Origin of the sequence: Methyloterricola oryzae (assembly GCF_000934725.1) — a bacterium.
GTDB lineage: Bacteria > Pseudomonadota > Gammaproteobacteria > Methylococcales > Methylococcaceae > Methyloterricola > Methyloterricola oryzae.
Genome location: NZ_JYNS01000002.1, coordinates 1 through 57,671, shown reverse-complemented (window position 1 = coordinate 57,671; position 57,671 = coordinate 1). Strand labels below are relative to the sequence as shown.

The 57,671-nt window shown below is 60.3% G+C and carries 46 protein-coding genes (1 of these 46 running past the window's edge); 35 read left to right on the top strand and 11 right to left on the bottom strand.

The features are described 5' to 3' along the window. Positions 1-753, bottom strand: partial view of an iron-sulfur cluster carrier protein ApbC gene (apbC, locus tag EK23_RS04100; protein WP_045224058.1) — the 5' portion only. The gene continues 339 nt to the left of window position 1, outside the view; only the first 753 of its 1,092 coding nucleotides appear in the window; it begins with the start codon at positions 751-753; its stop codon lies beyond the left edge, outside the window. A 171-nt stretch (positions 754-924) separates the two neighbouring features. Here apbC and EK23_RS04095 point away from each other — a divergent pair, with 171 nt between their 5' ends. The 3 genes from EK23_RS04095 to EK23_RS04085 are packed head-to-tail and all read left to right on the top strand — an operon-like array spanning position 925 to position 5,581. Beyond that, positions 925-2,934 carry a TOL_0244 family TonB-dependent receptor gene (locus EK23_RS04095; RefSeq protein WP_045224057.1) on the top strand — a complete coding sequence of 670 codons (2,010 nt, stop codon included), beginning with the start codon at positions 925-927 and terminating at the stop codon, positions 2,932-2,934. Continuing rightward, the gene (locus EK23_RS04090; protein ID WP_052807912.1) at positions 2,931-3,479 is read left to right on the top strand and encodes a YfiR family protein; all 549 of its coding nucleotides are present in this window, start codon (positions 2,931-2,933) and stop codon (positions 3,477-3,479) included. Before EK23_RS04095 ends, EK23_RS04090 begins: the two co-directional genes overlap by 4 nt. Before the next feature lie 8 nt (positions 3,480-3,487). After that, the gene (locus EK23_RS04085; RefSeq protein WP_045224056.1) at positions 3,488-5,581 is read left to right on the top strand and encodes a putative bifunctional diguanylate cyclase/phosphodiesterase; all 2,094 of its coding nucleotides are present in this window, start codon (positions 3,488-3,490) and stop codon (positions 5,579-5,581) included. Between the two features lie 8 nt (positions 5,582-5,589). Here the strand turns inward: EK23_RS04085 and rho are convergent, their stop codons facing one another. The 3 genes from rho to yrfG form a co-directional block, all read right to left on the bottom strand. Next, complete coding sequence (gene rho, locus EK23_RS04080) at positions 5,590-6,846, bottom strand: transcription termination factor Rho (protein ID WP_045224055.1); 1,257 nt, start codon at positions 6,844-6,846, stop codon at positions 5,590-5,592. 205 nt (positions 6,847-7,051) lie between these two features. Beyond that, complete coding sequence (gene trxA, locus EK23_RS04075; protein WP_045224054.1) at positions 7,052-7,381, bottom strand: thioredoxin TrxA; 330 nt, start codon at positions 7,379-7,381, stop codon at positions 7,052-7,054. Positions 7,382-7,475: 94 nt separating this feature from the next. Then, complete coding sequence (gene yrfG / locus EK23_RS04070) at positions 7,476-8,165, bottom strand: GMP/IMP nucleotidase (RefSeq protein WP_045224053.1); 690 nt, start codon at positions 8,163-8,165, stop codon at positions 7,476-7,478. 77 nt (positions 8,166-8,242) lie between these two features. Here yrfG and cysQ point away from each other — a divergent pair, with 77 nt between their 5' ends. The 5 genes from cysQ to EK23_RS04045 all read left to right on the top strand — a co-directional run bounded on the left by cysQ (position 8,243) and on the right by EK23_RS04045 (position 12,727). Continuing rightward, complete coding sequence (cysQ, locus tag EK23_RS04065) at positions 8,243-9,061, top strand: 3'(2'),5'-bisphosphate nucleotidase CysQ (RefSeq protein ID WP_045224052.1); 819 nt, start codon at positions 8,243-8,245, stop codon at positions 9,059-9,061. A gap of 20 nt (positions 9,062-9,081) precedes the next feature. Next, positions 9,082-9,522, top strand: a complete 441-nt coding sequence (locus tag EK23_RS04060; RefSeq protein ID WP_045224051.1) for a DUF6524 family protein — start codon at positions 9,082-9,084, stop codon at positions 9,520-9,522. 270 nt (positions 9,523-9,792) lie between these two features. After that, positions 9,793-11,640 (top strand): ABC transporter ATP-binding protein, encoded by a 1,848-nt coding sequence (locus tag EK23_RS04055; RefSeq protein ID WP_045224050.1) that lies wholly within the window; start codon positions 9,793-9,795, stop codon positions 11,638-11,640. A gap of 3 nt (positions 11,641-11,643) precedes the next feature. Next, complete coding sequence (locus EK23_RS04050) at positions 11,644-12,093, top strand: DUF2721 domain-containing protein (RefSeq protein WP_045224049.1); 450 nt, start codon at positions 11,644-11,646, stop codon at positions 12,091-12,093. A gap of 88 nt (positions 12,094-12,181) precedes the next feature. Further along, the gene (locus tag EK23_RS04045) at positions 12,182-12,727 is read left to right on the top strand and encodes a hemerythrin domain-containing protein (protein ID WP_045224048.1); all 546 of its coding nucleotides are present in this window, start codon (positions 12,182-12,184) and stop codon (positions 12,725-12,727) included. On the opposite strand, the gene EK23_RS04040 is transcribed toward EK23_RS04045, so the two are convergent. The 4 genes from EK23_RS04040 to EK23_RS04025 all read right to left on the bottom strand — a co-directional run bounded on the left by EK23_RS04040 (position 12,695) and on the right by EK23_RS04025 (position 16,760). Beyond that, complete coding sequence (locus EK23_RS04040) at positions 12,695-13,147, bottom strand: RDD family protein (RefSeq protein WP_045224047.1); 453 nt, start codon at positions 13,145-13,147, stop codon at positions 12,695-12,697. The genes EK23_RS04045 and EK23_RS04040 overlap by 33 nt on opposite strands. Positions 13,148-13,217: 70 nt before the next feature. Next, on the bottom strand, positions 13,218-13,451 hold the full coding sequence (locus EK23_RS04035) for a hypothetical protein (protein WP_045224046.1): 234 nt from the start codon (positions 13,449-13,451) through the stop codon (positions 13,218-13,220). Positions 13,452-13,876: 425 nt separating this feature from the next. Further along, positions 13,877-15,367, bottom strand: a complete 1,491-nt coding sequence (locus tag EK23_RS04030) for an FGGY-family carbohydrate kinase (protein WP_045224045.1) — start codon at positions 15,365-15,367, stop codon at positions 13,877-13,879. 739 nt (positions 15,368-16,106) lie between these two features. Continuing rightward, entirely contained in the window at positions 16,107-16,760 is a 654-nt protein-coding gene (locus tag EK23_RS04025; RefSeq protein WP_045224044.1) for a hypothetical protein, read from the bottom strand. 303 nt (positions 16,761-17,063) lie between these two features. On the opposite strand from EK23_RS04025, the gene EK23_RS04020 reads away from it, so the two are divergent. Both EK23_RS04020 and EK23_RS04015 read left to right on the top strand, forming a co-directional pair. After that, a complete protein-coding gene (locus tag EK23_RS04020; protein ID WP_045224394.1) occupies positions 17,064-19,247 on the top strand; it encodes a sulfatase-like hydrolase/transferase in 2,184 nt (727 codons plus the stop codon). After that, entirely contained in the window at positions 19,244-20,299 is a 1,056-nt protein-coding gene (locus EK23_RS04015; RefSeq protein ID WP_045224043.1) for a formylglycine-generating enzyme family protein, read from the top strand. Before EK23_RS04020 ends, EK23_RS04015 begins: the two co-directional genes overlap by 4 nt. A gap of 264 nt (positions 20,300-20,563) precedes the next feature. Here EK23_RS04015 and EK23_RS04010 read toward each other — a convergent pair whose 3' ends face one another. After that, the gene (locus EK23_RS04010; RefSeq protein ID WP_200892087.1) at positions 20,564-22,354 is read right to left on the bottom strand and encodes an ABC transporter transmembrane domain-containing protein; all 1,791 of its coding nucleotides are present in this window, start codon (positions 22,352-22,354) and stop codon (positions 20,564-20,566) included. Between the two features lie 275 nt (positions 22,355-22,629). On the opposite strand from EK23_RS04010, the gene EK23_RS04005 reads away from it, so the two are divergent. The 22 genes from EK23_RS04005 to EK23_RS03905 all read left to right on the top strand — a co-directional run bounded on the left by EK23_RS04005 (position 22,630) and on the right by EK23_RS03905 (position 49,741). Further along, on the top strand, positions 22,630-23,370 hold the full coding sequence (locus tag EK23_RS04005) for an ABC transporter ATP-binding protein (RefSeq protein ID WP_082053921.1): 741 nt from the start codon (positions 22,630-22,632) through the stop codon (positions 23,368-23,370). Positions 23,371-23,380: 10 nt separating this feature from the next. Then, positions 23,381-25,900 (top strand): ABC transporter permease, encoded by a 2,520-nt coding sequence (locus EK23_RS04000; RefSeq protein ID WP_045224041.1) that lies wholly within the window; start codon positions 23,381-23,383, stop codon positions 25,898-25,900. 5 nt (positions 25,901-25,905) lie between these two features. Beyond that, positions 25,906-27,054, top strand: a complete 1,149-nt coding sequence (locus tag EK23_RS03995) for a carotenoid 1,2-hydratase (protein ID WP_045224392.1) — start codon at positions 25,906-25,908, stop codon at positions 27,052-27,054. A 765-nt stretch (positions 27,055-27,819) separates the two neighbouring features. Continuing rightward, the gene (locus EK23_RS03990; RefSeq protein WP_045224040.1) at positions 27,820-28,083 is read left to right on the top strand and encodes a hypothetical protein; all 264 of its coding nucleotides are present in this window, start codon (positions 27,820-27,822) and stop codon (positions 28,081-28,083) included. 260 nt (positions 28,084-28,343) lie between these two features. Beyond that, on the top strand, positions 28,344-29,891 hold the full coding sequence (locus EK23_RS03985) for a phage tail sheath family protein (protein WP_045224039.1): 1,548 nt from the start codon (positions 28,344-28,346) through the stop codon (positions 29,889-29,891). A 10-nt stretch (positions 29,892-29,901) separates the two neighbouring features. Further along, positions 29,902-30,417, top strand: coding sequence for a phage tail protein (locus EK23_RS03980; protein WP_045224038.1), 516 nt, complete (start codon positions 29,902-29,904; stop codon positions 30,415-30,417). A gap of 15 nt (positions 30,418-30,432) precedes the next feature. Continuing rightward, entirely contained in the window at positions 30,433-31,167 is a 735-nt protein-coding gene (locus EK23_RS03975; RefSeq protein WP_045224037.1) for a T4 family baseplate hub assembly chaperone, read from the top strand. An 829-nt stretch (positions 31,168-31,996) separates the two neighbouring features. Next, entirely contained in the window at positions 31,997-32,656 is a 660-nt protein-coding gene (locus EK23_RS03970; RefSeq protein WP_052807910.1) for a Pvc16 family protein, read from the top strand. Next, positions 32,653-34,641, top strand: coding sequence for an ATP-binding protein (locus tag EK23_RS03965; protein WP_045224036.1), 1,989 nt, complete (start codon positions 32,653-32,655; stop codon positions 34,639-34,641). Before EK23_RS03970 ends, EK23_RS03965 begins: the two co-directional genes overlap by 4 nt. Then, complete coding sequence (locus EK23_RS03960; protein WP_045224035.1) at positions 34,638-34,982, top strand: hypothetical protein; 345 nt, start codon at positions 34,638-34,640, stop codon at positions 34,980-34,982. The genes EK23_RS03965 and EK23_RS03960 overlap by 4 nt, the downstream gene beginning before the upstream one ends. After that, positions 34,979-36,325, top strand: a complete 1,347-nt coding sequence (locus EK23_RS22340; protein WP_082053919.1) for an eCIS core domain-containing protein — start codon at positions 34,979-34,981, stop codon at positions 36,323-36,325. Before EK23_RS03960 ends, EK23_RS22340 begins: the two co-directional genes overlap by 4 nt. After that, the gene (locus EK23_RS03955) at positions 36,322-36,993 is read left to right on the top strand and encodes a hypothetical protein (RefSeq protein WP_045224034.1); all 672 of its coding nucleotides are present in this window, start codon (positions 36,322-36,324) and stop codon (positions 36,991-36,993) included. Before EK23_RS22340 ends, EK23_RS03955 begins: the two co-directional genes overlap by 4 nt. Positions 36,994-37,004: 11 nt before the next feature. After that, on the top strand, positions 37,005-37,361 hold the full coding sequence (locus EK23_RS03950; protein WP_200892086.1) for a LysM domain-containing protein: 357 nt from the start codon (positions 37,005-37,007) through the stop codon (positions 37,359-37,361). Next, the gene (locus tag EK23_RS03945; protein ID WP_045224033.1) at positions 37,358-38,497 is read left to right on the top strand and encodes a hypothetical protein; all 1,140 of its coding nucleotides are present in this window, start codon (positions 37,358-37,360) and stop codon (positions 38,495-38,497) included. The genes EK23_RS03950 and EK23_RS03945 overlap by 4 nt, the downstream gene beginning before the upstream one ends. Further along, a complete protein-coding gene (locus EK23_RS03940; RefSeq protein WP_045224032.1) occupies positions 38,494-39,048 on the top strand; it encodes a phage baseplate assembly protein V in 555 nt (184 codons plus the stop codon). The genes EK23_RS03945 and EK23_RS03940 overlap by 4 nt, the downstream gene beginning before the upstream one ends. Further along, on the top strand, positions 39,048-39,362 hold the full coding sequence (locus EK23_RS03935) for a hypothetical protein (RefSeq protein ID WP_045224031.1): 315 nt from the start codon (positions 39,048-39,050) through the stop codon (positions 39,360-39,362). The genes EK23_RS03940 and EK23_RS03935 overlap by 1 nt, the downstream gene beginning before the upstream one ends. A gap of 2 nt (positions 39,363-39,364) precedes the next feature. Continuing rightward, positions 39,365-39,715, top strand: coding sequence for a GPW/gp25 family protein (locus EK23_RS03930; protein ID WP_045224030.1), 351 nt, complete (start codon positions 39,365-39,367; stop codon positions 39,713-39,715). A gap of 2 nt (positions 39,716-39,717) precedes the next feature. Then, a complete protein-coding gene (locus tag EK23_RS03925; RefSeq protein ID WP_045224029.1) occupies positions 39,718-42,171 on the top strand; it encodes a putative baseplate assembly protein in 2,454 nt (817 codons plus the stop codon). Then, the gene (locus EK23_RS03920; RefSeq protein ID WP_045224028.1) at positions 42,168-44,684 is read left to right on the top strand and encodes a putative baseplate assembly protein; all 2,517 of its coding nucleotides are present in this window, start codon (positions 42,168-42,170) and stop codon (positions 44,682-44,684) included. The genes EK23_RS03925 and EK23_RS03920 overlap by 4 nt, the downstream gene beginning before the upstream one ends. Before the next feature lie 22 nt (positions 44,685-44,706). After that, complete coding sequence (locus tag EK23_RS03915) at positions 44,707-46,752, top strand: phage tail protein (RefSeq protein ID WP_045224027.1); 2,046 nt, start codon at positions 44,707-44,709, stop codon at positions 46,750-46,752. A gap of 29 nt (positions 46,753-46,781) precedes the next feature. Continuing rightward, entirely contained in the window at positions 46,782-49,358 is a 2,577-nt protein-coding gene (locus EK23_RS03910; protein WP_045224026.1) for a DUF6519 domain-containing protein, read from the top strand. Positions 49,359-49,495: 137 nt separating this feature from the next. Further along, a complete protein-coding gene (locus EK23_RS03905) occupies positions 49,496-49,741 on the top strand; it encodes a hypothetical protein (RefSeq protein ID WP_045224025.1) in 246 nt (81 codons plus the stop codon). A gap of 16 nt (positions 49,742-49,757) precedes the next feature. Here the strand turns inward: EK23_RS03905 and EK23_RS03900 are convergent, their stop codons facing one another. After that, complete coding sequence (locus EK23_RS03900; RefSeq protein WP_045224024.1) at positions 49,758-50,729, bottom strand: AfsR/SARP family transcriptional regulator; 972 nt, start codon at positions 50,727-50,729, stop codon at positions 49,758-49,760. 112 nt (positions 50,730-50,841) lie between these two features. Beyond that, positions 50,842-54,042 (bottom strand): FG-GAP-like repeat-containing protein, encoded by a 3,201-nt coding sequence (locus EK23_RS21480; protein ID WP_052807908.1) that lies wholly within the window; start codon positions 54,040-54,042, stop codon positions 50,842-50,844. Positions 54,043-54,589: 547 nt separating this feature from the next. On the opposite strand from EK23_RS21480, the gene EK23_RS03890 reads away from it, so the two are divergent. The 3 genes from EK23_RS03890 to EK23_RS03880 all read left to right on the top strand — a co-directional run. Further along, positions 54,590-55,486: an AraC family transcriptional regulator gene (locus EK23_RS03890; protein ID WP_045224023.1), complete on the top strand. Its 897-nt coding sequence runs from the start codon at positions 54,590-54,592 to the stop codon at positions 55,484-55,486. 35 nt (positions 55,487-55,521) lie between these two features. Further along, entirely contained in the window at positions 55,522-57,051 is a 1,530-nt protein-coding gene (locus EK23_RS03885; RefSeq protein ID WP_052807907.1) for a class I SAM-dependent methyltransferase, read from the top strand. Between the two features lie 480 nt (positions 57,052-57,531). Beyond that, positions 57,532-57,671 (top strand): helix-turn-helix domain-containing protein (locus tag EK23_RS03880; RefSeq protein WP_045224022.1); only part of this gene is annotated, 140 nt, incomplete at its 3' end.

Here is a 57,671-nt window from a genome sequence, read left to right as displayed (position 1 = left end):
GCCCTTCTGGGCATCCATCAAGGCTATGTCCTGGGGCGTGGTGACGATTACCGCGCCGCTGACGGGAATCTGCTGCGCCAGGGTCAGCTGAATATCCCCGGTGCCGGGCGGAAGGTCGATGATGAGGTAGTCCAGATCCTCCCAGCGCGTATCGTTGAGCAACTGCTGCAGCGCCCCGGTGACCATGGGCCCGCGCCAGATCATGGGGGTGTCGTCGTCGATCAGATAGCCGATGGACATGGATTGCACGCCGTAGGCGGTCTTGGGCCTGATGCCCTTGCCTTCCAGTATCTCGGGCTTGCCCGACAAGCCGAGCATGGTGGGTTGGCTGGGGCCGTAGATGTCGGCGTCGAGAATGCCGACCCGCCCGCCCTCCGCCGCCAAGGCCAAGGCCAGGTTCACCGAGGTGGTGGACTTACCCACGCCGCCCTTGCCCGAAGCGACCGCGACGATGTTCTTGACACCCGGCAGCGGCTTGAGGTTCTTCTGCACCGCGTGGGATATCACCTCCCAGCCGACGTCCACGCCGACAGTCTCGACGCCGGGCACAGCGCGGACCGCGTCCATGACCATACCGACCAGGGCGTCCTTCCAGCCGGCTGCGGGATAGCCGAGCCTGATTTCAATGCCTATACGCGACCCATCCACTTCGATCTTGCGCACCGCCTTGGAGGTGACGAGATCACTATTGGCATAGGGGTCGATGACGGTACTGAGCGCGCGGCGCACGTCGCTCTCGGCCGGGATGGTCATGGCTCGCTCCAAATCAGAAACAATGGCCGTATCTTACACCAGTTGCGCTACCCCACGAACCCTGCGCCTTCAAGGTATGCGCCAGATCGGATACTATAAGCAAATCATAAAAAGCCAAGGTCAGGCTGACACATGAATCCCACTGCGCCCGGTTTACATGGACGAAAGCCGATGACGCTCTGGGCATCGCTCCTGTTTGTGGGTTGCCTGCCGCTCTACGCCGCCGCCCATCAGCCTGCTCAAGAACAGGAACTGACCGACCTGCCCCTGGACAAATTGCTCGAAGTGAAGGTCACTTCCGTAGCCAAACGCCCTGCACGCCTCTCCGACTCGCCCGCCGCCATTTTCGTGATCAGCCAGGACGATATCCGCCGCTCGGGAGCGGCAACCATCCCCGAAGCCCTGCGCATGGTCCCAGGCCTTCAAGTCGCCCGCGTGGACCGCAACAAGTGGGCGATCAGCGCGCGCGGTTTCAACGATACCCTGGCGAACAAACTGCTGGTGCTCATGGACGGGCGCAGTGTCTACACCCCGGTGTTCTCCGGCGTCTGGTGGGATACGGTGGACACCCTGATGGAGGATATCGAGCGGATCGAGGTGATCCGCGGCCCCGGCGCGTCCTTGTGGGGCGCCAACGCGGTGAACGGTGTCATCAACATCATCACCAAGTCGGCCAAGAATACCGCCGGAGGCCTACTATCCGCCTCCGCGGGTACGCTGGAGAACGGAGCGGTGGGACTGCGCTACGGCGGGCGCCTGGGCGAGAGCAGCGACTATCGCGTGTACGGCAAATATTTCGACCGGGACGCCTATAAGGATGCCAATGGCAAGGACGCGGGCGACGACTGGCGTTCCGGACGCGGCGGCTTCCGCATCGACAGCCGCTTGTCGGCGGATGACAGCTTGACGGTCCAGGGTGATGTGTTCCACAACAGTGACGGCGGCGCTCCGATCAATGACTACTACCCGGCACCGCCTTATGTCCGCCAGCAATCCGGCGACATTCACAGCGACGGCTTCAATCTCCTGTCGCGCTGGAACCGCCGCCTCGCCGAGGACTCCGGCCTCGCCTTGCAGTTCTATTACGACCAGAACAACCGGCACAATCCGGTTCAAGGCTCACGATTCCTGATTGATATCGTGGACGTGGATCTGCAACACGATTTCTCTGTGGGTGACTGGAACCACATCACCTGGGGCGGAGGCTACCGCTACATGCACGGGGACAGCGCCCCGAGCAGTACCACGGCGATGGTGCCCGATGAGCGCAACGATCATCTCTTCAGCCTATTTCTTCAGGATGAGATCAAGCTTATTCCCGAACAGCTGAGGCTCACCCTCGGAAGCAAGTTAGAGCACCGGAACCTGGTGGGCTACCAAATCCAGCCCACCGGCCGCCTGTTATGGACACCCGACAACAAAAACAGCGCCTGGCTAGCCGTTTCTCGGGCGGTGCGCATGCCTTCCTGGGTCGAGCAGGATCTTCGATATAACGCCCTGACACTGCCCCCGAGCCCGCCCGACGCGCCCCTGCCGACCCTGCTGAGACTGACGGGCAACCGCCAGTTCCATTCCGAATCAGTGATCGCCTACGAACTGGGCTACCGCGCCCAATGGCGGCGCGACCTGGCAACCGATTTGGCAATCTACTACAACGACTACAAGAGCCTGGAGTCCATAGAGCCCCTGCCCTGCTCCGCCCTTCCGGCTGCCGGCTACGTGAACTGCCCCCTGACCTTCGGCAACCTCCTGTACGGCCACACCTATGGCGCCGAACTCAGCGTGAGCTGGAGCCCCATGGATACATGGCGTCTGCAGGGCGGATACACCTATCAATACATGTCCCTCAAGGTCAAGCCGGGCAGCGGCTATACCGAGGCCGCCGCCGACGAAGGCAACAATCCAAATAACCAGTTCTTCCTGAGCTCGTCCCTGTCTCTGCCGGGCAATACCCGCTTCGATATGGCCCTGCGCTACGTGGGGGAAACGCCGACCCAGAACCTGGGGGCTTACTTCACGCTGGATGCGCAACTCACCTGGAAGCCATTGAGCCAGCTCGAACTGTCCCTGATGGGGCGCAACCTCAGCAGCGAATACCATCGCGAATGGACACGTTCGTTCGCGGTCACGCCCACCTACCTGGAACGGGACTTCCTTGCCACGGTCCGGTGGTCATTTTGACTTGGGCGGCAGGCCCCACCCCGCTGAAACTGGCGCGAGCCATACGCCTGTGCGGCTTCATGGGCATGCTGCTGGCAGGGGCGGCGCAGGCTCAAACTGACGTGTCGGAATACGCCTTGAAGGCCGCGTTCATCTATAACTTCGCCAAATTCATCGACTGGCCAAAGCCCTCAGATGGGTTGCTGCACCTGTGCGTAGCCGCCGAGGAGACCTTCGAAGGCGAATTCGATAAGCTGAGTCAGAAAGTCACGGGGGGGCTACGCTTGCAGGTGGATCATCCGAAAGCTCCTGAAATGGGCGCGCAGTGCCAGATCGTTTTCATCGCGGATTCGGAGGCCGATAGCCTTCCGCGCTGGGTCCAACTCTCCCGCGAAAAGGGGGCGCTTACTGTCAGCGACGCCCCGGGCTTCCTGGACCGTGGCGTCATGATCGAGATGCAAATGGAGGATGAACGGGTTTCCTTTGACGTCAACATGACGGCAGCCCGCGCCGCCCGGCTCGACATCAGCTCCAGGCTCTTGCGTCTGGCCAAGCGCGTCTACTAGGGTTCACGATGATCCGGTCACGCTTCAAGAATCTGTCCATCGAGACCAAACTCCAGTTCATCAACATGGCTACCACCGGGTTTGCCCTCGGTCTGGTGCTGGTGTTCCTGACCCTGCATGAATTGTGGTACCAGCGCGAAACCTTGCTGGAAAATCTCATGGCCGACGGTCGCATGATCGCCAGCAATGCGTCGGCTGCCGTCCTGTTCCAGGACCGCGATGAAGCCACCGAGATCCTTTCGGCCCTGCAGGCCTCGCCCGCCGTAACCCGCGCCGTGATATACCTGCCGGACCACAAACCCTTCGCGTCCTATGCGCGGGATGCCAATCTTGCGGCTCCGGCGGAAGGCGCCGTGGTAACGACGCACCCACCCTCCTTGTTTCCATCTGCCCTCGAGTTCTGGCAGGACATTCAGGTGCGCGACGAGAAAATCGGCGACCTGCTGATCGAGGCCGACCCTCACGACCTCTACCGCACACTCCCGCGTTATCTCAGCATTATCGCGTTTTCGGCCAGCATCGCTCTGCTGCTGGCCTTTCTGGTGCTGCAGCGACTAAAGACGGCTATCACCGCCCCCTTGCTCAATCTGACAGACCTGATGCGCAAGGTTTCGCGGCACAAGGATTACTCGCTGCGCTCGGAAGTGCATAGCAGCGACGAAGTGGGTTCCCTGGCCCACTGCTTCAATGACATGCTGGAGCAGATCCAGCACCGCGATCGCAGCCTGCGCGAGGAACTGTCGGAGCGCCGCCGCGCCGAGGAGCATCTGGACCGCCTGGCCTACTACGACACGGTGACCGGACTGCCCAACCGGCATTATTTCAACGAGCGCCTGGCGCACATCATCGGCGGCGCGAATTCCTTCGCCGAACGCACGGCGCTGATGTTCATCGATCTGGACAACTTCAAAATCATCAATGACACCCTAGGCCACGCGGTCGGCGACCTGCTCCTGCAGGATGTGGGCGGACGACTGAAGGCGCTGCTGCGCAGCGGCGACTACATCTTCCGTATCGGCGGCGACGAGTTCGCGGTGATTCTGGAAAAGGTGGAACACCCGGAAGATTGCATGGCCGTCGCCGAAAAGATCATCCAGGCATTTTCCACCTGCTTCACCCTGGATCAGCACCAGATCTTCGTCGGTGCCAGCATCGGCATCAGCTTCTGTCCCGATGACGCCACCGAGGCCGGTACCCTGCTGAAGAACGCGGATACGGCCATGTACTCGGCCAAGGAACGCGGCAAGAACACCTTCCAGTTCTTCCAACCGGAAATGAAAGGGCGCGCGCTCAATCGGCTGACCCTGGAGAACAATTTGCGGCGCGCGCTAGAGCGCAGCGAGTTTGTCCTCTATTACCAGCCGCAGTTCGATCTGGAGTCCGGCCGCATCACCGGGATGGAGGCCCTGCTGCGCTGGAGCCATCCGGAACTGGGTACAGTGAGCCCTTCCGAATTCATTCCCATCGCGGAAGACAGCGGTCTCATCGTGCCGTTGGGGGAGTGGGTGCTGCGCACCGCCTGCGCCCAGGCCGCAATCTGGCAGGCAGAATGCGCGGTGCCTTTTGTGCTGGGCGTGAATATCTCGGGGCGTCAGTTCAAGGACGACACCGTGGCGGAGAAAGTGCTGCAGATTGTGCTGGAAACCGGCATGGACCCGCGCCTTTTGGAACTGGAACTCACCGAAAGCACGCTTATGGACGGTTCCGGCGCCAATATGCGCAAGCTGATGCGCCTGCGCGCCATGGGCATCCGCTTCTCGATCGACGATTTCGGAACCGGCTATTCGTCCATGAGCTACCTCAAGCGCTTTCCCATCGCCACCCTGAAGATCGACCGCAGCTTCATCGACGGCATCCCGGACAACCCGGAAGACGTGGCCATCACCACGGCCATCATCGCCGTGGGCAAGAGCCTGAACCTGGAATTGCTGGCGGAGGGCGTGGAAACCCGGGAGCAGGCGGAATACCTGCGCAACAATGGCTGCCGCCACATTCAGGGCAACTACTTCAGCAAGCCCCTGCCAGCCAACGAAGCCTCCCTGCTGCTGCTTGTCAGCAACGGCAAGCCCGCCGTCGCCGAAACCTCCGCCACGATTTCCTGAGCGCGGCCTCAGCGCTTCATGGAGTCGAAAAACTCGCCGTTGGTCTTGGTGTCCTTGAGCTTGCCCAGCAGGAACTCGCTGGCCGCCATCTCGTCCATGGGTTGCAGGATCTTGCGCAGGATCCAGCATTTCTGCAGTTCTTCCTGCGGTACCAGATACTCTTCCCGGCGCGTGCCGGAACGGTTGATGTTGATGGCTGGATAGATGCGCTTCTCGGCAATCTTGCGCTCCAGATGCAGTTCCATGTTGCCGGTGCCCTTGAATTCCTCGTAGATCACTTCGTCCATGCGCGAGCCGGTATCGATCAGGGACGTGGCGATAATGGTCAGGCTGCCGCCTTCCTCGATGTTGCGGGCCGCGCCGAAGAAGCGTTTGGGCCGCTCCAGGGCGTTGGCGTCGACACCGCCGGTGAGCACCTTGCCGGACGAGGGCACCACCGTGTTGTAGGCGCGGGCCAGGCGGGTGATGGAATCCAGCAGGATCACCACGTCGCGCTTGTGCTCCACCAGGCGCTTGGCCTTCTCGATGACCATTTCCGCCACCTGCACATGGCGGGCGGGCGGTTCGTCGAAGGTGGAGGACACCACTTCGCCCTTCACGCTGCGCTGCATTTCCGTTACTTCTTCCGGGCGCTCGTCGATGAGCAGCACGATCAGATAGCACTCCGGGTTCTGCTCCGCGATGGAATGCGCCAGGTTCTGCAGGATCATGGTCTTTCCCGCCTTGGGCGGCGACACGATAAGACCACGCTGACCCTTGCCGATAGGGGCGATGAGGTCGATGACGCGTGCGGTCAGGTCTTCGGTAGTGCCGTTGCCGAGCTCCAGGACGAAGCGGGACTTGGGAAAGAGTGGCGTGAGATTGGAGAAGAGGACTTTGTGCTTGGCGTTTTCAGGCGGTTCGTAGTTGATCTGCTCCACCTTGAGCATGGCGAAATAGCGTTCGCTCTCCTTAGGGGGCCTGATCTTGCCGGAAATCGTGTCGCCTGTGCGCAGACTGAAGCGGCGTATCTGGCTGGGAGACACATAGATGTCATCGGGGCCCGCCAGATAGGAACTGTCCGTCGACCTAAGGAAGCCGAATCCGTCCTGCAATATTTCCAGCACCCCGTCGCCGTAGATGTCCTCGCCGCCCTTCGACTGCTTCTTGAGTATGGAAAAGATCAGGTCCTGTTTGCGGGTTCGGGCCACGCCTTCGATATCCAAGGACTCGGCGATTTCGATCAGTTCGGAAACAGGCTTGCGCTTCAGGTCGGTAAGGTTCATAGGTTAAGAATGAGGATGCGGGTTTTCAGGAAACAGTTGCTGGAATTGAGTTACTCGAGCGAGCAGGCGTCGAGTCCAAGAACTATCAGAGGGGGAGCGCCGGAACCGGCACGGACTTAAGAGGAAGTTTCTTTAGTTCTGGCGAAAAAATAGCACAGGTAATTGGGCCCGTCCAGAAACCGCGACGAGACGGGCCGCATCCGCCTCAAGCGAGATTGCTGTCGAGGAAAGCCGCCAGCTGCGATTTGGAGAGTGCGCCCACCTTGGTGGCCTCCACTTCGCCATTCTTGAACAGCATCAGCGTCGGTATGCCCCGCACCCCATAACGCTGCGGCGTAGACGGGTTGTCATCGATATTGATCTTGGCGATGGTCAGTTTGCCGTCATAGTCGTTGGCAATCTCCTCCAGCACCGGAGCAATCATCTTGCAGGGACCGCACCACTCTGCCCAGTAATCCACCAATACGGGACCATCGGCTTTGAGTACCTTATCTTCAAAGTCGTCATCATTCAGATGCAGAATCTTCTCGCTCACTGGAAATCTCCGGGTTGTTGATGGGTTGCGGCGGGCAAAGGGACGTGTGCGGCCCACAATGGGAGGACGCTGACGGCAATGGGGCAATTTGAGCTTAATCCCCGCAAAAATTCAAGACCCGCGCCGCCGTGAGCCCGGGCATGAGTTCGCTGAAGTCCTCGATGCTACAGAACTCCCGGATGTCTCGGCTGGGCCGCTGGCTATCGTGCTTGCGCACCGCCACCAGGTGGGCGACGCCATGAACCCTGGCTGCTCGCAGCACCGGCAGACTGTCGTCCACCAGCAAGGTCCGGGCGGGATCGAACGGTTCCTGGCCCGCGAGGCGCGGCCAGAATTCCGGCTGTTCCTTGGGAAAACCCAAGGCGTGGGAACTCACGATGGCGTCAAAGAAGCGGTTAAGACAGGTTCTTTCCATCTTCAGCCCCAGGCTTTTGGGGTGCGCGTTGGTCGCCAAAATCAGCCGCCTGCCGCTGTTGCGCGCCGCCTCGAGAAACTCAGGCACATGGGGCAGCACCGCAATCAAGCCGGCGATCTCCTGCTTGAGCCCTGCCACGTCCAATTGAAGCTGCTCGCTCCAGTAATCGAGACAATACCACTCGAGCCGCCCTTCCATGGCTCGAAACTTCGGCCCCAGTTCCTGCCGCGCGGCGCTGAGTTCCATGCCCATGCGCTCGGCATACTTGGCGGGTATGTATTCCTGCCAGAAATGGTTGTCGAAGTTGAGATCCAGCAGCGTGCCGTCCATGTCGAGAAACACGGTATCAATGTCATCCCATACAATCATGGGTTAATATTCCTCCTCCATTCCGGTATCGGTGGCGCGCATTAACACCCGTGAGCAGCAGCAAAGGAACCCTGTCCATGCCCATTATGAAGGAGCCTTCCCGTTTTTTGGAGCCAGTCATCGCCCTCTCGTTGGAAGCCGGGCGTCGCATTCTCGAAATCTATAATTCCGATTTCCGTGTTGGCTTCAAGCAGGACGATTCGCCGCTGACCGCCGCGGACCTGGCGTCGCACCACTGCCTGAGCGAGGGTTTACAGAAACTGAGCACGGTGTATCCGGTGCTCTCCGAAGAATCCGCCGACCTACCCTTCGCGGCCCGCAGCGCCTGGGAAACCTATTGGCTGATCGACCCCTTGGACGGCACCAAAGAATTCGTCAAACGTAACGGGGAATTCACGGTCAACGTGGCGCTGATCCATCAGCACCTACCGGTTTTGGGCGTGGTCTATGCGCCGGCCATGGACGTGTGCTATTTCGCTTCCGAGGGGTGTGGCGCCTTCAAGCGGGTCGGCGGCGGCGATCCGCAGCAAATCTATGTGCGCGACCGGGCCCCCGCCCGCCTGGCGGTAGTGGGCAGCCGCTCACACCAGACCGAGGGCCTCGCCACGCTGCTCGGCCGCCTCGGCGAGTACGACCTGAAATCCATCGGCAGTTCGCTCAAACTGTGCTGGGTGGCCGAAGGGGAAGCCGACCTGTATCCCCGCATCGGCCTGACCTCCGAATGGGATACCGCTGCCGCACAGTGCGTCGTTGAAGCCGCTGGCGGGGCCGTGACCGACCTGGCGGGCCGGCGCCTCCAGTACAACACCAAAGAATCGATTCTGAACCCCTTTTTCCTGGTCTATGGCGATAAGTCCAGAACCTGGCACACCTATGCCACAGGCCTCCAAGAATAAGCACGACGAGGTACCTTGACATGAACAACGATGGCTTCAACTGGCTAGGGCTGTTCCTACGCTTTCTCGCCGCCCTCTTCGTGGTGTACGCAACCTACAACCCGGAAGGGTATTCTTATTACCACTGGGTCGCCAGCTCGCTGAAAACACCGGTTGCCCAAGGCATCTGGAATTCCGATGCGCTCAAGTTCATGGCCGGCGTGTTGCTTCTTACCGCCTGGATCGTTTTCTTCAACGCGACCCGCAATTCCCTGGGCCTGCTCGGCGTCACGCTGACCCTGGCCATCTGCGGCGGGTTCATCTGGTTCCTCTCGGAGATGGACGTGTTCACCCCCGAGTCGGTGCCGGCTTTCACCCACCTGGTGTTGCTGGTCATCGCCGTGGTGCTGGCCTTGGGGATGTCCTGGGCACACATGAAGCGCCGGCTGACGGGACAAGTCGCCACCGACGAGGTCGACTGAGCGGTTGTGAAAGAATCTGCTGCGCGTCCCGATTGCTGCATCGCGCGGTGCTCGGAATCCACATGTACCCCACATACACTGCGGTTCCGGTGCTCCGCGCTCCTTGCCCTTGGGCCGCTCGCTACGATTTTTCACAAGCTCTGAGACGGGGATTGATCAGGGCGGCGTCCGGCAGGCTTGGCCTCATTGGAATCCAGCCCAGCCTGCCCGAAGCCGGAGTTCCAAAATCCAACGCCGCGCCAACCCGCCCGTTTCGTGATATTGCCGACTATGCCGCCTGAAGCCTCGACCGCCAGCGACGCCCCTCCCCCGCTTCCGGACACCCCTTTCCGCTTCGTCCGGCATTTCGTCGGACGCTTCCGGGGCTGGTTTCTGCTGATGGTCCTGCTGGAAGCAGGCCAAGCCGCCAGCAACATCCTGCTCCCCTACGCCATCGGCCAGGTGATCGAAACTGTCACCCAAGCCAAGGACATCGCCAGCCTCACCCTGGAGGGGGAATTGCGCTACCCGGCACTGCTGTTCGCCGCCTTGGGCCTCGGCGAAGTTCTGTTCAGCCGCGCCAGCGGCGCGTGCCTGATCATGGTAGGGCCGCGCCTGCGCAAGGCGGTGAGCGGCGAGTTGTTCGCCTACCTGCAATTTCACTCCCAACGCTATTTCAACGGTCATTTCGCGGGCGCCCTCGCGCACCGCATTACCGAGACCGCCACCAGCGTCAACCATACCCTGTGGACCATCCTGTTCGATTTCTGGCCGATCTCCATCGTGTTCGCGGTCTCCATCGCCCTGCTGTACCGGGCGCACGCCGAGTTGGCCTACTTCGTGGCCGCCTGGGCGGCCTGCTTCGTGACAGCCTCCTACTGGCTGGCGACCCGCTGCCAGCCCTACGCCCAGAATTACGCCAATACCCGCAGCGAGGTGAACGGCAAGATCGTCGATGCCGTCACCAACCTGTCCAGCATCCGCCTCTTCGCGCGCCTGGCCCATGAACGGCGCTATCTGGATGGCTACCTGGACCTGGAAATGCGCACCGGACGCCAGACCTTTTGGTACATGGAACGGGTGCGCTGGTTCCAGTTCATATCCGCGCTCATCCTGAAACTGGGCACCTTGGGATATGCCCTTACGCTTTGGCAGACGGGCGCCATCGGCGTGGCCGACTTCGCCATGAGCACCAGCCTGTCCCTGCTCATCATCAGCGAGGCGCGCAACCTGAGCCGCCGCTTTCTCGAATTCTTCGAGTACATCGGCAATGTCGCCAACGGCGTGCGCGTCATCATCCAACCCCACGAACTGCTCGACAATCCCGCAAGCCGGGCAGTGCCCATCACCCGTGGCCAAATCGAATTCCGCGGCGTCGGCTTCAGCTATGGCGGCGCGCAACGGGTGTTCGACCAGTTGAATGTCACCATCGCCCCCGGCCAACGGGTCGGCCTGGTGGGATTCTCCGGCTCCGGCAAATCAACCTTCGTCAGCCTGATCCTCAGGCTCTACGACCCGCAGGAAGGCGCGATCCTGATCGACGGGACCGACATCCGCGAAATGACACTGAACTCCCTGCATGAGCAGATCAGCCTGATCCCACAGGACCCTTCCCTGTTTCACCGCAGCCTTCGGGAGAACATCCAATACGGCCGCCTCGACGCCGATGAAGGGCAAGTGCGCGACGCGGCCCGCCAGGCCCATGCCCATGAGTTCATCGAGGCGATCAGCGAAGGCTACGATTCCCTGGTGGGCGAGCGTGGGGTCAAGCTCTCCGGCGGCCAGCGCCAACGCATCGCCATTGCCCGGGTGATCCTGAAAGACGCGCCGGTGCTGATATTGGATGAAGCCACCTCAAGCCTGGACTCGGTGACGGAGAAATCCATCCAGGACAGCCTGGACCGTGCCATGGCCGGCAAGACCGTCATCGTGGTCGCCCATCGGCTTTCCACCATTGCCCATCTGGACCGCATCCTGGTGTTCGACAGCGGCCGAATTGTCGAGGATGGCACCCACAGCGAACTGCTGGCGCAAAACGGACACTACCGCAAGTTGTGGAACCGGCAGGCTGGCGGTTTTTTGCCTGAATTCGACCAAGCCGAGATACCGCCCCGCGAGGGTGCGAGCCTGGGGAGCTGATCCATGCATCAGGTCAGCCTCTCCGAACTCATCCCCACCCTGCAGGTCGCCGTCGGCCCGGTGGTGCTGATTTCCGGCGTGGGCCTGCTGCTACTCAGCATGACCAACCGCCTGGGCCGCACCATTGACCGCGCGCGTCATCTGGTGCGCGAGATGCGTGGCCTGCAGCCGGAGGATCGGGAAGCGGTGGTGCGTCAGCTCAGGATTCTCACCAAACGCGCCACCATCATCCGCCGGGCCATCTTCCTGGCCTCCCTCAGTGTGCTGTTCGCCGCGATGCTGGTGATCCTGCTCTTCCTGTTTTCGCTGCTGCACTTCGAGGTAGCCTGGCTGGTGGGGATATTGTTCATCCTCTGCATGCTCTGCCTGATCGCGTCTTTGATCTTCTTCATCCGGGACATCAACCAGGCGCTGATCGCCGTGCGCCTGGATCTGGGAAACATACAGGATTAGACGCCGCATCGAAAAGTACTGCGAAAATACCCATCACACCCCGGCATTGGGCTTATAATCGGCCCATCACGTGGAGCCGGGTGTCACCATGCATCAACTCATTGCCGAACTGCACCAGGATCACATCAACCTGGCCCGGCTGCTGAATGTGCTTGAAGGCCAGTTGCTGCGGTTTCAGGCCGACGAGATGCCCGACTACATGCTGCTGCTGGACTTGGTGGAATATGTGGAAAGCTACCCCGACCTGATCCACCACCCGCGTGAAGACATCATTTTTCGCATCTATCTGGAGCGTGGAAGGCAGGGTGAATCCTCCATCCTACGCCTGATGGACGAGCACAAGACGCTGATTTCACAATCCCACGCCCTACGCAACCTGCTGGAACAGACGGCCCAAGGCATGGTCTCGCCCCGTGCAGCGGTGGAAGAAGCCATCACCGATTACCTGCAGGTGCAGCGCGCCCATTTGGACGCTGAGGAAGGGGAGGTTTTCGCCCTGTTGGACCAAGCCTTGCTGCCGGATGACTGGGAGCGGGCTCAGGCGGAAATGCCGGTCAGTGACGATCCACTGTTCGGCCGCCAGGTGCAGCAGCGCTACCGCTCAATCGTCGACCTGATCATGGGCATGTCCTGAGGCGCGCGCCTCGCCGGCCCAGACCAGGCGCGTACCCGCCAGGCGGTCGTGCCAGCACTGCCTGTCCCTGTCCACCAGCGCCCAGAGGAAACCTAAGCCGAGCGCTGCCAAGGACAGCAGGCCTGCGGAAAAGCGCACGGCGGCCTGCTTCCATCCGATCGGTCCGCCATCCCGCGACTGCAGACGAAGGCGCCAGGCTCGCATGCCCAGAGTTTGCCCGCCATGGGTCCATTGCCAGCCCAACAGGGCAAAACTCAAAAGAATCAGATAGGTGCTATAGGCCGGATCCCCCGCGCCCAAGGCGTGGCCGCCGCGAAACGGGAGCAACAGGGCGGTGCCTGTAAACAGGACGGCCAGCAGCAGCAAGGCGTCATAAAACAAGGCAGACAGGCGCCGGATGAGGCTGGGTGGCGCTGGCATGGCTGAAGCGGGTTGAAGGGTCTTGAATGGCCCGGGCGGGCGTCAGCCCGCCGGACCTGCGGGCTGAGTCTCAGGGATTGGTCAGAGGCGCCGCGGCGCCGGCGTCGGCAGCCGCCTTGTCGTCGCCCACATGCAGCTTGACGCCGAAGAACATGGCCAGATAAACCAGTCCGCTCAGTAGAATGATGGAAAGGATCACCGGCGGTCTGACCAGGGGCATGAACATGAGCACCGCGAAGTCAGCGACGAATGCACTGGTGTGTACCGGATAGGCAATGAATGTCTCGGTGTTGAACTTGAACATACAACAGATTCCTCCTCGTTGAAGGCGCTGCCGGGGAACCAACACTGCCGACGAGGGTGCCGCGACCCGATTCCCTGATGCGCCGTGTTATTGTGCTGCCCGGACCAAAGGTCCGGCATGCCAGGGATTTTCCTGGCGCGTGGCAATGGTATCACAGTCACCAGCGCGGCCAAGGCCGCGCCAGAAGGCTTCGGCGCATCTCTGATTCAGATCAAGTTTTTTCGCCCCGGACGGGCGCTCGCGGATTGAGGTATTGGGCTGCCCCCCGGCAAACCCGGTCGGCGGCCGAGGACTTCGTTGCAGCGCCGACTGCCGACTCATCGACAACATGCTGAGTTGCCCGCCACGACAACCTGCGGAAGAGGCACGCGCAGGCCCTGATCTTCCCGGTTCCCCTGCAGCCCTGCCCCCCCGGACCCTCTGTTTCAGGATATAACCAACTTGAGTGCCGGATAAGCCCGCTGGTAGGCGGCGAAAAGGGGGGCATAGGTCGCATGAGCAGCCGGGTTGGGCTCGATGCGGCGGGCCACCTTTACCATGGCACCGGCAGCCTCCTCGATGCCGGAGTATCGCCCGGCACCGACAGCAGCGAGGATGGCGCAACCGAGCGCCGGCGCATCCGCCACTTCCGTCAGGATCAGCGGTAGCCCGGACACGTCCGCGTGGATCTGCATCCAGAGCGCCGAGCGGGCCGCACCGCCGCACAGGACGAGTTCTGCCGGGACATAGCCGTTGCCGCGCATGGCCTGCAATACGGCCTCGGTGCCAAAAGCAATACCTTCCAGCAGGGCCCGGAATATATGGCCACGCCCATGCTTGAGACTAAGGCCCAGAATTGCCCCTCGAGAAAGCGGGTCGGTGTGGGGGGTGCGGTTGCCCTGGAAATGTTCTTGGACCAGCAAGCCCTCGGCACCGGGAGGCAGTGCCGCCGCTTCCGCATCCAGGGCGGCATAGCTCGTGGCTTCCCCGAGAAGGTTCTTGAACCACTGGACCACCGAACCCGTGGAGGTCTGCCCACCCTCCACCACGTGGAGCCCCGGCATGACGGCATCCGCGTACGTGCCCCAGATGCCCCGGCCGCTGAACGCACGCGCGGAAAGTCCCAGGTGCAGATGGGATGAGCCGGTGATGAACGCGAGGGAACCGGGCTTCACCACGCCCAGCCCGAGCATGGCGATGAACGCATCAGCGCCGCCCTGGGCAACCGGCGTTCCGGCTCTCAATCCCAGATGCTGCGCTGCTTCCGGTGTCAAAGTCCCGATGAGATCGCCCAATGGAACCACCTCGCCGGGCCATTTGTCCGCGAGTTCGCCGATGCCCAAAGCCGCGGCCAGACGACAGGCATAACCGCCGTTCCGGGTTTGGTAATGCCAGCGTACGGCGGCATTGGTGATGGAAGCCACCATCCGTCCGGTCAAACGGAAGTTCAGGTAATCCTGATACTCGCAAATCGTGGCGGCTGCCTGAAACACAGCCGGCTCGTGTCGCGAAAGCCAGAGTGCCTTCGGCATCATCCATTCCGCGGAGACCGGTCCTTTGCCGCCCCCGTTGACCTGCAACGCGGGATCGCCGGTGGCCAGAACGCGCCCTGCCTCCTCGGCGGCACGCACGTCCATCCAAATCAGAGCGGGCCGGAGCGGCAAGCCACGCTGGTCGAGCGCAACCACCGAACAACAGGTGGTGTCCAATGCGAGCCCCGCAATGTCCCGCGCCGCCACGCCAGACTCGGCCACGGCTCGACGCACGCTTTTGCCCAGAGCATCCCACCAGTCGGTTGGTTTCTGCTCCGCCCAGCCCGGGCGCGGAAAATCCGTCGGGTAGGGCGTCGCCGCGAAGGCCAGCGGCTTTCCCGCCAAGTCGAAAACACCCGCCCGCAGAGACTCTGTCCCGCCATCGATGCCGATCACATACGCCATATGAACTCTTTTCCCTCCTATGGGCGAAAGCCTTTACCAACAAGTGTCGCGAGGTCTCATGCGCCCGTCAACACGGCTAGCACATTCAAGAGCGCGGCGCTGTTGCCGTGATTCAGGGAATTCAAGCGCGTTCTCGTTGAAAAAACTGCTCGGTTGCCTCCCAAGCGCTAGGTCCATACCTGCGGCTACCTCGACTTCAGGAGCGCGCGTGGGCAGCGCTGCCTAAGCAAAGGCGGCAGTCAAAGCACTTCCGATTACGCCGCCTGGCGGTCGGCGCAAGGCGCAGGACAGGTCACGCCGAGCTAGATGCAGGACAGTCCCGCGGCAGAGCCGGTCGATCGAACTGGGACTTGCCTTATCTGGAGGATGCGAGCCTATCTCGCAAACTACCAGACGACGCAAGGATCCAAGTCATCCGCAGGAATGGAATGAAGGCCGTTTGAGACCGGCACCCTGGCTGGAAAGACGCGTGGCGGAAGACGCCATCACACTCGCCGCAGCACGGACCTCGAATCCACTGATCGGAAGCAAAATTCGCGGTCGTTGACGGCTCCGACATCCGATTGACGTTGGGCCGCTCTAGCACGCCGCCCGGAAGCCAACTCCGCAATTCCTCGTAGAAAATCTGAAAACTTCAGTCCTGCGCCTTTTTCCTTCCTGAACGTACATGAGAAAACCTGATAATGAGGGATTGCTGATTTTGCCGCCGGGCGCGCAGTTACCCGATAATTTCAGTACCTTAGGACGGACGATAGTGCCGTAGTGTTCCTATTTCAGCGGGTAACTCCAGTTCCAGGTTTTCAGGGCCGAGAAAATGGTTACAGTAAGCATCTTCCACCTCTCTTTCGCAGTCGTGTACGAATATATCCCCATCCGGAGCCACTAGCCTGGACGCCTCGAAGATACTCTTCATTCTGCCTGGCATCTGGTCGTTCCAACCCCTAGGCCCGTCGACCAAAACGACATCCCACTGCTGCTTCAGCACCGCTTCCGGGAGTTCCAAGGCCAGTCGATCCGGGACTGCCATGAGTTCCCGCCAGTCCCTGAGGCGGGTGTCGTAATTCACCAGATAGGCCTGAATGTAAGGCGCTGCGCCGACAACCTTCTCCAACCAGCCGGGGTGATTCTCCAGGAATACTGTCTCACCACCCTTGTTGACGGCATGCCAGAATTTGCTGTCATTTCCCAGCCCAAACACCAATAGCTTGCACGGGCCCTTATTTCTCAATACTTCAACGATTGCCCCCAACTGCGATGCGGTAAGCTGAATTTGATTAAGCCTCCGCATTGTCGACAGGCTGCTGGGGCTGGGCCAAACGCTTGCGACAAAATTACTGGGCTTTGCCAAAAGAAAACGGACCGAGGATTTGAATATGGAATTTGCGTCTTGCATGAGTTCTCCTTCGTCTTCTCATGCCCAGAACACTGGACGTTATAGATCAAGGGATAAATCCCCCCTGCTTCATTATTCGACGAGGAAAGAAATACCCATATGGAGTAATGTTTATTGGTTCGGTAAAAATACTCTATGGAAGAATGGAGCCCTCGTCAAGAAATCATGCTTGCGAACATCAGTATCCATACGTATAGATCGTCTATCTTTAACCGATCGCCTCCCGCCCCCGTGACAAGGCCCTTCGTCCAAGGGGCGCGCGGGCCCCTACGGATATGTTTGAGATTGCCGACGATGAAGCCCATGCGAATCTTCATGCTACCGCGTTACCTCACTGTGCTCTTGAGCGCGTGCCTGCTCCCCGCCAGTTCCGTGGCCCTGGCCAAGCAGAAGCCAGTCCCGCCCAACATCCTGTTCATCATCATGGATGACGTCGGCATCGATCAGTTGTCGGCGTTCGGTTACGGAGGAACCACGCCTCCGGCCATGCCGAACGTCAATACGATCGCCAATAAGAGCGTGCGCTTTCGCAATAACTGGTCGATGCCCGCTTGCTCGCCCAGTCGCGCGGTATTTTTCGAAGGCCGCTTCCCCATGCGCAGCAACGTCTTGGGCGCGTTGGGCCCCGATGACCTTGCCAACTCCATGGTCTCACCCTTCGACATCACCGTTCCCAAGCTGCTGAAACAGCGCAATTACCAGAGCGGCTTGTTCGGCAAGTTCCACCTGGGGCTGCAGGGCAACAACCCTTATGGCCTGGGCATGCCCCATTCCCTGGGCTGGGATTACTTCTGGGGCTGGCTGGACGAAACCGGCGACCCCTCCTCCATCGATACCACAGCCGGTGGCGTGGCTGCCGCCGGAACCTATTCCTGCGGATTCGTGCCGGGCTCCGATCACGGCGGGGCCGATCAGGGCGCCTGCTACAAGCCCGACAACAGTTGCAGCGATGTGTCGGCCGCCGCGGGTGCGATCAATCCGCCCGGCCGTGCCTGCCGTGACAGCGGTGGCATCTTTGATCCGGGCAAATCCTGTCAGGCCAGCCGGCCCGCCTACATCGATTTTTCGCAGATGAGCGCGCATTACGTCTCGCCCGTCGTCATCAACCATGACGACGGCCGGGTCGAGAGCGTCCCGCCCCAGGATATCCGGGCACGGGGCTATCGCGGCAGCGCCCACATCGACGCCGCCATCGAGTGGATCCAGTCGCGCCCGCAAGGCACGCCATGGATGGCAAGCGTCAGCTTCGCCACGGTCCACACGCCCTTGCAACAGCCGCCCGTGGCCCTGTTGCCGTCCGATGCCCTCAACACCAACGGCATCAACTGCGCGAGCACCTCGCCGGAAGATTCGTTTCCTCTGAACAATCAGATGATCGAGGCCATGGACAGCGAAATCGGCCGACTCCTGACCTCCATCGGTCTGGCACGGCGGAATTCCGATGGCAGCCTGTCCTACGATCCCAAGAGCACCGATACCATGGTGGTTTTGGTGGATGACAACGGCTCTCTGGGCTACACCGTGAAGCAGCCCTTCGATCCCAGCCGCTCCAAAGGGACGCCCTACCAGACAGGGATATGGACGCCCTTGCTGGTGGCTGGGCCCAAGGTCAATAAGCTGAACCGGGACGTCAAGCACATGACCAATATCGCCGATCTGTATCAGCTGTTCGGCGAAATCGCTGGCATCGATGTGCACAAGAGCGTGCCCTGGCAGATCGATTCGAAGCCAATGCTGCCCTATCTTGCCAACCCGAATCAGGGGGGCATCCGCAAGTTCAACTACAGCCAGATCGACCTCAACCTGCAAGCCAATGGAGGCCTCAACGGGCCTTGCCAGTTCGCCAATAGCTGCTCCCACATTCCGGTGAGCAAGAGTGTGTGCGAGGACAACGGCGGCGTTTGGTGGGGCGTGGGCGCCGATGCCCCCGGGACGGCAGGAACCCAGGGCCTGGCCCATTGCTGCGATGTCCAGGTCTATCTGACAAACAACGGCCGTGCCAACGAGGTGGTGTCCATCATCCCGCAGGGCGCCATCGCCGTCCGCAACCAGCATTACAAGTTCGTGCAGAACTTCACCAAGAATTACGACGCGTCGAGTAACGCCTGCGTCGATACCCAGACCGAGGAACTCTACCAGGTCAACGAAGACAAGACATTGCCCAAGCTGGATCGCGAGGGCAGCGATTTGCTGGTGAATGGCGTCTCCGCATTGAAGCCCCAGGCCAAGCGCAACTACCAGGCCCTGAAAGACAGGCTGGCGCGACTGCAGCAAAGCGACGTGGACTGCCCCGGTGATGGCAACCTCGACCTGCGCGTGGACCAGAAGGATATCGACGAATGGAACAAGTTCAGCCGGATGAATGGCGGATTGTCCAGTTGGTATGACTTCAACCTGGATGGCCTGACCGATCAGGCCGACTACCAGATCATCCTCGACAACCTGGGTACCCAGTGCAAGCCCACCAAAACCGGATCATCGCAGTGATCAGGCTAGGCCTGCCGCATAGGTTGGCAAGCTGGCTGAGCCCGCTGCTCATCGCCGCTTCCGCGTGGGGCGCCCAGCCGGAAGCGGCGCCACCCGGAATGGTCTGGATACCCGGGGGGGAATTCATGATGGGTAGCGAGGGCCCGCTGACCCGCGCCGATGAAAGGCCGGTTCACCGCGTCAGGCTGGACGGATTCTGGATGGACACCACGGAAGTCACCAATGCCGAGTTCCGTCGCTTTGTGGAAGCCACCCACTACGTCACCACCGCCGAACAGGCGCCCAAGCTGGAAGACATCATGGCGCAGCTGCCGCCGGGCTCGCCGCCACCTCCGGCGGACAGCCTGAAGCCCGGCGCGCTGGTGTTCGCTTCCCCGAGCGTCCCAGGCGAGTATTGGTGGCGTTGGGTCGAGGGCGCCAACTGGCGCCACCCCCAGGGCCCTGAAAGCAATATCGCAGGCAAGGACGAGCATCCGGTGGTGCAAGTCTCCTGGTACGACGCCACAGCCTATGCCCAGTGGGCGGGCAAGCGCCTGCCCACCGAGGCCGAATGGGAATATGCTGCGCGCGGGGGCCTGAAGGGCAAAACCTTTGCCTGGGGCAACCAACACCCCAATCAGGGCGCGCCGCGGGCCAACATCTGGCAGGGCCGCTTCCCCTTCAAGAATTCCGGCGCCGACGGTCACACCGGAACCAGCCCGGTCAAATCCTTTCCACCGAATGGGTTCGGACTTTACGACATGACCGGCAACGCCTGGGAATGGGTGCAGGATTGGTACCGGGCCGATGCCTATGCTCTCGGCAAAGGCACAAAAGTTGTCGTGAATCCCAAGGGACCGGCGGAGAGCCTGGACCCCGAGGAACCGCATATCAAGAAGCGGGTTCACCGCGGCGGTTCCTTCCTTTGCGACGAATCGGCCTGCGCCAGCTTCAGGCCTAGCGCGCGCATGAAGGCCAGCCCCGACACCGGCTTGATGCACACGGGATTTCGCTGCGTCAAGTCCAAGCAATCCGCCATCAAACCGGAATTACGCCCGCAAGCTCAGCGCTGACAGACGGAAAACAATCCCCCGTGTCCCGGGTAACATGGCATCGCAGGGCCTCGCTTCCTTGAACAGATCATTCAGGGCTTGCCGAGCGACTCGACGTAAGCTTCCCCACACTGACCCGACACAGTGGCCTAAAAAAGCCTACAGGCTTCAACCTGCGAAAAAAACAACCAATTGGCGCACTATGAGCACCGATGGAGTGTCCCGCCTCGTTTCCTGCGTCCCTTAGAGCCTCAAGGCATCAATACGTGCGTGCTCTGGAGCATGTCAATCGATCAATTGAAGTGCTGACAGCCGGGCAAAAAGCCCGCCCGCCTGTTTGAGTTCCTCCGCGTTGCCCTGCTCGACGATACGCCCGTGATCCATGACCACGATACGGTCCACCCGCCGCACCGTGGCCAGCCGGTGGGCAATGACCAGAGTGGTGCGATTTTGCATGGCGGCCTCCAGCCCTTGTTGCACCAGCCGTTCCGACTCCGCGTCCAGGGCCGATGTCGCCTCGTCCAGCAGGAGCAGGGGGGCGTTTTTCAGGATGGCGCGGGCGATGGCCATACGCTGCCTTTGCCCACCCGAGAGACGTACGCCCCGTTCGCCGAGAAAGGTCCGGTAGCCTTCCGCAAGCTCGCTGATGAATTCGTGGGCGTGGGCGGATCGCGAAGCGGCTAGGACTTCCTGGTCACTGGCCTCCGGCCTCCCGTAGCGGATGTTTTCCATAGCGTTGGCGGAGAAAATGACAGGGTCCTGGGGGACGATGGCGATGGCGCCGCGCAGTTCCTCCCGGGCAAGGTTGCGAATGTCCACACCGTTGAAACGGATGCACCCGCCACACGGGTCGTAGAAGCGCTGCAGTAACTGAAACAGCGTGGTTTTGCCGGCTCCCGACGGACCCACCAGCGCCAGGGTCTCGCCGGAGCGGACTTCCAGGGAGAAGTCGGTCAAGGTGGATACCGAAGGGCGAGACGGATAACGGAATTCCACCTGATCGAAGCTGAGCTCGGCTTGCCCTGGGTTCGGCAGGGTAAGCGGATTGGCCGGGGACTCGATGGCGGAACGGGCGTGCAGCAATTCCATCAAGCGCTCGGTGGCGCCCGCGGCGCGCATCACATCGCCCCAGACCTCGGCCAGGGTGGCCGATGCGCCGGCCACGATCACCGCATACAGCACAAAGGAGGTGAGTTGCCCGGTGGTCATGCTGCCCGCCGCCACCGCCTGGGCGCCGAGCCAGAGCACGAACAGCACGGCCCCAAAGACCGCGCTGATCAGAAGCAGGGTCAGTATCGCCCGCCACCGGCTTCGGGTCATGGCCGAACGGAAGCTGGTTTCCACCAAGGCCGCATAGCGGCGGGATTCCAGAGCCTCTTGGGTGTAGGCCTGCACTGTGGTCGCGGCGTTGAGCCTCTCTCCGGCCAGGGCGGAGAAATCGGCGATGCGGTCCTGGGAAACCCGGGACAAGCGGCGGACCCGGCGGCCCAGGATCATCAAGGGCAAAATGAGGAGGGTCAGTAGACCCAGGGTGATGGCGAACAAGCGAAGCTCCGTCACGGCCAGCATGGCCAGTCCGCCGGCCGCCTGGAAAACGCTGCGCAGGCCCATGGAGATGGAAGAGCCCACCACCGTCTGCACCAGGGTCGCATCGCCGGTCAACCGGGAGAGGACTTCCCCGGTTTGCAGGGTCTCGAAGAACTCAGGCGGCTGGCGAAGAATCTGGGCATAGACGGCCACTCGCAGATCCGCGGTCACCCGCTCGCCCAGCCAGTTGACCAGATAGTAGCGTCCGGCGACCGCCACAGCCCAGAGGGCTCCGAGACCGAAGATCATCAGAAAATGCCAATCCAAAAGCCTGGCATTTTCCTGATTCACAGCGCCCCGCAGAAAACCTTCGTCGATGAGTTGACGAAACCCCGAAGGTACCGTCAGCAGGGCCCCCGAAGCCAAACAAAGGAGCAGGAAGGCCAGCACCGCCCTGCTCCGGTAAGGTTTTAGAAACGGAACCAGGGCCCTTAGGGTCGAAATCCGTTGGGACCGTGCGGCCCCGCCGAGACTTTCCGAGCTGCTCACGGGACGCGGCTCCCGTATTCCTCCGGGCGAGACGAGCCGCCCTTTCCGCTCATGGCTCTGCAGTCCTCGATCCCGGGCAAGGAATCAATGAGCAGGGAAATCCCGGTATCGAACTGAGGGAGGTGGTGGCGGATCATCGGCAGGTTGAAGGCTCACGCTTTATGGTACTGGCTCCGATTGGAAACGGCCACGATTACACCGCCTTGAATTACCGTGAACATTCCCGGCAAGGTGTGGTCTTATGGGGGACTGCCCACTCGCCGACACGCCGCTGAATGTATCAAGAACTGCCCTTATCCTGCCCATCCCCGGACGCCGTTTCCTTTTCCGTCGATTCCGCCAGACGCCTGCTGCTGAAAGATGTTCACTGGGGCTATGAAGAAGCCGGTGTGTGGCGGGAGGTTCTCAAGGGTGTCGATCTCGATGTTCAAGGCGGCGAACAGATCGCTATCCTGGGTCAGAGCGGCTGCGGTAAATCATCGTTGTTGCATCTGATTGGCGCCCTGGATCAGCCCAGCGCCGGCCACATCGCCTTCGGTGCCACGGACCTTACCGGGCTCGCCGAACCGGGGCGCAGCCTTTGGCGCAGGCGCCACGTGGGATTCATCTACCAATTCTTCAATCTGATTCCCACCTTGACGGTCCTGGAGAATGTGCTTCTGCCCCTGGAGCTGAACGGTCTGCGAAATCGGGAGGCCAGTGCCTGGGCACTGGATCTGCTGAGCGAGGTCGGCCTGGCGGAACGTGCTGACGCCTATCCGGATCGTTTGTCGGGCGGAGAGCAACAGCGCGTGGCCATGGTGCGGGCCCTGGTCCACAAGCCGGATCTGGTCCTGGCCGACGAGCCTACCGGCAATCTGGACCTGGAAACCGGCGAGAAGGTGCTGGATATCCTCGACCGTCTGGTGCGCGCCCAGGGCCACACCCTTTTGCTGGTGACCCATAGTATCGAGGTTGCGAAGCGCGCAGGACGCATTTTCCGTCTGGCGGACGGAAAGCTGTTTCCCTCCGACTGAGCCCCGCGCCGTGTCAATCCTCGCACGCGCCAATCGCAGGTACTTCGTGCGCCATCCGGTGCAACTGCTGCTCGCCGTGATCGGCGTGGCCCTGGGCGTGGCTATCGTCGCCGCCATCGATCTCGCTGCGGAAAGCACCCACAGGGCCTTTGCCCTGTCCATGCAGGCAATCACCGGCCGCTACACCCACCAGATCACAGCCGGATCGACGGGGCTGGACGAATCCCTGTATCGGCGTTTGCGCATCGAGCAGGGCTTGCGTCAGAGCGCACCGTCCGTGGAAGCCTATGTGCGGGCAGGGAACCAGACCTTGCGACTGGTCGGCTTCGATCCTTATGCCGAGCGGGGAACGCAAAGCCGCTTCGTCAGCGCCTCCCGGGGCGGCGATGCCACGCGCCTCCTCACCGAGCCAGGATCTGCCCTGATCGCGTCGGTCACGGCCCGGCAACTGGGCGTCGCGCCCGGCAACCGGCTGGATATCTCAATCGACGGCCGGGCAATTGCCTTGGACATCATCGGCTATATCGAGGGCAACGGTCCACCGGAGCCGGCCCTGGAAGGTTTGCTGTTGACGGATATCGCGTCGGCTCAGGAACTGTTGGGCCGGGTGGGGCGGCTGGATCGCATCGAGCTGATTTTGCCTGAATATCCCGAGGCGGCGGAGCAGCTTCGCCGCTGGCTGCCTGTTGGCACTGAGCTGGAGACCATCGCCGGCCGCAACGCGTCGACCCAAAAGCTCAGTGCCGCCTTGGAGTTAAACCTTCGCGCCATGAGTTGGCTGGCCCTGCTGGTGGGCGCCTTCCTGATCTACAACACCATGGCGTTTTCGGTCTTGCAGCGCCGGGAGCTTCTTGCCTCGCTTCGCGTCCTGGGCGCCACGCGGGGGCAGTTGTTCCGGGAAGTCCTCCAAGAAGCGGCTCTGCTCGGCCTGGCCGGTGGTTTGCTGGGCCTGGCATTCGGAGTGCTCGCAGCCAAAGCCCTCCTGCACCTCGTGACGCGCAGCATCAACGATCTGTATTTCGTGCTCACCGTCACCGAGTTCCTCCCGGACCCGCTTGTCCTGGCGCGGGGTTTGGCCATGGGAATCGCCGTGGCGATGCTGGCCGCCGCCGCACCTGCCTGGGAGGCGGCCCGGACCTCGCAGCGTCCCGCCCGTTCCGGAGCCGAAACAAGCGTGCGCAAGCTATTGCCGGGCCTCGCAGTGCTCGGACTGCTGCTGTTGTCGATGGCCGCGTGGGTTCTGCAAGCCCGGCATGTTGGCCTCACCGCATCCATTGGCGGTGTGTTCATGCTGCTGTCGGGATTCGGTCTGATCACCCCCTGGCTGATGCTGATGCTGACCGCCGGGACAGTGCAACTGGCCAGGCTTGGGGATATCTGGCTGCTGCGATTGGCGCTGTCCGGTGTCGCCGCGTCCCTGAGCCGCGCCGGTCTCGCCGTGGCTGCGCTGACCGTCGCCGTGGCAGTGAGTGTAGGCGTCGGCATCATGATCGAGAGCTTTCGCGGCGCCATCACTGATTGGCTGGAAGAGATTCTCCAGGCCGATATTTACGTGACCGGGGCAAGCACCGACGACGGCCTGATGCCGAACCTGCCGGATAATCTGGAATCGAGGCTGGCCGACATTCCCGGGCTGGCGCGTACCGGCGGCGCCCGGCGCATGGAGGTCAAAACCTCGATGGGCAACAGCGAACTGCTGGTCCTTCGGCCTCCCGACCTGGACCAGCCTGGATTCCGGTTCAAGTCGGGCGATGGCAAGGCGCTGTGGCGATCCTTTCCCAAACTGGAAGCCGTCATGATTTCCGAGCCCTACGCCCAGCGGCATGATCTCTCCGTCGGAGACCACCTGGTCCTGCAAAGCGACTCAGGACCGGTCGACTTGCCGGTGGCCGGGGTGTTCTTCGATTATCGCTCGGACCAGGGGTTGATCATCATGCACCGGGCGCTCTATCAGCGTTACTGGAGCGAGCCCCGAGAGACCTCCCTGGGGCTCTATCTGGAGCCGGGGGCCGACTTGGCTTCGGTTCGACGGGAAACGGAACGGCGCGTGGCGGAAGACAGCCAGGTCTTGACGGTCAAGTCGAACCGGGAGATTCGCGATGCAACCCTGAAAGTGTTCGACCGTACCTTTGCCATCACCCAAGTCTTGCGGCTGCTGGCCATGGGAGTGGCCTTCGTCGGCATACTCAGTGCCCTGATGGCGTTCCAGTTCGAGCGCCGGCGGGAACTGGCGGTGCTACGGGCCACCGGATTGACGCCGCGCGAAACGGGCGGGCTGATGTTGCTGCAGACGGGGTTCATGGGGCTGGTGGCCGGCCTGCTGTCCATCCCGCTGGGCCTGGCCATCGCCTTGGCGCTGGTCCGGGTGATCCACCTACGCTCCTTCGGCTGGACCATGGAACTGAGTTTCTCGCCTTCGGCACTCATCTCGGCGGTCGCCATGAGTCTCGCCGCCGCCCTGCTGGCGGGGCTTTATCCGGCCCATCGGGTCATGATGGCGCAGCCTGCCCGCGCCTTGCGGGAGGAGTGACCGGCATGGGACGGATGGTTCTGCTGGCTTGCCTGCTATTGGCCCTGCTTGCGCCTGGCTGCGGCAATCAGGAAACATCGAGTGGGGAAGATGCAACGGCCACGCTCAAACAGGCCGATCATGGGGGCTTCGAGCGGGCCTACACGCCCAGGCCCTTCGACTTTCCGGTGGACCATGGCCCGCATCCCGATTTCCGCGAGGAATGGTGGTACGTGACCGGCAATCTCGATGGACCGGAAGGACGGCGCTTCGGCTTTCAGATCACGATCTTCCGCCATGGTCTCAAGCGCGGAACGCCGAAGCGGGAATCGGCATGGGCGGGGCAGGACGCCTACATGGCCCATTTTGCCCTCACCGATGTGACCGGCCAAAGCTTCACCTCCTTCCAGCGGGTTTCTCGGGGAGCGGCAGGCCTTGCCGGAGCGCAGGCGCAACCGCTCAAGGTTTGGCTCGAAGACTGGCGTATCGACGCCACACCCGACGGCGGATTTCCCTGGCATATCCAGGCGCAACAGGACGGCATCGGCTTGTCCCTGGATCTTTCACCCCTTAAGCCCGTCGTCCTGCATGGCGAGCACGGCTTGAGCCGCAAAAGCGTGGAGGCGGGCAACGCCTCCTATTACTACTCGATGTCCCGCTTGAAGGCGGCAGGCATGCTCCGTCTGAACGGGCAGGAACTGCCGGTCGGCGGCCTGGCCTGGCTGGACAGAGAATGGAGCACCAGCATGCTGGCGGACTATCAAGCCGGCTGGGACTGGTTTTCTCTACAACTGAATGACGGAACGGACGTGATGTTCATGCAGATCCGTCACAAGGACGGCAAGGCCGACCCGATGAGTTACGGAACCTTGATCGGGGCCGATGGCTCCACGACACCCTTGGCCCGTGAGGACGTGGCAATCGAGATTCTGGATACCTGGGAAAGCCCCAAGGGCGGTCGCTATCCCGCCCACTGGCGGCTGAAGATCAAGCCATCGGGCCGCCTTCTGGATATCCGACCGGTGATCGCCGACCAGGAGCTGCGCCACGATGCCCGTTACTGGGAGGGGGCGGCGGATATTCGGGACGCCGAATCGGGTGCTCAGGTCGGCCGGGGGTACGTGGAACTGACCGGCTATGGGAAGGGCGTAATCCCTCAGAGAAACTCCGAATGACTCGGTATCAGGAACGAGGCGTCGTCCACGATGGTGGGGCATTGGCGCTCGATAAAGGCATTGGCCACACTGACCGACGTCAGTCCAAAATCACTACACGCCGCCCAGAACGCAAAAAAGCCTACAAGCTGTAGCCTGTAAGCCTCTGATTATTTGGTAGCGGGGGCAGGATCTTGTTGTCAGAGTACGGTCATCGCACTCAAATGACAGGGCGGTAAGCGAAACCGCGACCAAAAGCCGGAGCAAATCCCTTCAGCGCCGCGCGCTCTAGCCGCCGTCGCTCGCGTGGCGACGCCAGTGAAGACCGGAACGGCTCGAGTTTCCCACATTCGACCGCTTCCACATCACTCGTAACGACGTCGATTACTTCAGCCGTTCCGGCAAAGTGGACCGGGGGCTCCAAATCGAGGGCCGTATTCCTCGGACGGGGTGAATGAGGGTAACGACACGTTGCAGCGCAAGACATCTTCCATGGACGCATGGTTGCCTGGCCCTCCGCCCTTCGATCATAAACGATTAAGAGCGCAGAAACTGGTCAGAGACGCGCCGACTCCGCCTATGCCAATGCGTTAGCAGTCATCCCCAATGGGATCTTTGGCTGAATTTCGGCCTACCGGCGCAATTTTTTTCAAAAAAGACGCTTCGAAGGACGCTCAAAAGGACGCTGGAAAGACGCCTGCCTGATATGGTCGCTTCCACGGTCGGGGATTGAAGCGTTGCCCCCGGGGCAAATTCGGCCATTCAGCGCGCCAAAGGAGCGGAGACATGGGCGTCACCAGGAAGTTGGAACCAAAACCGCAGGAACCTACACCGCATTCGTTCGTCATTCGACTGTGGCCGGAGAAGGCGGCACATAACCATGGTGAGAATCCACTGTGGCGTGGCCGCATCACCCATGTGGGCAGCGGGGAAGCGCGGGGTGTCGTCTGCTTTCACCAGTTGGTCGGATTCATCGAGCGCCAGATTGGCAGGAAGGGCACCGAGCACTGCCTGCTCTGCCGATTCTGTCGCCGCGTTTTCGGAAAATGAAGCAGGAAGTTTATTTTAAACCCTGACCCATCAGTTTTTCGGCAAAAAAACTACTTGTAACACGGCTTTTGAACTTACTATTAAGAAAATATAAATACTAAATATTTTCCAAATTCGCAGTCGTTTGGCGCATCTAATTATTTAGTTGATTGCCTAATAGATGTTGATCTATGGGGTTTAAAAAGTAAGTTGGTTTTTGGTAATTTAGTTCCCAGCTTACTTGGCAGTTGAATTTTTCCATTTGGAATAGGAGAAAGAGTATGCCGGCTGCACTGTCTTATCCAGGGGTTTACATTGAGGAAATTGCTAGCGGCGTCCGCAGCATTACCGGTGTAGCCACTTCCATTGCCGCATTCTTAGGCCGAACTATTCGCGGCCCTGTCAACCAGGCCGTCACGATTAACAGTTTCGCTGATTTCGAGCGTGTTTTCGGAGGACTATCAATAGATAGTACGGTTAGCTTTGCCGTTCGTGATTTTTACCTCAATGGCGGAAGTCAGGCCGTTATCGTCCGGCTCTACAACACGCCAGATCAAGGATCCGCCAAAGCACAGATAACCCTTGGAGATTTCACTCTGGAAGCATCTAGCGAGGGAAGTTGGGGCGTAAATATCAAAGCCACGATTGACCACGACGTGTCAAAGGATGTGGCCGAGCGACTGGGTGTGACCAAGGACGATCTGTTTAATCTGACCATCTGGGATTCTGCCCAGGGAGGTATCAGGGAGCGACTGATGAATCTGACGGTGAAGGAGAGCGCCCGCCGCATCGACAATGTTTTGAAAGCTGAATCAAAGCTGGCACGCTGGTCCGGTGCCTTCGATCCAACTGCACCACCTGATATACCAGGGGACGGAACCAAAGGTGAGGCGGCACTGGATACTGGATCAGATGGCAAGCCGCTGGTGATGACAAACTTTCTACCCGCTCAGGGCGAAGTCAATAAGGAAGGCCTTTATGCCCTGGAGCAAGTCGATCTGTTCAACTTGCTTTGCATTCCACATTATTCCGCTACCGGCGACGTCGACAGCGGTGTGATTAGCGCCGCCGCCACCTACTGCGAAAAGCGTCGCGCCATGCTCCTGATCGATCCACCCACGAACTGGTCGGACAAGGGGACGGCGAAGACGGGAATCGCCATCGACATTGGCACAACGAGCAAAAATGCCGCGTTGTTCTTTCCCCGGTTGCGCCAGCCAAATCCACTGCGCAGCGGTCAGGTGGAAGATTTCGCGCCCTGCGGTGCTGTGGCCGGTGTCATCGCCCGAACCGACACCCAGCGTGGCGTGTGGAAGGCTCCAGCGGGGCTGGACGCGACCCTGACCGGCGTGCCGCAATTGAGCGTCGCCTTGACCGACGCCGAAACGGGCGAACTGAACCCGCTAGGCATCAATTGCCTGCGCTCGATGCCGGCCGCGGGGCGAGTGATTTGGGGGGCGCGCACGCTTCAGGGCAATGACCGACTGGCCTCGGAATGGAAGTACATTCCGGTCCGTCGCCTCGCGCTATACATCGAGGAAAGCCTGTTTCGCGGCACCCAATGGGTGGTTTTCGAACCCAATGACGAACCCCTTTGGTCGCAGATCCGCCTGAATCTCGGCGCGTTCATGCACAACCTGTTTCGACAGGGCGCGTTCCAGGGCAAATCGGCGTGTGAGGCCTATTTCGTCAAGTGCGACAGCGAAACGACGACCCAGTCCGATATCAACGGGGGAACCGTCAACATCGTCGTCGGCTTTGCGCCGCTCAAACCCGCCGAGTTCGTCGTAATCCAGTTACAGCAGATGGCTGGACAGATTCAGGCATAAGGAGGTCGTCATGGCACAGTTCAGCGTCAACGCGCAAAGGTTTGATCCGTACAAGAACTTCAAATTCCGCGTGAAGTGGGATGGGCGTTATGTTGCCGGAATCAGCAAGGTCGGGGCGTTGCGAAGGACCACGGAGGTCGTCGAACACCGCGAAGGAGGCGACCCCAGCAGTGAGCGCAAGTCACCGGGCCGGACCAAGTACGAAGCCATCACCCTTGAACGCGGCGTGACGCATGATCTCGAGTTCGAACAATGGGCGAACAAGGTGTGGAATTTTGGTTCCGGTCTCGGTGCCGAGGTTTCACTCAAGGATTTCCGCAAGGACATCATCATCGAAGTCTATAACGAGGCTGGCCAGGTCGCCCTCGCCTACCGACTCTACCGCTGCTGGGTTTCCGAGTTCCAGGCGTTGCCCGATCTCGACGCCAATGCCAATGCGGTGGCGATTCAGCACATCAAACTGGAGAACGAAGGCTGGGAGCGGGACTATTCCGTGGTGGAACCCAGCGAAGTGAGTCTGGCCTAAGCGGCGGCAAGTCCGATGCATTCCCTGTCTGCCAAGGAGTTGCTGGACGTTTGGGAGCAAGGCAGGGACCGGCCCATGCCGGTCCGCGCCGTTGGCTTGCTAGCCGCTGCCTGTCCCGAATCCAGCGTGGAATCGCTGATGCAGTTGCCCATCGGCCGACGCGATGGATTGCTGTTGAGCCTGCGAGAGATGGCGTTTGGACCGGAATTGTCCGCCATGGCCGAGTGCCCGCAATGTTCGGAGCGTCTCGAGATCTCCTTCCACGCGGACGATGTGAGGCCGTCTGGCGGCAGCGAGCAGGCTGGCCCGTTCCAGTTTGAAACGCAGGGGTACCAACTCCACCTCCGGCCGGTCAACAGCACGGACTTGTCCAGATTCACCGGCACTGAGCCGCCGGAAACCCTCAGGCAAGAATTGCTGGAGTGCTGCCTGCTGGATGCCCGCTTTCAAGGCGCTCCGCAAGGCATCGGGGATTTGCCGGAACCGGTGATCGTGGATGCGATTAATCGGTTGGAACGGGCTGATCCGCTGGCTTCCTCTCAAGTGCAGATTGCCTGTCCCAGTTGCGGGCAAGCATCGCCGGTTCTGTTCGACATTGCCCTCTATTTCTGGCGGGAGATCGAGAACTGGGCTTTTCGCCTGCTGCGCGACGTTCATGCTCTGGCCGCGGCTTACGGGTGGTCCGAGCGGGACATTCTGGCCCTCTCTCCCTGGCGGCGTCAGTATTATCTTCAAATGGTGCAGGGATGAACGATTACCTGGGCCATCTGGCCACGAGAATCCGGAACCACGCTGCCACGTCGTCCGAGCAGCCATCTTCGCTTTTGCCGCGCGCTGCTGCCCGATTCGAAGAACCCCTCCCTATTTCGGACTCATTATCTGAATTCGAGCCGCCGACCGAGTGGACCGAATCCGGGAATCCGGGGAACGAAGCGCCGGATCGCGCGGCAGACCGGACGCTGCGGGATGTTCCCGTCGACCGATCACCGGCCCCGGTTCAATCGCTTGTGGAACCGCTTCCCGGAAACCTGGCTCCCGCCAACGAGGCAAAGGGCGTCGCTCCGCAGCGTTCAGTGCCGGATTCATCAAGCACCAGGCACGTCGAACGACTCGAGCGGCTGGAGACCCGAAATCCTGTTGCATGGGAGCATCAAGGCGGCTTGCCGCCTTTACCGGATGACGCGATCCACCAAAGGAATGACCCCCCAGCCTTACTCGGGACATTGGAGTCAGCGGCTGTTCATGAATCCAAGGACGATTCCCCTCCGCGCGAGCCCACCAGAAGACGGGAAAACTCCGAGCTTGTCCACTCGCGCTTGATCGTGCCACGAGATGAAGGATTTTCGACCGCCGATCCACCATCAGCAATCAGGCCTTTGCAACCCGAGCATTCACCAGCGCGATCGCCGTATCCGGCAGAAGGTGAGCCCGATGCGCCGCCCGTCGTGAAAGTGACCATCGGCCGGATCGAGGTTCGCGCGGTCACGCCCAACCCACCGAAGCCGCGACCGGCAGCGCCAGTCCGGCGGCCCAGTCTGAGCCTGGGCGATTACCTAAAGCGCCGTGGAGGAGGCAGGCCGTGAGCAATCATCTGGCCATCGCGACGGTGACTTACGCGCTGAAGACTCAGATTGCCAATGCGCTTACGCATGACGTGGGCGACTTTGGCTATCAGGTGGTAACGGACCGTCCCGATGGCACGGCCAGCGGACAAGCGGAAGTGCGGCTTTATCTGTATCAGGTGACCCACAATGCCGCCCATCGGAACGACGACCTGCCCACGCGCCGCGCCGATGGCACCTCATTTGTGAATCGGCCGCAACTTGCGCTGGATCTGCACTACCTCATCAGCTTTTTCGGCAAGGAAACCGAATTGGAACCCCAGCGTTTGCTGGGCAGCGTTGCACGGGCACTGCACGCGCATCCGGTGCTCAGCCGCGATCAGATCGCTAAGCTCATAGATCCAGGCACAGAACCGCGGGTCGGGCCGTCTTGGTTGGCCGCTTCGGATCTGGACAAGCAAATCGAGCTGGTCCGGCTGACTCCCCTGCCCCTGTCGCTGGAAGAGCTTTCCAAGCTGTGGATGGTGTTCTTCCAGACCAAATACACCTTGTCGGTGGCCTATCAAGCTTCCGTCGTGCTGCTCGATGCTGACGTCCAAGCCTCCGAAGGTCCACCAGTCCAAGAACGCGTGGTCACCGCGTTCCCGACTCCTAATTTCAGAAGGGTCACGTCATGAGCGCCGCGGACTGGTACGCCGAGAATCACGCACACCTGCTCCAAGCCTTGGGCAAGGTCCGCGCGTTGCTGGAGCATCAGGTGGCCAAGACCGAAGGTGAAAAGACGGAGGATCCCGCGCCGGAACCGGAATCTGTTCGGGACTCCCAAGCCGAGACTCCCGAGCGCCCCTTCGCCCTGGACGCCCTGTGCGCGAGCTTTGGCCTGTCGCCGTTTGAGCGGCACCTTCTGTTGCTGTGCGCCGGCGTCGAATTCGAATCAGCCCCTTCGTCCTTGTGCGCTCGGGCGCAGGGTGACCCGCAACGCACCTACCCCACCTTCAGCCTGGCCCTGGCCACCTTGCCCGAGGCCCATTGGAGCGCGCTGACGCCCGACCGGCCCCTGCGGCGTTGGCGGCTGATCGAAGTCGGGCCGGGCAATGCGCTCACCGCCAGTCCCTTGCGCATCGACGAGCGCGTGCTGCACTACCTGGCCGGCGTCAACGAAATTGATAACCGCCTGGCCGGATGGGTGCAAACCATGGAGCCGCCGGACGATCTCGCGCCGTGTCATCTGGACATCGCCAGGCAGTTGGCCACTCAGTGGTCCAACCACCAGGAGGGCCGCCTGCCCATCGCCTGGATGCGCGGCGGCGAGCCGGCGGATAACCGGGCCATTGCCGCTGCGGCCTGTGCCTTCCTGGGCCTGGAATTGCAAGCCATGCCCGTCAATCTGCTGCCTACTGGGCCTTCCGAACTGGAAAACCTGCTGCGGCTGTGGGAGCGGGAAGCCCTGTTGCGCAACAGTGCCTTGCTACTGGAAGAAGACGAGGACACGGCGCCGGACAGCGGCCGGGCGCAGCTCGTAAGCTGGTTTGCCGAGCGGGTGCTGGGAGGAATCATTCTGACCGGCGGAATGAAGCGGCTGCCGGCGGGCCGGGCGGTCATCCACGTGGACGTGCGCAAACCGGATTCTACCGAGCAATTGGGGCTCTGGCAGCAAGCTCTCGGCGTGCACGCGGAAAAGCTCAACGGCAGCCTGGAGCGGCTGACCGGCCAATTCGACTTGGGCGCGCCGGCCGTTCAGGCCGCTTGCAGCGAGGCGCTGGCGCAGGCGACGCAGCCGGAGGAACTGCCCGAACGGCTCTGGCAAGCCTGCCGGGTGCAGGCGCGCAGCCGCCTGGACCAGCATGGCGGCGAAATGGCCTTGGCGCAGCGGATCGAATCGGCGGCGACCTGGGACGATCTGGTGCTGCCGGAGGCGCAAAAGCAGATCCTTCGAGAAATCGCTGTCCACGTGCGACAGCGCTTCAAGGTCTACGAAACCTGGGGATTTGGCCGGAAGAGCTCACGCGGGCTGGGCATCAGCACCCTTTTTGCTGGCGCCAGCGGCACCGGCAAGACCTTGGCCGCCGAAGTGCTGGCGAACGAATTGGGGCTGGACCTGTACCGCATCGATCTCAGTTCGGTGGTGAGCAAGTACATCGGCGAAACCGAAAAGAACCTGCGGCGGGTGTTCGACGCTGCCGAATCGGGCGGCGCCATCCTGCTGTTCGACGAGGCCGACGCCTTGTTCGGCAAGCGCAGCGAAGTCAAGGACAGTCACGACCGCCATGCCAACGTCGAGGTGAGTTATCTACTGCAGCGCATGGAGGCGTATCGGGGATTGGCGGTTCTGACCACCAACCTGAAGGATGCATTGGATACCGCTTTCCTGCGGCGTATTCGCTTCGTGGTGCAGTTTCCATTTCCCGATGCGGCTCAACGTGCCGAAATTTGGCAGCGGATGTTCCCCTCCACCCTGCCCACCGAAGGACTGAATCTGGCGCAACTGTCCCGCCTCAACGTGAGCGGCGGCAATATCCGAAACATCGCCCTGAACGCCGCGTTCCATGCCGCCGAGAAAGGCGAAGCACTAGGTATGTTCCATTTGCTGGAAGGAGCGCATGGGGAATACGCGAAGCTTGAGAAATCACTTTCGGACAATGAAATAGAGGGGTGGCTATGAAGATAATCGACCGACCACTATCGCGAGTCAACGCACCGACCGTCGCCGAACGACCGGAAGAGCCAATCCAAAGCAGTCATAAACAAAGTGATGCGCTTGAGGTCCACATTGAAAAAATGGTTCTCAACGGCTTCACAGCCAAAGATGGCGTGCTGATAGAAGCTGCGATCGAACGGGGGGTGGCTCGTCTAACACGATCTGGAGGGTTATCGCCGCTTATGAGGCGTGACACCAATAGCGTGCAGTTGGAGTTCGGACGTAGTAGCCACGCACCCGGCTTAAGTAATGAGATTTTGGCTACTCAGATTGCGCAAGGAATCGTTCGAGGTATCAAGCAATGAGCGTAAAGGCGCAAATCAGTGATAAGAGGCACGCTTCAGTTCAATTAAGACCACAATGGCAGGCGTTCCAATCACGGCCTTTCTCTTCTGCTAAGTCAATGCAGCCAAATGCGGATTCCTGCGGCGAAGCTAAACACGACTTAGCTTCGCTCGATGCGCTAAAGCGACCATCGATAAGAGTCCAGCCGAAACTAAAACTCGGACCGAGCAATGATATATATGAGCAGGAGGCCGATCGGATCGCCAAGCGAGTAGTTCGCGAGAATATGGCTTTGTCAAACAATCCTTTAACGCAAGAAAACACACATGTTGTTAAGGAGCCTCTAATTTCCAGGTATCCATTTCAAGATCTGCAGTCGGGTGCCAACGTTGCCGATATCGCGCCGAATGCGGAATGCAGCATAAACGCAAGCCGCGGTAGCGGTCAGCCTTTAACTGAAAAGATACGTACTCCTCTGGAGCGGGCGTTTGGTGCGAATTTTGAGCAGGTGCGCATTCATACGGACAGTCGCGCTGATGCTCTTGGCCGATCTCTACATGCACGCGCTTTCACCAGCGGACCTGATATCTACTTTCGAAGCGGGGAGTTCAACGTTGGGAACTCGTTTGGTCAGGAGTTGCTTTCACACGAGTTAACACATGTTCTTCAGCAACGTGCTGGAGGTAGAGCGGACGTGATTCGCCCATTTTTTGATAGAGAGGGTAATGAGTTTTCACCTAATGTGCCGGAGAAAGGAAAATGGGAAAAGGATTTAATCGATAAGAAATTTCGTTGGACGCCCAATGATGATGTTGCACGGAACTATCATCAAGATCTGAAGAATGAACTCAGCCAGAAGGCGCTAGCAAAAAAAGCCAAAGGCGAGAAGGAAATAGAAGATGTGAAAAGTGTTGTGGAGACAAACGAAGGTAAGAAAGATCCATTCTACGTGCTTCCAAATCAAATTAGATTTTCTCAATCGGAGATAACGCCGGCAACTACAGGACCTGGGGCTGCACCTATATATCAGTTGGTGGTGAATCTTGCAACTAAGAAGGTAAAGCCAGAGGCAATCGAGCCGATTCGCATCCTAGTTAGGGGACCAGCTAATTCGCCAGTCATCGTATCACTAGACAATCGGCGTCTATGGGCATTTCGGCAAGCGAATGCGCTAATCGGAAGCGGCTCCTTGATCTCAATACGATGTGTATGGGCTTCAGAAAAAGAAATACGACAAGAATCCTATAAGTTCCAGAATGGACAATTCGGAAGTGATAAGGTGAAAGTGACAGATAGGGATATTAGAAATAAGGAAAACTGGATGAGAAAAGAGTACAACTCATTTAAAGGAAAGAACGCGTGACTTTCCCCCGCTCACCCCGACTCCTCAAAGGCGCCATCGTCGCAGCCGATATCGGCAATCCGCTGCCGCAGGTGATCGTGTTCCAGTACAACCCGGCGAGTTTGACCCGCTCCCTGGAGCCGCAGATGGCGGCGAATGACGGCGAGCGCGGGGAGGCGTTGCGTATCAAGGGCGCGCCGGTTGAGACCATTTCCCTGGAGGTGGAGATCGACGCCACCGACCAGCTGGAACAGGCCAAGCCGATTGCGGTGAGCCAGGGCATCTATCCGCAATTGTCGGCGCTGGAGATGCTGCTGTATCCCAAGAGCGCGCTGGTGATTGCCAACACGGTGCTTTCGGCTCTGGGCACCATCGAAATCGTGCCGCCGGTCGGGCCGCTCACCATGTTCATCTGGGGGCCAAAGCGGGTGCTGCCGGTGAAGCTCACCAGCTTCAGCGTCACCGAGGAGGCCTTCGACGTGAACCTGAATCCCATCATGGCCAAGGTTTCGCTGGGGCTGCGGGTGCTGAGCTACAACGACCTGCCGGTGACACACCCCGGCTATCACCTGTTCATGGCCCATCAGGTGATGAAGGAAGCCATGGCCACCGTCGGCACGGTGCATAGCGTGGCTTCGGTGATCGGGGAGCAGGTGCATCTGCCCTCGGCGGTGACCCGGGTGCTTTAAGGAGTCCTCCAATGTTCGAACCCAACAGCCGCTACGACCTCATCGAAACCGCGACCTTCATCGGCCCCGATGGCCAGCCGCTGGCCTACAAGCGGCGGCGCTTGCTGCCGCAGCCGGAGAGCCTGACGGTGCTGGCGGAGGTCACCGTGACCGAAGGCGACCGGTTGGACACGATCACCGCCCGCACCCTGGGCGATCCGCAGCAATATTGGCGGGTGTGCGACGCCAGCCGCGCCATGAACCCGGCGGAACTGACCGCTACGCCCGGACTGGTGTTGCGGGTGCCGGTGCCGCAAGCGGAGGCCTTCTATTCGCCCCTCGGTGGGAGCGGCCTGATACCGCCAACCGGCACCGAGGGCGGTGCATGATCTTCACGAAACTCAACCTGACCCTGCTGGCGGGCCAGTCGATACCGACGCCGCTGCCGGCGACCTTTAGCAATGCGGTCCAAAGCATCGAGGTGACGCACACGGACGAAGGCCGGTCGGGCTTTCAGATCACTTTTCAGGCGGGGCGCGAAGGACTGACGGGCGGGTTGGATTATTCGCTGGTGGCCAGCGCCAGCCTGAAGCCTTTCTGCCGCGTCGTCGTGATGCTCACCTTGAATGCGATGCCGCGCGTGCTGTTCGACGGGATCATCACCCATCAACAGCTGGATCCCGGCACCGTTCCCGGCGGGGGCTTGTTCACGGTGACAGGAGAGGATGTGAGCGTGATGATGGATCTGGAAGAGAAAGTCGTCGAGCATCCCGCACAGAACGAGATGATGATCGCGACCAAGATCATCCTGAGCTATGCCCAGTATGGCTTGGTACCCGATGTAATCCCACCCAAGTCCCTTGAGATTCCGCTGCCCGTTTTGCGGGTGCCGGTGCAGCACGCCACTGACCGGGAATATCTGGAGATCATGGCCCGGCGCTTTGGCTATGTGTTCTATGTCAAACCGGGCCCGGTGCCATCGGTGAATATTGCTCATTGGGGACCCAAGCGGCCTATCGGAGCCGCGCAACGCGCCCTCTCGGTCAACATGGGCCCGCTGGACAACTTGGAATCCCTCAAGTTCGAGCACGACCCGCTCAGCATGGCGTTCGTGCGCGCACACCATCAGGACAGCATCACCAACGTCAGCACTCCCGTTCAAACCTTTGTGCCGAGTCAACCGCCACGTTCCAGTATGCCGACCTGGCTGTTCCATGGCGGCGATCTGCGCCGCAAACGGTCCATGTTCCCCGGTGCTTCCACGGCTCAGGCATTTGCAAGAGCCCAGGGCGAAACCGATGCCAGTGCCGATGTGGTATCCGCGAACGGGGAGTTGGATGCCCTGATCTACGGGGACATTCTGAATGCCCACGAGTGGGTCGGCGTCAGAGGCGCGGGATATGCCTACGACGGGAATTATTACGTCAAGTCGGTCACCCATTCGATCAAGCCCGGCGCTTACAAGCAGCGATTCACCCTGACCCGCGATGGCGTCGGATCCTTGTTTCCGGCGGTGCGTCCATGAAGGAGTTTTTCGGCAAATACCGCGGGCAAGTCGCCGGCAATGTCGATCCCATGGAAATGGGCCGGGTTCAGGTCACCTGCCCCGCGGTACTGGGCCCCGGCCGCTTGAGCTGGGCGCTGCCTGCCGTGCCCTACGGCGGACAACGCGTGGGCCTTTATGCCATCCCTCCAGTAGGCGCCAACATCTGGGTGGAGTTCGAGGGCGGTGATCCCGATTCGCCAATCTGGGCCGGATGCTTCTGGGGCAGCAGCGCGGAAATGCCCGTGACGCCGGCGGTTCCGGAGACCAAGGTGTTCCGGACGGGAACGGTGACACTGACCATGAGCGATTTGCCTGGCTCCGGCGGGTTTACCCTGGAGGTTCTCCCACCGTCGGTGGCCCTGCCCATCAGCCTTGAATGCAAGGGGGACTCCATCGAGCTTGCGCTGAAAACGCTGGAAGGGTCCATCAGGATTTCGGCCGACGGCATCCATCTCACTTTCGGTGGCAGCAGTGTCGACCTGTCACCGATCAGCGTAAACGTCAATAAAGGCGCTTTGGAGGTGATCTGATGCCAGGATTTTTGCTGACTGTCGGCGCGGTTACCCAATGCGCCCACGGCGGGGTGGCGCAACCACTGGGCGTCATTCCGCGCGTGAAAGCTCTCGGACAGCCCGTCGTGGCTCAGCCGACGGTTTATTCCATCGCCGGGTGCAGCGTCAAACCGCCTCCTGCCGCTTGCGCCACGGCACAGTGGTTGACCGCCGGCACGCGGGTCAAGGCAATGGGCTTGCCCGTTCTCCTGCAGGACAGCCAGTCGACCTGCACGCCGACAGGCACTCCCCTGACGATTATCGTGAACCAAAGCCGCGTCCGAGGAATTTGAGCATGCAGATCGCCTTTCCGTTTCAGGTTGACGGGCGCGGCCGGACTGCTCTCGCCGGTGAGGATGAACATATCCGGCAGATAATCGAACAGCTCCTGTTCACCCTGCCCGGAGAACGGGTCAACCGCCCCGATTTCGGCACCGGACTGATGCAGCTGGTTTTCGCTCCCGCCAGTGAAGAGCTTGCCACGGCGGTTCAATTCATGGTGCAAGGGTCTCTGCAGCAATGGCTGGGGGATTTGATTCAGGTGGAAGGGGTTGATGTCAGCAGCGAGGACGCCAGCTTGCGAGTATCGGTGCAGTACCTGGTGAAGCGGACCCAACAGCGCGTGACGGCGCAATTCGAGCGGTAGTTATGAATCTCGCCGCACTGAAGGACCAAACGGCCTTTCTCGATCAGCGCCGGCAAGCGGTGGCGGCGCACGGCCGTCAGATCGGAATCGATTTTGTCGATGTCATCGGTCCGCTGAACGAAGGGCAACCGTCGCGCTGGCTGCTGATCCTCCACTTCATCCGGGCAAAGGGCGACGACGCCAAACTACAGATCCCCGCGAAACCGGACTCCATTCCCTTGGGAAGCATCCGGATTACCACAGGTTCCGGAACTCCCGCGAACAACATCCGCGTTGTCGAAGCGCCGACACAGGGCGAAGTGAACGATCAGCTTATTGTGACGATCGAGTTCGACGCGGGCTCCACGCGGGGCGCCGGCATCTATGGCACTTATACCTTGAAGTTGCTGGGGATCGAAAACCTCGATCCGTTTTTCGACAGCGTCGATTTTTCGCTGAACGCCAATCTCCCCGGCAATCTGGATCCGCTCAAGTTAGTGATGTCGCTGCCAGCGCAGGCCGATCCGACCGAAATCGATTATCTCGCCAAGGATTACGCGAGTTTTCGCCAGTTGATGCTCAATCGGCTGGATCTGCTCCTTCCGGACTGGAAGGAGCGCCATGAAGCCGACATCGGCAATGTTCTGGTCGAGATCCTGGCGTATGCCGCCGACCAACTCAGCTATTACCAGGACGCCGTCGCCACCGAGGCCTATCTGGAGACAGCGCGACAGCGGATTTCCGTGCGCCGGCATGCGCGGTTGGTCGACTACGCCATGCACGAAGGCTGCAACGCCAGGGTTTGGGTGCAGATTCAGGTCAACGTAGACATTCCCCACATTACCCTGGAAGCCGGAACTCGGTTGTTGCGGTCGGCGGGGGCCGGCCCCGTCATGGACTCGCAGTCGTTCAAGGCCGCCATCGATTCCGGGGCGGATGGATTTGCGACGCTTCACCCGGCCGAGTTGTATTCGGCGCACAATCAAATCGAGATTTATACCTGGGGAGCGAAGCCATTCGTTTTGCCTCAGGGGAGCGTTGCCGCCACGCTGCGGGACAAGGGATTGGCCCTGCAAATCGGCGACGTGTTGATCTTCGAGCAAATTCGCAATGCCACTTCCTCTTCGGCTGACGGGGCGGATTTCACCTTGCGCCATCCGTTGCGGCTGACTCAAGTCGTAGCCAGCCGCGACCCGCTCGCGGACACGCCAATCGTCGACGTGGCATGGCAGGTTGCCGATGCCTTGCCGTTTGATCTGGCAATCGCCGATGGCAATGGGACCGAACCGCTGGCGGTGGTCCGCGGCAACATCGTGTTGGCCGATCACGGAGTCGAATTGACCGAGAGCTTGCCGCCGGTCCCACTCGCCGGCCGCTATCGCCCGGCCTTGGCGGTGCCCGGCCTGACGCACGCCGTTCCCTATGACGACGCAAAAGCACGCTCGGCCGCGGCCAAGACGGAATTGAGCCAGGACCCCCGGCTGGCGGTTCCCCAGATTGTGCTGCATGACGGCAAATTCGATTGGCCCCCCCGTCCGGACCTTTTGGACAGCGACGCCTTTTCCACCGCGTTCGTCGCGGAGATGCAAAACGACGGCAAAGCTCAACTCCGCTTTGGCGACGGAACCTGGGGCATTCGCCCCGAGCCTGAAATTCGCTTCCAGGCGAGATACAGGGCGGGTAATGGTCCGAGCGGGAATGTGGGGCCGGAGTCGATTACGCACTTGATCACCGACGAACCGGGCATCACGGGGGCCGTGGTCGCGGTTCGCAACCCCCTTGCCGCACAAGGCGGAATTTCGCCGGAATCGATCAACCAAGTGAGGCAGGCTGCACCATGGGCTTACAAGACCCAGGAGCGCTGCGTGGCAACCGCAGACTACGAGGCGATGGCCATGCGTCATCCCGAAGTCCTGCAAGCGGCAGCCGTACTGCGCTGGACAGGAAGTTGGTACACGGCCTTCGTATCGGTTCTCCGACGCGACGGGCGCCCGGTCGACGACGCATTCCGGCAAGAGATGCGTCAATTTCTGGAACGCTACCGATTGGCCGGCGTGGACATCGAAGTGTCTCCGCCACGATACGTGGCCCTGGATATCTTGCTGCCGGTAAAGGTGGCGGCGCAGTCGTTCCGAAGCACCATTCGGCAATCGCTGCAAGAGGCGTTCAGTACCTATGAGCTTTCCAAAGGGCGGCGCGGCTTTTTCCATTTCGAGAATTTCGGTTTCGGCCAGCCTGTCTTTTTAAGTCAGCTGGTCACGACCGCCATGAACATACCCGGAGTCGTTCGCGTGGACATTGCCGCGCAAAACCCGCAACAAACGCCGCCGCGTTTCCGCCGCTGGGGACGTAATGATGCAGGAGAACTTCGTGAAGGCCGCATCGCCGTGGGTCCGCTTGAGGTGATTCGTCTCGAAAACAATGCCGCCGCGCCTGAAAACGGCATGATCGATTTTGCCCTGGAAGGTGGGATATGAGCACGTCATCCATGGATCTCCCGGCAACCGACGACCCTGAGTTGGCTCGCGCAAATCCGCCGGGCCTTAGTGTACTGCACTACCGGGTTGGGACTCATGGATCGTTTAGGCAGCGGATGCTGGCGGCCATGCAAGCCTATGCACCGGATCGGGCCGATGCGAAGCGGCCACTCGGGGCCTTGATGACGCGGGAGTCCGACGATCCTGCCATCGCCCTAATCGACGCCTGGGCTACCGTGGGCGATGTGCTGGGCTTTTATCAGGAACGCATCGTCAACGAGGGATTCCTGCGGACCGCCAGCGAGCCGCAATCCCTGCTCCACCTCGCGCAACTGGTCGGACACGAGACCGATCCCGGCCTGGCGGCAGCGGCCGATCTGGTATTCACGGTCGACGATTTGCCCGGTGTGCCGGCGGTGGTCAAGGTGCCGGCAGGCACCAAAGTGCAGAGCATTCCCGCTCAGGGACAGATGCCACAGACCTTTGAAACCAGCGAACTGCTCGAGGCGCGGGCGGAATGGAACGAGCTTCGGCCAGTGCGTTACACAGACCAGGTCATATCGTACGGTGCGACTTCGCTTGTTTGTAAGGGCACCACGACTCGGCTTTTGCCAGGCAACGGCATTTTGTTCGTGCATTGGGAACAGGGTGATTTGAGCCCGGAGCGGGTCAGTGTGCGTTCGATACAGAACTGTGAATTTCGACAGCTGACGCGGGTGGATGCTCAGGCCGACGCGGGCACAACCTTGCTGTCCTGGCGCGACGGATTGAGCCTGACTTGGGAATTCGATCCGGTTCCGACGTGTTTCGCACTGCGCTCCGAAGCTTCCTTATTCGGACATAATGCACCGGATCCGAAAACGCTCTCGGCGGAACTTCAGGATCGCCTGAAGCTTGGACCGGACAGCGAAGAAAATCTGGCTTGGGCTGAATTCCGAATTGAGGCAGTTTTACCGTCGGGAGAGATAGAAATTGATCTGGAGCGTGTCTTTCCCGACATTCAGCCCGGGGGATGGCTGGTTCTGGTTGACGGCACGAATGTGCTTTATGGCACTGTTAAGCAGGTCTCCACCGTTTTTCGGAATGATTTCCTGCTGTCGAACCAGATCACAAGGGTGAAACTGAGCCCGGTCGGGGCCGTGCCTTCGATGGACGGATATGGTCTTCGAACCACGAAGGTCTATTTCGCGAACGAAGCTCTGACGCTGGCCGAGTCGCCTTTGGAAGAGTTCGGCAAGTCCTCCTTCATCCGCCTAGATCAGCTGGTAACTGCCTTGCCGGCAGGACGCCGTCTGCTGGTGAGTGGACAGGCCTGGAGCAAAAGTTCCGGCGTTCGCGTCGCTGAATTCGCCGAACTCGAGAATTGCGACGGCGCTTCGCTCCGTCTGCGCGACGCCCTCAAATTTCAATACGTCCGTTCGACCGTCACCATCTCGGGCAATGTCGTTTCGGCGACCCACGGCGAGTCAGTCACGAACGAGGTGATCGGCAGCGGAAACGCTCAGCTGGCCTTTCAGCGCTTTCGTCTCGCTCACGCACCGCTGACCTACATCTCGTCATCCAACGCGCTAGGTGCGTCGAGCACGCTCACGATTCGGGTCAACGGCGTGTCGTGGCGCCAGGTTCCCAGCTTTGAGGGAGCCACGCCGGCTGACCGAGTCTATGTTATCAGGCGCAATCAAGCGAGTGACTCCTTTGTAATATTTGGGGATGGTGTCCGCGGCGCCAGGTTGCCGACAGGACAGGAGAATGTCGTGGCCAGTTACCGGGCGGGTCTCGGGAATGAAGGAAATGTGGACGCCGGTTCGCTCAGCTTGCTCCAAACCCGGCCGCTCGGCGTAAAGGCCGTGAATAATCCGCTGCCTGCCTATGGAGGCAAGTCGCCGGAATCCGTCGAGCAGACGCGGGCGGGGAGCCCGAGAAGCACGACCACCCTCGGTCGTATCGTGACCTTGCGAGATGTTGAAGACTTCGTCCGCGCCTTTCCCGGTATCGGCAAGGTCAAGGCGGCTTTTCTATGGACGGGCACCAATCGACTGGTACACCTGACGGCAGCGGACGTCACAGGCATGCCGCTGGCCGATGAATCGGCGGTTCGGACAACCCTGATCGACGCCATCGCCGCGGCCGGCAATCCGTGGCAGCGATGCTCGATTTCCGGCTATATGCCCAGGCAATTCAATGTGAGCGCGATGGTCTGGGTGGATCGCGACTATGCGGAAAACGATGTACTGCTCAAGGTCCAGATCGCGTTGGGTCAGGCGTTCGCCTTTGAGCGGCGAGACTTTGGCCAGCCCGTCACGGCCTCGGAGGTGATCACCGTCATCCAGAGCGTCGCCGGGGTCGTCGCCGTCGATCTTGATGAACTCTACTTCAACGGCTCATCGGCGCTGCTGCTCACCGAGCTGACGGCCACATTGGCGCAGATCAGCGAAGAAGGTGTTCGTGCCGCCGAATTGGTCACCGTCAATGTCGCCGGTATCACCCTCACAAGCCGGACGATCCGTCGATAGATTCGAGGAGAGTAAGGACCTGATGAACCAGTCGAGACCCGATCGCCTTTACGAGCTGTTACCGTCGATCTACCGGCAGAGGGATCTGGACCAGGGCGAACCCTTGCGTGCTTTGCTCGGCGTGATGCAGCAGCAACTGGAGGTCCTCGAGGCCGATGTCGGTGCGCTGTATGAAAACTGGTTCATAGAAACCTGCGACGAATGGGTCGTCCCGTACATCGGGGACTTGTTGGGAATGTCGGGATTGGGTGATTTTCGCCATCCCGCGGTCAGCCAGCGCGCCCGCGTGGCCAAGACCCTGGGCTATCGCCGTCGCAAAGGTGTCTCGGTAGCGCTGGAAGAAGTTATTCAAGACTCCACCGGCTGGAGTGTCAGCGTGGTGGAGTTTTTTGAGCGGATCACGGCCAATCAGAACGTGCGGCACGTTCGGGACGGTAAGGGCATGACTACCGACGTGCGCAATCGGGCCGCGGTTGCCCAAATGTACACAGCTTTCAACGAGTGCGCATTTCGACCCGAGATGCGGCGAATAAACAGCGGCCGGGGACGCTTCAACAGGATGAATGTGGGTGTGCTCGTCTGGCGCCTGGCGAGCTTCCCCATGCACACGCAACCTGCTCGCGCGGCCGGCAACGCCTACCGATTCGATCCGCTAGGGACGGACGTGCCATTGTTCAATCGCGCCATGCCGCGGGCGGGTATGTCACAAAAGGCCCTTGCCCCGAATCTTCCCATTGCGCTGAGCAATGACCTTTTCCAGCGGGACCTCGAAGCGTGCCGAAAGCGCTCAAACGGCAAAGATTTCGGGACAAGCGACTTTTACGGACCGAATCGTGCGCTTTGCATCTACCGTAATGACAGTCCGATACCCGCCCATGAAGTGATGAGCGCCACACTGAACGGAAATGAATGGGAAAACTATCAGATAGCTCAGGAGCGTTCTGCTGCCATCGACGTGACCAACGGCCGTTTCGTGCTGCGTCAGGTTGGGGAGAAAGACCAAATCGACGTGAGCTATCACTATGGATTTTCGGGGGAATTGGGCGGAGGTCCTTACCGGCGTGTGCCGTCGAGTACGGGACTTGAGGCCGGGATACCGACCTTGACCGTCGGCGGTCAGGCGGAGGCGCAATTCCCGACCCTCAAGGAGGCGATTGCATCCCTGTCGGAACCACATGCGGGTGGCTCCAGCGTCATCCGCATCATGGATAGCGGCGTTTATGAGCTCGAGGAGATTCAACTGAATGCCGCGGGCTCCGTCGTCATCGAGGCCGCCTCGGGGGCATGGCCCAGCATTCGCGGGACTCGCCCACTCCGGATCACTGCGTCAGGCGAGTGTGTATTGACCTTGCAGGGCCTCAGATTGGGAGAACCGCTGGAGTTGGAAGCGGCCAATGGCCAGCTGCGGCTTGAATTGTCGCATTGCAGCATTCCCAAAGGCGTGCAGGCGATAAACATAGCCGATGTCTTACAAGTCACCATCGCCCATAACATGGTGGGCCCCATACGCCTGCCCGGCGAAACCTCCCGGCTGGTCATCAGCGACAGCATCGTTTGCGGATCGAGGGTTGCCATCGGCGGCGCCCTCGACACAACGTATGGACCGGGAGCGCAACTGTCGCGAGCTACGGTTTTCGGGGAGGTGAACCTGCAATCACTGGAATTGGCGTCGGAGGTTCTTTTTACCGATCCCGTGTCGATCTATCGCTCTCAATCGGGTGGAATGCGGTTTTGCTACGTCCCTGAGGGTTCTTTCACGCCGCAACGGTACCGCTGTCAGCCCGACCTCGCCTTGGCCACGCAGGGATTGTCCGGGCAAGCCATCGAGGAAAAAGAGACCATTCGACGTCGATTGACTCCGTCGTTCACCTCGCGGCAGTGGGGTTCTGCGGGCTTTGCTCAGCTCTCCATGCAATGCGCGCTTGAGATCCGGCGGGGTGCCGAGGACGGCGGAGAGATGGGCGCCTTTCACTCCGTCCATGCCTATGAGAGAGAAGCCAATTTGGCGCAGGCGCTGGACGAGTATCTTCCATCGTCGCTCGAAGCAGGGATCTTCTACGTGACCTGATTGAGCTTTCATACAAGGAGAACAAAAAGATGAAGGGCGATTTTTCCCGTTTCACCTTCGACGAAAAGAAGCGCTATAGCAGCGTCAGAATGCAGCAAGGGCGTCTCCAGATCGACGCCGACTGGAACGAGCAGATGGAGATCCTGGAGCATCGGATCGCGACCGAAATTACCGATTTCATCGGGTCGAGCGGGACACCCAAACCAACACCGGCCGATCCGGGCGGGTTCGAAATCACCGTAGACAACGGACAGCTTTACATCGGAGCCGGCCGATATTACGTCGCGGGCCTGCTGTTCGAAAATCCCGAGAAAGTGGCCTATGCCAGTCAGCCTGATTTTCCCAACCCACCGTTACCCGACACTCAAGGCAATTACGTCGCCTACCTGGATGTCTGGCAAGAGCATGTGACGTATCTGGAGGATGCGGGAATCGCTGACCCCGCCCTGGCCGGCGCGGATACGTCGACCCGCTTGCGCAACGTCTGGCAGGTAAAGATTACGCCGGCGCTTCCCAACGAAAGCTATTTGCCCAATTGGCGGCCCACTGGGGAAAATCCGCCACTCAGCACTGGAACCATGCTGGCCAGGGCTGTGGGTGTGATTCAGGACAACCAACTGTATCGCGTCGAGGTTCACCAGGGCGGCGGCGCAACTACTGCGAGCGTCAAGTGGTGCAAGGACAACGGTTCGATCGCGGCGCGCGTGGAGAAAATCGCCGATAAAACCATTACGCTCAGCGGAAAAGGAAGGGAAACCGGTGCGAATTTTGGCGATAAAGCCTGCGTTGAACTGACGACCCGGGAGCGGATGCTCAAACGTGTTCCAGGCATTCTTGCGGAGGTGAAGACGGTCCGGGGCGACGAGATCGAAGTCGTAAGTTGGCCGGACGGAGTGGATCTCACTGGTGAATGGATCGTACGCGGTGAATGGATCGTACGCGGATGGGATTCGAAAGGTGAGCTGAGCTTGCCCAAGGACAAAGACACGCCCATGGTCGTAGGCGACAACCTGAATCTATTTTTCAGCGCCGAGGACGGAGAAGTTTACAACGCGGGCGATTACTGGGTGATTCCCACGCGCCAGCTTGGCAATGCCATCGAATGGCCGGATTCCAGCTTTCAACCCCCGCGCGGTCTCCGGCATCATTATTGTGCCTTGGCTACGGTCAAACTGAATCGACAAAAACAATGGAACAGCAACCAAAATGGCGACCAGCGCTTCAGCTTTCAGGCACTGGCCACGGGCTTGGTGAGCAAGACCGGAGATATCATGACCGGCCCCCTCTCAATCAAAGCGGCGCTCGAAGTGGCGGGGGACTTGACGGTCGGCGGGAATGTAAAATCCCAGGCTGGTTACAGGCCGCTAGACATTGCATCCCCGCTTCGCATAACCCCTTCTTCATTGTCCCCGCAACCGGTTCCCAAAACGGAAATCTCGATAGAGGCAATGGGGGTTTCACACGTAGGCGAAACCAGGCCCACTCCGAGCTTGATGTTGAATAATAACGCCATCGCTTTGAACACTCAGAGCGGCACTTTACTCACTACGATTTTAAAACCAGATGGATCGATAAGAAAATTCACAGGACACAATGTTTTCGGCGACCAATTACAGTGGGATGTATGGGCTACGTGGGTGAATGAAAATGCCGAGGAGTGGGATATTGTTGCCGTTGTTTCCTACGCGGCTATCAGTAGCCCACCAGACCCTGCTACCAATTCACAAAGCAATGGCGCTGCCCGAAAATTGCTGGGTGATTTAGGCGCTGAGAAAATATTGTCCCTTACCTTGCCCGCTCAACAAGACAATGGGACTGCAAGGCGTCCCTATGCGCTTCTGTTTGCCAAGGTCGCATTTAGCCAAGCAATAGAAAGTTTGATGGACAATGAAAAGCCTCCTGCGATGGTCAGCATCAGGTCGTATCTTGAGTTGATAAAGTTTACGGCGCTAACCCTTGCCGGAGATGCCATTGTCGCTGGGCGGATGTGCATTTCCGGCAATAGCGGTATTCGTAAGACACAAGCCAACACCGTGCTCGCGGTGAAAGGCGGAGTCGGTGTCAGTGGACGCCTAAGCGTCGGTGAACCCGGCGAGGTAGGCATGCTAGAAGTGCTGGGACAGGAAAGCAGAATTGCTATAAGAAATGGTGCTCATAGTTGGCAATTGGAAGCAATGGCAGATGATCCAGATAGGTTAATGTTCAAATATTTAAGTGGTGGTCAATTGCAACGTAATTTAATGTGGCTCAACAAGGACGGCAATATATATAACCCGAACGGCAGCGTGGTTGTTAGTCCAAAATCGAGCATGAAACTGTATTTCGGAAAAAAGCCAATAGACCCTTCAGCAAGAGGTATAAATTCTATAGAAGTTGGGTTTGGAAATGATATAACATTCACCGATTCCAATTCATACTTTGTTAAGGCGATAGTCTCCGAAGGAATTGCTAACTTGGGGGACGCGCAATTCACGACGCTTGAATGCAAACCGAAAAGCAGCCGGACTTTTCTTGTTAGATGGCACGCGGATTGGCCTACTGGCGGCGCATATGCGAACATTAATGCACTTAACACAGAGATTCACTACTTCTTAATCGGCACGTGATAGAAAATGACAATTCGGCAATCTAAACCACAGCCACTTCAGCGTATTACGAAAACTAGTCGAGAAGATTGCGACTCCGGATTTGCCGGACTCTTCGTTTCACTTAAAGTTCCGGCCTCGGCCTAATATCCTCCGGTATGAGAACACAACTCGAACACCGCCTAGGCCAACTCCGAGCCGAATACGAAACCGGGGAAAAAGTATTGGCCGAACTGGAAGCCAAGCAAGCCAGGCTCCGTGAAACGCTGCTCCGCATCAGCGGAGCCATCCAGGTTCTGGAGGAGGCGCTGGCGGAGGAGAACGGCGCGGAGGAATCAGGGGCAAGCGATGAGCCCTTGCTTCACGACGCCGAATCGGCGGGCAATCCTCGATTCGCTGCCTGAGGCGGGTCGGCCAGGCTTAGTTGTGCACGCGGCGCTGCCGGGCGACCGGTGATTTCCTGCTTTTCGGCATCGGGCCGAGGTGGGTGGCGGGGTTTTCCCCCAGGAGCTGCTTGATCTGCTCCAATTCGCCCTGCAGCCTGGCCAGCGCCTGGCCCAAGGTGGCGATGTTGTCGATCAGGTCGGACAGTTTCTCGCCATCGGGTGCCGGTTGCGCCGTCTCCCAGGGCACCCGCGATTCGCTCTTCTCGCCGGACGAGGCGCAGAGGGCCTCGTAGAAGGCGATCGTTTTGGCGCAGGGCTCGACCCCGAATTCCTTTTCCAGAATCTGCGCGCACTGTTGGAACTGCTTGAGGGCAGCGCTGCGGTCTCCGGCGCGGGCATGCAATTCCATCAGTCTTTGATGCGTGCTTTCCCGGGCCGGTTCCGCCTCCAGCAGCAGGCCTCCGTAGCTGCGACCTTCATCCAGCCGGTTTCTGGCCATGCACCCGTCAAACAGCTTTTCGACCAGACCGAAATACATTCCCTGAAAGCGCTCCCGTTCGATCAGGCACCACTCCTGGCACCAACCGCTCAACAGTTCGCCGCGATAGAGCGTGACGCCCTGCTTCATGGCATCGAAATCGGTATCCGTCAGGCCATCCGGTGGCACGGCAGCGGCATCGGCGCAGACCTTGGCAAACTGGTCGGTATCGACCCAGGCGCTCGTGTCGTTGCGTATGCTGAGCCAGTCCTGCCCTATGGCGAGCAGAGCATCAGCTGGCGCATCGCCGGACATACTCTGGCGAAGTTGCCACAGACAATTGCGAAGGTATTTTTTTCCTCGACAGGCTTCGGCCTCTTCCCAAAGCAGCCCCGCTGCCTGATCCCGGCCCAGCTGATGGTTCAGCGCCACCAGCGCCAGCAGCTCCAGCGCTTTCCCTGGAACCGGGATCGGATTGCCGTCTTCGCCTGATACCTGAATCTTCCCGAACAGATTGATACGCACCATCTTGCCTCATCCTTATCTGTGATTCCTGTTTCATGGGGCGTTCCAATTTGGAACCGATCAATGTTCTAACTTGCGCCTCCGAGCCACCCTCATGGCCGGCTCTTTGATTTCATCAAGGCGCCCGGTTCAGCAATACCTTCAAGCTTGAGGGGGCGAATGGAATTCCAGAACCGAGGTCACTCGTGACGAGATCCGTCCTGCCATCTGCGTCGAGATCTCCGAGGGCACCATAGTGCGGCTCAATGCCGGTCCCGGACAACGGAGTGGGCACGAAGTGTCCGTCTCCTGTTCCCGTCAAGATGACGGAGTGACCGTACTGAATCAATGCAATATCAGGCTTGCCGTCGCCATTGAACTCGCCAAGCTTCACATATCGAGCTACGGTGCCGCTGATATCGGGCGGAGAAAAGACCTGGAAGGTCTGGAAATTTCCATCGCCTGAACCGAGCCATACGCTCAAGCTTGGCGCTTCCGTCGCCACCAGCAGGTCGCTCTTGCCGTCCGCATTGACATCGCCTAGCGCAATCGAGCTTGGTCGCGTTCCGGTGGCCAGGCTCCGAGGAAGGGCGAATTGGCCATTGCCGGTGCCTTTCAGGATGCTGACCGATGAGCTGCTAGTATTGACGACCGCCAGGTCGGGCTTGCCATCGTTATCCAGGTCTCCGGCTGCCAGCGACTTCGGCTGGACGCCGATTTGGTAGCCTTGGATGGACGGGAATGTGCCATCCCCGGCACCCAGAAGCACGGCGACCCTCCCCGGCTTGTTCACTTCGCCTCCGTCGGTGACGGCCAGGTCCGCCTTGCCGTCGCCATTGAAGTCGTTGACTTCAATGGCGGTTAGGACGCCGCCGACAGGGAAGCTCTGCGCCGCCTGGAACTGCCCGTCACCGGTCCCCAGTAACACACTGACGTTTTTGCCAAAGGGATTGGCAGTGGCCAGATCCATCCGGCCATCGCCGTTGAAGTCTCCGGTGGCGAGCCACCAAGGGCCTGGCCCGGTAGCAAACGGTTGCGCATCCTTGAAGCGTCCGCCGCCTGTGCCCAGGTACACCGACACCGCGCTCTGCGTCTCATCCGTCGCGGCGAGATCCGGTTTCCCGTCACGATTGAAGTCCGCGACGGCCACGGACCATGGATATGTCCCCGTCCGGAGCGGCGAACCCGGCGCGGCGACAAACCGTCCCGATGGCGCGACGACGGTGGTGTTGAGCAACAAGCTCACGCTTTCGGTGCCGGCATTCGCCACGGTGATATCGTCCCGGCCGTCGGCATCGATGTCGGCCACGGCAATGCCCAATGGCTGCGCTCCCACCGGAAACGACAACGGATCGCCAAAACGGCCTTGCCCCAGGTTGGTCAACACGCTGAGGCTGTTGCTGCCAAGATTGCTGACCACCAGATCCGGGTGCCCGTCTTTATTCAGGTCGGCGGCGTCAATGGAGCCTGGGCCAGAACCGGCGGGCAGCGTGATCGCGGTGGCCGCCTCGAACACACCTCTGCCGCCGACACCCGCCAGCAGGCTGAGGTTTCCTCCGTGATTGGAAACCACCAGGTCCGGAAATCCGTCGCCGCCCACATCTGTCACTACCAGGGACAAGGGATTGCTGCCCACCGGGTAGCTCTTGCGGCTCTTCAGCGTGCCGTCGCCTTTGCCCAGCAAGAGATTGACCCGGCCGGTAGGCGGATTGGTCACTGCCACATCGGGCTTGCCGTCACGGTCGATGTCGCCCACCGTCAGTCCATAGGGCGACGCGCCCGCAGCAAAACTTTGCGCGGGGGCGAATTTGCCGCCGCCGGTGCCCAGCGATACCTGCACCTGGTTGCTGCGCGAATCGGCTATCACCAAGTCCAGCTTGCCGTCCCGGTTTAGATCGTTCAGCGCGACTGCGATGGGGCCGCTGCCCGCCGCCAAGGTGGTCGCAGGGGCAAACCCGGCCTTGCCATCGCCGTGAAACAGGCTGACGGTGTCGTCATTGAAGTTGGCGACGACGGCGTCGGGGCGGCCGTCGTTATCGACGTCGCCGACCGCCATGGCAACCGGGTTTTGGCCTGTGGTAAACCCAACTTCGGATCTCGGCCTATTTTCGAATAGACCGTCAGCTCGGCCATTGAAGACTTTGATGGCCTCGCGGGCGCGGTCCAACACGACCAGGTCCAGTTTGCCGTCGCGGTCGAGGTCGGCCATGATGGGTGATGCGGGCTGGAAGCCGGTGCCGAACTCGCCGGTCAGAAAATCGGGCGCGCGCACCGCCACCGTGCCGCTGAGGGACAGGTTCAATTGATGGGTGAATCGGCTGGCCGCGGCGCCGTGCTCCGAATCGGAAAGCTGCAAATGGAAACTGGCCTGTGCACTTCCCGGCTGAGCGGTGTCAAGTGTCGCAACGTAGCTGGATCGCAGTCCCGAGTCGAGGCCACGCAACGGGGACGTTCCCAGCCCCAGATCGAATTTCAGCGGGTCGGTACCGGCAATGGCGATACCGGTCATGTCCAGACCGACATTGGGCGCCGCTCCCCTGTTTACAATGCTCCAGCTGCGCGTCGCGTTGTCGCCCTGCAAGACCGTTCCGAATGAGAGGCTATCGGACTTATGCTTGTCGGATAAAAACGGGTCGGAATGATTGAGGTAGCTGTAGGTGATCGCGAGCGGGCCGGTTAGTGTGGCCTGCTCCGAATATGTCGCGGATGCCAGGCTCCCGACTGGTGACGGATAGGTAATTGCCAGGTCTTGAAGGGCGATTCCCAGGGCCGCGGTGACCGTGCCGGATTCGCCCACATACGGGTCCAAGCCAGCCGCATCGCTAATGCTCCCAATATTCGGGTCTCCAAAATGCTGGATCAGGGCCTCGGTCCGCGGACACGTAGGCTGACTCACGACATTACATAAAACAAGACCATCCCCGTTTGTGTCGCCTGTTTTAAGCGAGCTCAAGCCCGATGGCGGGGTCAGTTTCACTTGTGGACTCGTATGGCTCACCACGGATATGTTGGTATCCAGCTGAGTCGCCCACTTTGTTTGTAATCTTTCGCTTCCTTGAAGTTTGGGGTCGTTCAACTGCAGCTGCACGCCGGTCAACACGCCCAACTTGGATGAAAACGGCGGCAACTGCATGACGCCCAATTTGCTGGAAGGCGTGCCCTGCTGGAGCACATTGTTACGGTCGACGGTGGAAGTCCGGTTGACCGAGGCGGTCAATACCGCGGATGTGCGCGTCTGGGTCAGATCGGCGCGGGCATCGGCCGGCATGAGACCGGCGGCGGGAAGCGCGATGGCAATAGCCTGCGCTAAGGGATTTAGCCAGAATTGCTTGGGCATGTCGGGTCCCTCTCTAGTTATTGTTTGCCGTACGGCGTGCCGTTGAAGAAGATAGCCGCCGGCTTTCCTGCCTAATTTACCTGAGCCTGGAAATCGGGATTAGCCGTTCGCGGCCGACCGAGGGGTATCCTAACGCGATAAGGCGACTAATAACATGACCGATCTTTCTAATTTCTTGTCCGATCGTCCAGAAATAAGCGATGATCTTAGGCCGCGAGAGGGCCGCCCATAAAGGGTTTGATTTTTGCTAAAAGCACTATAGGCTGCTTGATGTTTTCAGCGTGCCTAGCCCTATCCATCAGGCGCTTATAGGTATTGCCGGCAAATTCCAAGGGACGCAAGAGTGGCTCAATGGTTGAAATCAACCAGTATGGTGGATTGCCGATACTGTATGTCGGCAGCGTGACTTGACCGGCACCAACAAGCCTGGAATGAACCGGGCGAGGAATGGGCTCAAAATACCTGCACGGTATTTACATGCCTGAGACCTAAGAAGAAATGGAGGGCATGACCTGGAGGCCCTCCAGCCAATAAAGGGATACTTATTATGGATGCATTGACGACTCTCGTTGACGGATTGAGTCTTCGGGCAAAATTGACGTACTGGGGCGGCGTCTGCGGCGATTGGCTGATGGACCATAACTCAGACACGGAGGTCTGGTTTCATCTCTTGAGCAAGGGTGCAGGCTGGATACATTCGCCGACGTGGAATCCGCCCCTGCGCATGGAGGCGGGTGACCTGGTCCTGTTCCTGCCTCATGCCCCGCGCCACGTGATGTCCTACAGTCCGATCCATATTCCGACGGACTTCAGCAATGTGCGGGCAACGAGCTTCAACGAAGGCGAGACCGGCTTCGTCTGCGGCTCCATCGAACTGGGGATGCCCAACGCGAGCCTTTGGACGGCATTGCCGGCGGAAGTCATCATCCGCAAGGATCAGGCGGGCGCAATCCTTTCCTGGCTGCTGCAACTCATCATCCGCGAGACGGTGGACCCACGCCTGGGCAGCAATTCCATCATCGAGCGCCTGTGCGACAGCATCTTCGTTCTGGTGCTGCGCCACTGCATAGAGGAGGGACTGGTCGAACGGGGCGTGTTCCTGGCCATGCAGGATCCCAAACTGGAGGCGGTGCTGACCCAGATCCACCGGGAACCCTGGAAGCCCTGGACTCTAGACATGCTGTGCGAGCTTTCGGGGCTGTCCAGGACCGCCTTTTCCGCTCGCTTTACGGAAGTCGTCCGCTGCCCAGCCATCGAATACCTGGCGAACTGGCGGATGCAGGTGGCATCCGGCTGGCTGAAAGACGCCAATCTGACGGTTGCACACGTGGCGGACCGCTGCGGTTACCAGTCGGCGGCCGCATTCAGCCGGGCCTTCAAGCGCAGCTTCGGACTTTCCCCCGGCAAATTCCGGCGCAACGGCCATGCACAGGAAGCCGGCTGAAATCACGGAATATCCGCCCTAACCTGCCGACACGCATGTCCACCAGCTACGACCAGATTCCCTATCCCAGCCTGCCTTTCCCGCAAACCCACCCGGACCGACTGGCGACCCTGGCGGCTTTGTTCGGAATGAAGCCGCCGCCCGTGGCCGGTTGCCGGGTGCTGGAAATCGGATGCGCCTCGGGCGGCAACCTGATCCCACTCGCCGAGCAGATTCCCGGCGTTGAATGCGTCGGCGTGGATCTGTCCGACCGGCAGATCGCCGAAGGGAAGCGCATCGTCGATAGTCTCGGATACCAGAGCATTCGCCTGGTGGCGGGCAGCGTCGAGGACATCGACGCCAGCTTAGGCGCGTTTGATTACATCCTGTGTCACGGCGTCTATTCCTGGGTGCCAGGAAGCGTTCAGGAGGCCATCCTGCGCGTGTGCCGGGAGCGAATGCAGCCTGAGGGCATCACCTACATCAGCTACAACACTCTGCCCGGCTGGCGCATGCGCAGCATGATCCGAGACCTGATGCGCCACCATGCCCTCGCATTTCCCTCGCCTCAGCAGCAAGTGGCCCAGGCACGGGCGATCCTAGATTTTCTGGCGCGCGCCGTGCCCGCGGAAAACTCCGCCTACGGCACCTTGCTGCAGCAGGAATTGGCAGGGCTTTCGGAAGTGCCGGACGCCTACATCTTTCACGAGCATCTGGAAGAGGTGAACGAGCCGGTTTATTTCCGCGAGTTCGTGGAACGTGCCACCCGCAATGGCCTGAAGTTTCTGGCGGAGGCGGATTTTGCCTCCATGCTCGCCAGCCGCTTCCCGCCCGAGGTCGCCGAAACGGTCTGCCGCATCGCGCCGGACATTATCGGCCGCGAGCAGTTGATGGACTTCGTCTGCAACCGGACCTTCCGCCAATCCCTGCTGATCCATAGCCATAGGCCCGTGGACCGGACTGTGACCAATCAGCGCATCGATGGGCTGTGGCTGGCTTGCCCCCTGCAAATTCCGGCCACTGAACCCGATCTCGCCGGACGCTCCGCGGAATCGTTCCTGTTAGGCGGCGGCGCATGCTTGACGGCAAGCCACCCGCTGACCAAGGCCACCCTACATGAACTGGCGGCGCACTGGCCACGCCCGCTTCCTTTCGGGGAACTCGTCAGGAAGGCCCAGGCTCGCTTGGGGAGCACGGGCGACGCGGACACCGCCGCCGTGGAATTGCTGCGCGCCGACCTCATGCGTGCCTATAGCGCCGGACTGTTAACCCTGCACAGTTCGGCGCCGCCCGTGCAATCCCGGCCCGATGCGCGGCCCAAGGCCAGCCCGCTGGCGCTGTTGCAAGCCGCGGAAGGGAGGCCGGTGACATCCCTACTGCATCAGCAGGTCAGGCTCGATGATGCCGCCCGAACCCTGTTGAGCTGGCTGGACGGCGCAACGTCCCGGGAGCGTCTTGCGGCCCGCTTTCAGGAGCATTTTTCCGCCGCGGACCCGGCCGCTTTCGATGGCATGCTGGCAGAAATGGCCCGGGTCGGATTGTTGACCGCTAACCGTCCGGTAAAGCAAAGTCTTTCGCCTGGATGATGGGAGAGCGATAGTGTCATCGCTTACTTTTGCCGGGAGGCATGTGATGTAGGTCGAAGATCGCCGGGCTTAGGGGGACCGGTGTTTGTCTGAGCAAACATCCAGTGAATGTAAGCGGAGAAGGATAAATGTCCCTCTGAAACGGCAGGATGGTCTGGTTGTGGCGGTGTAAAAGTGTACCGTCTTGACGCCGTCCAGAGATTTTAAGGTCCTTACGGATCTAAGCTGGGAAGAAGCCGACCGGGGATACTTATCGTTTTGGGCGCGGCGACGGATCGCGGAAAAACGGGGTCTAAAAAAGGCAATTGCTCAACGGGCAGCGACAACCATCGTTACGTCGTAAATTACCTGGGATAGTTAACTTAATGTGTAGAAGTTCAGACTTGATCTGACAGAGTTCCTTGCCGCGAGGTGGGGTTACCCGTTTTGATAGAGGTGCGAATCTTCATCGAAACGGCGCGTGAGCGCAGGAGTAACCCCATGAGTAGTCTCAATCAGAATGTCATCCGTCACAAGATCGGTCTGCTGAACCTGGCAACCGAACTCGGCAACGTGTCCAAGGCCTGCAAGGTGATGGGGGTGTCGCGAGACACCTTCTATCGCTACCAGAATGCGGTGGC

Excerpts from the sequence above, each read along its gene's own strand:
- EK23_RS04095 (WP_045224057.1), top strand. The coding sequence starts at position 925 with ATGACGCTCTGGGCATCGCTCCTGTTTGTGGGTTGCCTGCCGCTCTAC.
- EK23_RS04085 (WP_045224056.1), top strand. The coding sequence starts at position 3,488 with ATGATCCGGTCACGCTTCAAGAATCTGTCCATCGAGACCAAACTCCAG.
- rho (WP_045224055.1), bottom strand. The coding sequence starts at position 6,846 with ATGAACCTTACCGACCTGAAGCGCAAGCCTGTTTCCGAACTGATCGAA.
- yrfG (WP_045224053.1), bottom strand. The coding sequence starts at position 8,165 with ATGATTGTATGGGATGACATTGATACCGTGTTTCTCGACATGGACGGC.
- cysQ (WP_045224052.1), top strand. The coding sequence starts at position 8,243 with ATGCCCATTATGAAGGAGCCTTCCCGTTTTTTGGAGCCAGTCATCGCC.
- EK23_RS04060 (WP_045224051.1), top strand. The coding sequence starts at position 9,082 with ATGAACAACGATGGCTTCAACTGGCTAGGGCTGTTCCTACGCTTTCTC.
- EK23_RS04055 (WP_045224050.1), top strand. The coding sequence starts at position 9,793 with ATGCCGCCTGAAGCCTCGACCGCCAGCGACGCCCCTCCCCCGCTTCCG.
- EK23_RS04050 (WP_045224049.1), top strand. The coding sequence starts at position 11,644 with ATGCATCAGGTCAGCCTCTCCGAACTCATCCCCACCCTGCAGGTCGCC.
- EK23_RS04045 (WP_045224048.1), top strand. The coding sequence starts at position 12,182 with ATGCATCAACTCATTGCCGAACTGCACCAGGATCACATCAACCTGGCC.
- EK23_RS04040 (WP_045224047.1), bottom strand. The coding sequence starts at position 13,147 with ATGCCAGCGCCACCCAGCCTCATCCGGCGCCTGTCTGCCTTGTTTTAT.
- EK23_RS04035 (WP_045224046.1), bottom strand. The coding sequence starts at position 13,451 with ATGTTCAAGTTCAACACCGAGACATTCATTGCCTATCCGGTACACACC.
- EK23_RS04030 (WP_045224045.1), bottom strand. The coding sequence starts at position 15,367 with ATGGCGTATGTGATCGGCATCGATGGCGGGACAGAGTCTCTGCGGGCG.
- EK23_RS04025 (WP_045224044.1), bottom strand. The coding sequence starts at position 16,760 with ATGCAAGACGCAAATTCCATATTCAAATCCTCGGTCCGTTTTCTTTTG.
- EK23_RS04020 (WP_045224394.1), top strand. The coding sequence starts at position 17,064 with ATGCGAATCTTCATGCTACCGCGTTACCTCACTGTGCTCTTGAGCGCG.
- EK23_RS04005 (WP_082053921.1), top strand. The coding sequence starts at position 22,630 with ATGTATCAAGAACTGCCCTTATCCTGCCCATCCCCGGACGCCGTTTCC.
- EK23_RS03995 (WP_045224392.1), top strand. The coding sequence starts at position 25,906 with ATGGGACGGATGGTTCTGCTGGCTTGCCTGCTATTGGCCCTGCTTGCG.
- EK23_RS03990 (WP_045224040.1), top strand. The coding sequence starts at position 27,820 with ATGGGCGTCACCAGGAAGTTGGAACCAAAACCGCAGGAACCTACACCG.
- EK23_RS03985 (WP_045224039.1), top strand. The coding sequence starts at position 28,344 with ATGCCGGCTGCACTGTCTTATCCAGGGGTTTACATTGAGGAAATTGCT.
- EK23_RS03980 (WP_045224038.1), top strand. The coding sequence starts at position 29,902 with ATGGCACAGTTCAGCGTCAACGCGCAAAGGTTTGATCCGTACAAGAAC.
- EK23_RS03975 (WP_045224037.1), top strand. The coding sequence starts at position 30,433 with ATGCATTCCCTGTCTGCCAAGGAGTTGCTGGACGTTTGGGAGCAAGGC.
- EK23_RS03965 (WP_045224036.1), top strand. The coding sequence starts at position 32,653 with ATGAGCGCCGCGGACTGGTACGCCGAGAATCACGCACACCTGCTCCAA.
- EK23_RS03960 (WP_045224035.1), top strand. The coding sequence starts at position 34,638 with ATGAAGATAATCGACCGACCACTATCGCGAGTCAACGCACCGACCGTC.
- EK23_RS22340 (WP_082053919.1), top strand. The coding sequence starts at position 34,979 with ATGAGCGTAAAGGCGCAAATCAGTGATAAGAGGCACGCTTCAGTTCAA.
- EK23_RS03950 (WP_200892086.1), top strand. The coding sequence starts at position 37,005 with ATGTTCGAACCCAACAGCCGCTACGACCTCATCGAAACCGCGACCTTC.
- EK23_RS03945 (WP_045224033.1), top strand. The coding sequence starts at position 37,358 with ATGATCTTCACGAAACTCAACCTGACCCTGCTGGCGGGCCAGTCGATA.
- EK23_RS03940 (WP_045224032.1), top strand. The coding sequence starts at position 38,494 with ATGAAGGAGTTTTTCGGCAAATACCGCGGGCAAGTCGCCGGCAATGTC.
- EK23_RS03935 (WP_045224031.1), top strand. The coding sequence starts at position 39,048 with ATGCCAGGATTTTTGCTGACTGTCGGCGCGGTTACCCAATGCGCCCAC.
- EK23_RS03930 (WP_045224030.1), top strand. The coding sequence starts at position 39,365 with ATGCAGATCGCCTTTCCGTTTCAGGTTGACGGGCGCGGCCGGACTGCT.
- EK23_RS03925 (WP_045224029.1), top strand. The coding sequence starts at position 39,718 with ATGAATCTCGCCGCACTGAAGGACCAAACGGCCTTTCTCGATCAGCGC.
- EK23_RS03920 (WP_045224028.1), top strand. The coding sequence starts at position 42,168 with ATGAGCACGTCATCCATGGATCTCCCGGCAACCGACGACCCTGAGTTG.
- EK23_RS03915 (WP_045224027.1), top strand. The coding sequence starts at position 44,707 with ATGAACCAGTCGAGACCCGATCGCCTTTACGAGCTGTTACCGTCGATC.
- EK23_RS03910 (WP_045224026.1), top strand. The coding sequence starts at position 46,782 with ATGAAGGGCGATTTTTCCCGTTTCACCTTCGACGAAAAGAAGCGCTAT.
- EK23_RS03905 (WP_045224025.1), top strand. The coding sequence starts at position 49,496 with ATGAGAACACAACTCGAACACCGCCTAGGCCAACTCCGAGCCGAATAC.
- EK23_RS03900 (WP_045224024.1), bottom strand. The coding sequence starts at position 50,729 with ATGGTGCGTATCAATCTGTTCGGGAAGATTCAGGTATCAGGCGAAGAC.
- EK23_RS21480 (WP_052807908.1), bottom strand. The coding sequence starts at position 54,042 with ATGCCCAAGCAATTCTGGCTAAATCCCTTAGCGCAGGCTATTGCCATC.
- EK23_RS03890 (WP_045224023.1), top strand. The coding sequence starts at position 54,590 with ATGGATGCATTGACGACTCTCGTTGACGGATTGAGTCTTCGGGCAAAA.
- EK23_RS03885 (WP_052807907.1), top strand. The coding sequence starts at position 55,522 with ATGTCCACCAGCTACGACCAGATTCCCTATCCCAGCCTGCCTTTCCCG.